Below are 57671 nucleotides of genomic sequence, written 5' to 3'. Positions count from 1 at the left end.
GAGAAGAAGCCTGGCTCGAGGACCGGAAGGACTGCGATCTGGTCGGTGAACTCGACATTGAAATAGGTCAGCGAGACCATAAGCCCCTCGAGCCCGCCACTCATCGGAGTCCAGTCCATGCCAAGCGAATAGGTCTCCGCCTCTTCGGGCCTTAGATCCGGATTACCACCAGCGATGGCAACCGTCGGGCGGAAGTAGTCGGTGGGTGCCGCGCCTGGCGCCAGGAAAGGACTGATCGGAAAGACCTGTATCCGCGTATCAACCGAATTTCCGGTGTCGGCCAGCGACGGGGCGTGGAACGAGGTCCCCCAGCTACCGCGAATGGCGACGTCGGCTGTCGGCTTGTAGGTGAAGCCGATCTTCGGGTTCGTTGTATCGCCCACATCGCTATAGCTGTCATAGCGTGCCGAGACAGAGGCATTAAGGCTGCCGAGAGTCTCACTGTCGAAGACCGGAAACAGGACCTCACCGAACACCGATGAGATGTCGCGCGAGGAACCGGCGGAGAAAAGCTCGAGGGCCTGGCGAGGCCCCTGCCCTTGCGACGCATCAATCTTTTCCTCGATGAACTCTGCACCGACGGCCAGTTTCACGTCGCCCGACGGCAGGCTGAACAGCGTCCCGTCCGCAACGCTTTTCAGTTGCAGCAACTCCTGCTCGCTGTCTCCATAGACCTGGAAGTCACCGATGGCGGCCAGAACAGCCGGGTTCGTGGCGCTGACATTATAGGGGTTGAGCGCCGTTTCCGGCGTCGTTCCGGCGAGCGCCGCGGCTTCGGCAAGGGCGTTGATCTGGTTTGTTCGAACCACATTGTCGCTTCGCCCGTAATTGGCAGACAGTTTCAACTGCCAAGTCTCACTGAAATCCCAGGTAAGCTGCGGGGTCACCATCCAGGCCGACAGGTCCACGCTGCTCTCCAGTGCTGGCCCGAAAACATCCTCATAAGAGAATGTGACGGTCTGCGATTGCTCGCCGAAGATGCTCTGGAAGTATGGGTTGGCCGCCGTGATCATTCCTTGTCCGCGAACGCCCGTACCTACGCCGGCCCCCTGTCCCTGATGGACTGTTTCCCTGTCGGAGGAGTAGGCGGATAGTTCGAATGTCAGCGTGTCACTGAGGTCCTGGGTGAATTTGCCAAAGAGGCGGTGGTCTCTCTGCTCTGGATAGATCGTCAGGACATCCGTTTCATCGCACAGGTTTGCTCCGACCGTGAAGGTCGGCAGGGCAAAGGGAATGTCATTCGCGATGACTGTGCCGGGCGAACAGTTCACACTGCGGTAGTCGGTCCCGCCGCGCGCCGTGTGATCCTGGAAAACATAGTCCCGGTCACGCCCGAAGATGTCGTCATGCTGGTTGTAATTGTAGGCTAGATAGACATTGCCGCCATCCCAGCTCTGGCCGGCCAGGACAGACGCATTGGTGGAGTCAAACTCATCTCCAAAGCCTTCACGCACCGAGAGTTCAATACCATCCACTTCGCTGCGAGGAATGAAGTTGATGACCCCCCCGATTGCGTCGGACCCGTAGATGGACGAGCCACCATCAAGCACGATCTCGACATTGCCGAGGACGCTGGGTGCAATGGTCGATGGATCAGGCGATGTTTGCAGCACACCGGTGCCGACCATGCGCTGTCCATTGAGTAGAACGAGCGTCGTCGCTCCGCCGGACGCTCCGAGATTTCTGAGATTGGGCCTGTTGTACGGGTTGGCGATCGTCGCGCCCGGGGTTGGCGCCGTATTGAACGCGTTCGTGACCTGCGGGACATTTGCCAGCAAGTCATTTGATGAGGCTGGCGCGATTGCCTCGATCAGGTCTTCGTCGATAGAGAGGGTGTTTGTTCCTGTGGGCGCGACACCCCTGATCAGCGTACCGGTGAAGGCCTTTACCTCAACCGTTTCAAGCGTTCGCGTTTCATCGGCCTCTTCAACCGTCTCTGCGCCCGGATCCGCATCCTGTGCGAAGGCCATGGCTCCGGCACAAAGCGCGTATACCGATACCGATGTGATCCGGCCAAGCAGCCGTGCATTCTTTCCCATTTTGGTTCCTCCCTATGGTTTTTTGCAGAATGTGTTTTTTGTTTTTTGAAACGGATCGAGCGCGACGCCCTGGCTCTTGGCGATCTCGATCATCAGGTCGGCTGTCGCGCAGCGCTGCTCGTCGGTTGAGAGGCGCGGATCTATGCGCAACTCGTCAAGAAGGCTTTCGACATCGTCTTCGAGGCGCAACAGTCTCACCCCGCCATCAGCAGGCGTATCGAAGATGAGGCTTTCGCCAGCAGACGTTTCGTCTCCATAGGCCTGCCACTCCGGCAGATCCTCTTGCGTGCCGCTTCCAGGATGACCGGCGCGCGCAAATTCAGCCCAGTAGGACATCATTTCGCTCGAGAGACGGGTTCGTGAAGCCTTGGTCGCGTCCTTGAAGAACAGTTTGTCATCGGCGTCGGGAACCGAGAATTCCCCGCTCAGAAAGCTGACTTCCAGTCCGTGGACCGCGCCAACAAGAGTGGAAATGTCCGTGAAGTAGTGGCTGCCTTCCTCGTCCCAGTCGAAGCGATAGGTGAAGACAGGCGAGTCCAGTGCGCTGGATCGGGCCTTTGCAGGTTCCTGAACCCCCAGCACCTGCCAGAGCCGGCTCGGATAGCCGCCATGGGCGGCATAAGCATCCTTGTCCCTTGGCTTCGGGATCAGACCTAAGGACTTGGTTGTAAACAGCTCGCTCCCGAGGCCAGCGACAAGCGCTTCATCCCGGTTCGTGCCAATAATGAGAGGCACATCGGTCGCGAGAATCCGCTCCTCATTGCCGGGTTCGGCGAAGGCTTCAGGAATAAGAATACCGTCCGCTGTATTGTCTATCGGACCAATTTCTCCACCCAGTGCGTTGGCCTGGTGTATGGTGCGATAGGCTTCGAAGACCGTTTGCGCGGGGAGAGCTCTAATGCGTTTGGCAAAATCCGGGTCGGAAGGCAAAAGATCGGCTGGCAGGGCACCGGTCGTCTTAAGTTGCTCGATCGCTTCTGCCGATGACGTGCCGCGCCTGTGACTGGGGTCCTTCGGACCGGTTTCCGCCTCTTGCATCGAAAAGACGTTGAAGCCTGCACTCTGCACAATCGCGCGATGGAATTTCCCCTCTGCCAGAGGCGACATCATCAGCGCGGCCGTATTGAAGCCGCCGGCAGATTCACCAAACAGCGTGATGAGATCGGGGTCGCCCCCGAAGGCCTCCACGTTTTCGCCGACCCAGTCCAGCCCGCGGATGATGTCCAGAAGCGCGAAGTTCATGGACTTATCGAGCGGCTCGAGTGCGGACTCGCGGATCGCCTCATTCGCAAACCAGCCCATGGGCCCGAGCCGGTAGTTCAGCGCAACCACGATGACATCGTTCTGCTCTGCAAGACGACCAAAGTCGTCGAAGCCAGCATAGCCGGTCGTGTTCGCGCCACCATGGACCCAGACCATGACAGGCAGCGGCTCGGCAGGCGTCTTGCCGGGCGCCCAGACCGTCAGGTAAAGGCAGTCCTCACTCCCGACGAGGTCACCCTTTTTTCCAGGAAGGATCGGACGTTCATTATACTGGAGACACGCTGAGTACTTGTTATTGGCCTCAAGGATGCCGTCCCAGGCGGACGGCGCGCGGGGGGCTCTCCATCTGAGATCGTCGACTGGCGGGGCCGCAAAGGGAATACCGTACCAGGCGCGCGCGCCCGTCTCTTCATTCTTCGTCCCGATGAGACTGCCCTGAGCGATCGACAGCCGTGTCTCGTCGGAGAGCTCCGGAATTGCATAGTCAGGGCGACCTGACGAACATGCCGCTGCGCCCAGGAATAGTCCTGCCAGAACCATCCATTTCAAATTGCTTGCCATGCGTGCTGATCCCCTCTTGGCCGCCCTGAGGCGGACGTGGCTTCTCTCCCACCGGAACCTGCACAACTATGCGCTCATGCTTTTACATTCCGATTGGAATTAAATTCCATATGGAATTATTTTTGGCAAGGTGAAATTGCCGTCCCTATAAAAATGGCGCCGAAAACGGGGGCTGAGGATGAGACTCATAGGGCTGGACAAGCCCCTATTCTGCGTTCTAGACAATAAAAAATTCCAAACGGAATTTATTTGCTCGTCGAGGCAAGATAAAAGTGCCGTTCTTCTCAGGGAGGGAAGTGTTGCATGGACCCGAAAGTCATCATCGCGGCTATCGTTCCGCTTGCGCTTGCAGCCTGCCTGTCTGCTTCGTCCGAAGATAAAATGACCGATAAGCCCAAAGCGCTCACGGCGTCATTCGACTGGTTCGAATATACCGGCGATGATCCAGCCTTTAGCGGCGGTCCGCCGGCCGAGGGCTATCTCAATCCAGTAATCGCCGGTTTCTATCCCGACCCAAGCGTCACCCGTGGTCCGGACGGTTACTACCTCGTCAATTCAACCTTTGCCTACTTCCCCGGAATCCCCGTCTTTCACAGCAAGGACCTCATTCACTGGGAGCAGATCGGCAACGTTATCGATCGGCAGGACATGCTCGACTTTGACAGGCTTGGCCTTTCGCTCGGTGTCTTCGCGCCGACGATCAAGTTTCATGACGGCACATTCTACGTCGCCACGACTTGTGTCCTCTGCGGCGGCAATTTCGTGGTCACCGCCACCGACCCTGCGGGCCCATGGTCAGACCCGATCTGGCTGCCTGAAGTCGGCGGGATCGATCCATCGCTCTTTTTTGAGGAGGACGGTTCGGTCTGGATCATGAACAATGATGCACCGCCCGGCGGCTCCACTTATGACGGCCATCGCGCCATCTGGCTCAGGCAGGTCGACCCGGAAAACTTCCAGTCCATCTCGGATCCAATCGTTCTCATCAATGGTGGCGTGCGTCCTGAAGACAAGCCGTTCTGGATCGAAGGCCCGCACATCTATCATGTCGGCGACTGGTATTATCTCAGCGCAGCCGAAGGCGGCACCGCGGTCGGCCATTCGCAGGTCGTCCTCCGCTCCAAGGAGCTGACAGGGCCGTACGAGCCCTACGAAAACAATCCCATCCTAACCCAGCGCCACTTGCCGGAAGACCGGCCAAACCCGATCACGTCTGTCGGCCATGCTGATCTTGTCCAGGATGCCAATGGCGACTGGTGGGCGACCTTCCTCGGCGTGCGCCCCTATGAAGGCGACTTCTACAATACTGGCCGCGAGACCTTCCTGATGCCGGTCGAATGGAAGGATGGCTGGCCGGTCATTCTCGAAGGCGAGGAAGAGGTGCACTACAGGATGGACACCCGCCCGGCGCCTCTCGGCAGCATCGGCGAGCACGCTCCCATGTCCGGCAATTTTACGCTCCGCGAAGACTTTGACGAAGATGAGCTGCCACTGCACTGGATGACGCTGCGTGTGCCGGCATCCGACTGGTGGACGCTTGAAGACGGCGCCCTTGAGCTTGAAGCGCGCCCTGTCGAGCTTGGCTCCGGCACCCAGCCCTCCTATCTCGGCCGCCGCCAGCAGCATCAGAATGCTGTCGCCACCACGCAGGTCACATTCAGCCCCGAAAATCCAGGTGACGAGGCCGGCCTCGCCATCCTTCAGAGCGACGACTATTTCTACGCGCTCGGCCTGACGGTCTCAGAAGACGGAATGTGCGAAATCGTCCTGCGCAAACGCGAGGGCGCCGATACTCCCGCCAAAGGAGACATCATCGCAGCCGCGCCCTTCTCAGGCAAAACAGCTGAGCTGAAGATCACAGCGCGAAAGGACAAATACGATTTTGCCTTCCGCGCGCCTGGCAGCACTGCGTGGACAGAACTCGCAACAGGCCTCGACGGCAAGATGCTCTCAACCCGGGTCGCTGGCGGCTTCGTTGGCGCAACTTTCGGCCTCTATGCCGAGGCTGACCCGCGCTGATCAGACCATTCCAACATATAGAGGAGCAACATCATGTATTCACGACTTAGTCTCATTCTCGGCGCTCTCGTCTTTGCGAGCATGCCATCCATGGCCGACACGGGAGACACGGGAGACACTGACAAAAGCGCGTTGGAAGCAACACAAGAGCATTTTTCTGCCAACTCTCCGATTGCGGCAATTGTATCGGATCCGCAGGCCAAAGAGGTACTCGATCGCATCTTTCCGACGCTGACAGACCATGCGGCCTTCGATCAGTTTAAAGCCCTGAGCCTCCGTCAGCTTCAGCCATATTCCGACGGTGGAATCACTGACGCAAGAATCGCGGAGGCGGAGGAGGCGTTTAAGGCTATCAATTCCGACGGATAAAGGAGCATGGCGAGGCCGGAGCACGCATAGCTTGAAAGCCGAATTATTTGGCAAAAAGCAGCGATGTGACGGCTTCGATATGCGCTTCTATGGCGTCCGTCGATGTCATCTCGATGTCGTACAGCGACTTGACTTCCTTCGAGAGGACAAAGGGAAGCTGGCACATGGCGACGACGATGTAGAGCAGGGAAACCGACGAAACCCCGGATAGACGTTCGGCCGGAAGTTCGCTGGAAACCTTGTTGATCGTCTCGTGGCTGGGGCGGATGAAATTCTCCGCCATCCAGTCCAGCCGCTCACCCCCCCGCACAGATTCAGCAATCATGATCCGCGCGTGGTTGGTATTGCGGGCGCAATAATAGATGTACTTGCGCAAGAACAGTTTCAGCCGATCCTTGGCCGACAGGTCCTGCTCAGCCGTTGAGAAAGCGAGTTCTTCTGCGGCGCGCTGAAACATCTGCCGAACCGTCTCGCGCCAAAGTTCATCCTTCGAACCGAAGTGATAGCGGATAGTTGTGTGGGTGACGCCAGCCGCCGCCGCGATGTCGCGTGTATTGGCCGTGTCATAGCCCTTCTCGGCAAAGACCTCATAAGCCACGTCGAGAATCCGGGCGCGCGTTTCAGCAGCCCGTGCCTGAACCGGTTTTCTTGCCTTGGGTTTGGAAGATGCCTTGGAGTTCGCCATCTCGTCCTTATTTTTACTCATTATGGTCGCTCAAGGCTTCATCAATGATGTAGCTTACTTCTAAGGTAGGTATAACGAGCCGCTGCGCTAGACAATCTCGTCTGCCCGGAAAGCAACACCCTGCTTAAGCGCGCTCACGCTGTCAGGGCCGATATGGGCTGTATAGTCGATCGCCTCTATGGCCCAGTTACCGGACGCCTCATCGAAATAGGCAAGGTCAGAGCTGTCCATCTGAAAACGTACGACGGCCACCTCTCCGGGGGCAAGGGACACCCGCCTGAAGCCTTTCAGCAGGAAGGCAGGCCGGTCAATCTGACTGCTTGAGAAGCCGACATAGAACTGGACAACCTCATCGGCCTTGCACGTTCCAGTATTTGTGACTTCGGCCTCAAAGTGGATCTTGCCCCCGGCAGTTACTTTTCTCGTCGCGCCATAGTCGAAGCTCGAATAGCTGAGGCCATGCCCGAATGGGAACGCGGCCTTTTTCTGCGATTCCGCCAGCAATGTGTAGCCATGATAGAGGTCGTATTCGATCTCGTCGGCATTCGGATCAAAGAATGGCAGGTCGCGCTCATCCTGCGGGATCGTGAACGGGAGTTTGCCACTCGGCGACACATCGCCAAATACCACACGCGCGAAAGCCGTGCCCCCTTCCATGCCGGGATACCAGACCATCATGATGGCCGCGGGCTTGTGCTTCCAGGTTTCCATCGTCACGGCGCTTCCCGCCATGATCGCAACCAGCGTGTTAGGATTGTCAGCACAGATCCGGTCAATCAGGTATTCATCGCGATCGAGCAGGCGAAGCTGATCCCGGTCGCCGCCGCGCGAGTCCATCTTCTTTTCGCTATCGAGACCTTCCATGGCCTCATTGCCGGGGATGAATTCGCCTTCATCTTCCCAGGTAAAGCCGGCCGCGACGATGCAGACATCCGCCTCGCGGGCAAGCGCGCGCGAACGCTCATGGTCTGTGCCGTCATGATGAACGATCCGGATGTGATCGCCGGCCCGGATTTTCAGCCCTTCCAGGAGTGTGAAGACATAAGGCGGGATCGTCCTGCTGGACCCATGGTCGCCAAGGTTCGCCACGTCCATAAGGGGGCCAAAACAGGCGATTGTCATGGGTCTGGAGGCCTCGAGCGGAAGCAGACTGTCATTCTTGAGGAGGACGAAGCTCTTTTCGGCGACTTCCCGCGCCAACTGCCGATGCGCTTCGCAGGCAATGTCTTCCTCGCCATAAGCGCGATCGTCTTCAGCACGGCAGAATGTGAACTGGGTCCGCAGGATACGACGCACAGCATCGTTGATCGCCCAGTGCGACACCTCGCCTTCATTGACGGCCGTGATCAGGTTCTTTCCAAAAAATATCGGCTCGGGATTTTCTACATCCAGTCCTGCCTCGGCGGCGTCTGCACCATAGGCCCCTTTGACCCAGTCGGAATGGACGAAGCCCTTGAAGCCCCACCGCTCTTTCAGGATGTCCCTCAACAAGTGCCGACTATGACCGCAATAGTCGCCATTCACCTTATTATAGGCGCTCATGACTGAAGCGCACCCGGCTTCCAGGACGCGCTTGAAGTGCGGTAGATAGACCTCACGCATCACTCGCTCGCTGGCTTTGACGTTCACTCTGAAGCGGGAGTTCTCGATACTGTTGAGGGCATAGTGTTTTACCGTGGCGATCACATTGTGCGCCTGGATGCCTTCGCAGAGCGCGGCGCCCATTTCACCGAGCAGATGCGGGTCCTCACCATAGGTCTCCTGGGCGCGCCCCCAACCCGGATGGCGAAGCAGGTTGATGCAGATGGCGCCAGACAACCTCACTCCGATCGCCCTCGCCTCGATCCCCATGGCATCTCCGATGCGGCGTTCCAGCTCTGTATCCCACGTCGCGCCGCGCGCCATGCTGACCGGAAACGTCGTAGTCGGGCGCTTGCTTCTGACACCTCGTGGGCCATCGCTGAACAATAGGGGGTCGATTCCGAGCCTCTCGCAGCCACTTCCAGCCTGATAGGTGCGCTGGCCGAACTGGCGATTATCTTCGCCGAAGAAGTATTTGAAGAAATCGTGTCCGGACATCATCCAGACTTTTTCCTCCAGCGTCAGCTGATCTATGATGTCGTCCAGCTCCTTCTCAAGCTGGTCATCCAGGGTTTCGTTAAAGTCGGAATGTTGGTTACGCATCTTGCTCACTTTCAACTGGGTTGTTTTCTCGACGCCGCGCAATTTCCTGGACAATCCGGGCATGGAACTGCTGGTCGAGGCGGTAGGTGAGCACCAGGACCAGACAGATGATGGCGGTGCAGAAGGGGATGATCGAGATCATGATCTTGAGGCCGGTCAGAGCGAGCGGCGTCTGCTCGGCATTGGCCACATATCCGAACCCATCGAGCAGAAGGCCAGCGATCAGAGTCGCAAAGCCGAGCGCGAGCTTCTGCGCGAAGGCAACGGCACCGAAGATCGTGGATTCAGACCTGATACCCGTTTTCCACTCCCCGAACTCGACCGTGTCAGGCAGAGTGGACCAGGTGCTGAAATAGTTCGCCGACGATCCAAGAGCGCCAAATGTCAGGATGAGGATCACTGAAACGGGCGACTCGAAAGGATTGAACCAGAGAGACAAGGTTGCAATGGCGGCTATCGCACAGCCGCAAGCCCAGACCTGGCGCTTGCCAATGCGCTTTGAAAGCGCGCCCCAGAACGGCACTGCCAGCATGATCGTCACCGCGACCGCCAGCAAAGTGACGCCTGTCAGCTCCTCGGCGCCGAGATTGTATTTCAGATAGTAGAGCACCGCCTTGCTGGAGATCGTCGCGCCGCTCATTCCAACCAGGATGATGGCGAAAGCGGTCCAGAAGGCCGAGTTATGCCTCAGCATGCGCAGTATATCCCGGATGCGCGGCTCTGGTCTGATCTCGCCGCCCGGTTCTCCCGGCGATGGCTCACGGGTGGAGATGGCACAGACGAGAATGGCTGCGACGCCGATGAAGGAATAGAGCACAGAGACGCTACGGAATCCGTCATGCAGGTCGCCATTGCCCAGCACGGCGGCGCCATCGCGTGTGAACGCAGCGATCACGATGCCGGCGATTGTCGCAAACATCATCCGGTGCACGGCAAGCGCGCCCCGCTCATCCGAATCCTGGGTCATCCGTGCCGAGAGCGAGCTGTAGGGTACGCCCACCAGCGTATAGAATGTCCGGAAGATCAGTTGAGTGGCAAATGCGAAGGTCGCCGCAGCCCCTGTTGCAGCCATCGGAACGCTGAACATGAGCGCAAAGGATATCCCCAGCGGGATTGCAGCGATGAAGAGATAAGGACGGAAACGCCCGACAGGGGTCCTCGTCCGCTCAGCGACGACACCGATAACCGGGTCGGTGATCGTGTCCCAGAGCATGGCGCCGAAGATGATCAGACCGGCCGTCGTGTTCGATATGCCGATGACGTCGGTATAATAGAACATGGCGAACAAGTTCGTCATGTTCCAAAAAACATTGATCCCGAAATCACCGACCCCGAAGCCGAGTCGTCGGCCGAAACCGAGCTGAGGTGCAGAACGGGCCGCATATCCATGCTGGTCGAGCATGCTCATCGCAGGCCACCCAATGTCGCCATTTCAATCCTCCCCTGTTTCGTATCAGCGCCGACGTGCAGCGCCCGCTTGGTTGCGGCGCAAAATGTTTCCAATTGGAATTTAAATCAAGCCCAATGCGCTGGACAAACCCCCATTTCCCGCATTAGACACTTAAAAAAAATGCCAAATGGAATTAAATTACCCACTGCGAGGGAAACAGAAATTGCTATTATTTTCTGAGACTTATAGACACGATTGGTGGCGCAGCCCTCTGGACAATCCCGCGGCTCAGAAAAATGCACCTTGGTCGCTATTGAACCGGAAGGCGCACTGATGACAGGCAAACTTGGCTTATGGAACAGGCTGAAAAGCGACTTCATCTATCTTTCAGGCCTGCAAAAAATTGACAACCGAACGAAGGCCTTCGGACCGGAGGCCGACATCCTCGTTCCCGACCTGCTGGAAGCCAGTTTCGACAGGCATGCGGGAAACCCTGCCTTTTTCTTTGAGGGACAGACACTCACCTATGCCGAACTTGAAGCACGCGCGAACCGCTTTGCGGCCTGGGCGACGGCGTCAGGCCTGAAGAAAGGCGATACGGCCTCCCTGTTTCTGGAGAACCATCCGGACATCATTGCTATCTGGTTCGGCCTGTCAAAGCTCGGCATCATCGCGGCCCTGATAAACAACAATCTGAAAGGGGACGGACTTCTTCATTGCCTGCGAACAGCGGGCTCAAATGCCGTCATCAGTGATGCCGCGCTCAGCAGCGCCGTCAGCGACATCCAATCAGAACTCGACAGCACGGTGACGCATAGCATCCTTGGCAGGGGCGACCTTTCCGAGGAGGCCCTCGCAGCACTGCCGGCACATCGTCCGGCGTGGTCCGCGCGGCAGGGGCTGACGGGCAAGGACATCGCGCTTCTTATCTACACCTCTGGCACAACCGGCCTGCCAAAGGCGGCAAGGATGAGCCACGCCCGCTGTCTCACGATGATGTCGGGCTTCATCGATGCGACCGGCGCTGGCCCCGGCGACCGCATCTATGAAACGCTCCCTCTATATCACGGCACGACCGGGCTTTGCGGTGTGGGGACGGCCCTCCTGAGCGGTGCGGCTGTCGTCCTGCGCCGTAAATTCTCAGCGAGCCAGTTCTGGCAGGATGTGCACGACTACAAGGCGACAATGTTCGTCTATGTGGGAGAACTTGGCCGTTATCTCATGAAGAACCCGCCTTCCCCACTGGAACGCGATCACCAATTGCGGTGCGCCTTCGGCAACGGCATGCGGCACGATATCTGGACGGAGTTCACCGCCCGCACGGGCCTCAAGAAGATTATAGAATTCTATGGCTCTACCGAGGGCAACATCTCGCTGATCAACCTCGATTCGCGCCCGGGTGCAGTTGGCAGGATTCCGCCCATTATCAAGGACCGCATGCCCGTCCGTCTGATCGATGTCGATCCGACAACCGCCGAGGTTCGGCGCACCGTCGAGGGGCTTTGTCGTGAGGTGCCCGCTGGGATACCGGGCGAAGCCGTTGGAAAGATCGAGGAGGCCGATTCCCGCTGGCGCTTTGATGGCTATAACGAGAAAGCCGCGACCGAGAAGAAGGTCCTGAGGAACGTCTTCGAACATGGGGATGCCTGGTTCCGGTCGGGCGACCTGCTGAGGCAGGATGAAGACGGCTACTTCTATTTCGTCGACCGGCTAGGCGATACATTTCGCTGGAAGTCTGAAAACGTGTCGACCAGCGAGGTTGAGGAAGTCTTGGCAAAGTGCGACTTCGTCACGATGCCCAACGTGTACGGTGTGGAAGTTCCGCACGCCGAGGGCCGGGCAGGAATGGCCGCCATGTCCGTGTCCGGTGCCCCGGACATGGATGGTCTCTACCGGCACGTCATGCAGGCCTTGCCAGCCTATGCCAGACCGGTCTTCCTGCGCGTGCTTCCCGACCTTCAAGTCACCGGCACGATGAAATTTCGCAAGGTCGATCTCGTGCGCCAGGCCTATTTGCCATCGCCCGGACATCAGGATGTGTGGATCATTGATCCTTCAGCCGAAACCTACAGACCCATAACAGCCGCAGACATTGAACAGATCGAGGCGGGAACGGTCAGGCTTTGATGCCGGAGACCGGCGAGGAGGAATAGATCATGCGCATTCTGAAATGGACCGGTATCGGACTTGCCGTCCTCCTTGGACTGGCAGTCTGCGCCGCTGTGGCCGGATATTTCCTGACCCAGCAGCGCATCAAGTCGGCAATGACGCCGCCGGCGGCTGATCCTGCCCCATCCTCGCTGACAGCATATCTGGACGAGGATTTCGCGCCGCAGGCGCCACCGCAACTCTACAATCCCCAGTCAATTTCCTCCTTCGCCGACGATGCTCTGCTCAACAGCGAGACCCGGCCGTGGACGCGCTGGTGGTGGCCTGGCGGCGACGTGGACGCGGATACGGCCTGCACCCAGCTGGCAGACCTGCATGATGCCGGTTTTGGCGGGGTCGAGATACAGCCTTTCAATGCGGGCCTCGCCATCATTGAGGACGAGACCTGGCAGGCCAGCATCAACAGCTTCGACAGCGAAGATTACTACACGACGCTAAGCCGAGTCATGTCCTGCGCCAGGCAGTTGGACATGCAGGTCTACCTGAACCATCTCAGCGGTTGGCCCGCTGGCGGCCCAGAAGTTCCGGTAACCGAAGGTATGAAGGAAATCCGCTACGCCGAAAAGCACGTTAAAGGCGGCCGCCTGATCGACATTGACCTGCCCGCACCAGAGCCCCGCTACAACGACGTTGCGATGGCTGTCGGAGAGATCTTCTTCGGCGCAGATCTGTCGAATTTTGTCCCTGAGGAGCGGCAATTACTGGCTGTGCTGGCCGCCAAAGTGAGGGATGGCAAGCATGCATCCAATCCGCTGGACGTGACCAACACCGTTAGTCTTGTACCCCAGTCCGTGGTGCAGCTTACGGGCTTTGTCGATGACGGCCGGATCAACTGGGACGCGCCGGATGGCGATTGGGCGATTATGGCAATTTACGCCCAGCCGGCTGGCGAAGCGCCGACGCTCATCGCGTCGAAGCAGAGCGGTTATGTTATCGATCATCTCGATGCGGACATCGTCTCTGGCCATTATGGCTATGCTTATGGCGCACGCACAGGACTGGACGAGTTCTATGGCGACCCCTTCATGGGTTTCTTCAATGACAGTCTCGAGTTCAAGCTGGATCGGCTCGGCTCGGTCGACATCCTTGAAGAATTCCGCAAGCGCCGTGGATATGACCTCACGCCCCATCTGCCGGCGATCTTCATCCCAGCCCGCGACAATTTCTTCCTGACAGAAGTTGGGCGCCAACAACCTGCGCCCGACTTCCATCTGGACCAAAATGATGAGCGGATTCGCCACGACTATCAGAAAACGGTGTCAGATCTGATCATTGAGCGCTTCGCCAAGGCCAGTGCGGATTGGGCAGAAGCACGGGGCCTTGTCTCAAAGGCGCAGACATATGGATCTGATTTCGACGTCCTGGCGGCCATGGGGCAGAACACGATGCCTGAGACCGAGCAGCTCTTCGCGGGTGGCTCGGAATACGCCCTCAAGCTCGCGACTTCAGGCGCGGAAATCTATGGCAGGCCGGTTGTCTCGGCCGAGGCCTTTGTGTGGTACAAGCTCGCCTATGCCGTCTCTCCGGCGCAAATAAAGGCAGCAGCCGACAAGCTTTTCCTGAGCGGCGTGAACCAGATCATTTATCACGGCATCCCTTATGTGCCGCACGATGACGCGTACAAAGAAGAGTTTGGCGATCTGGGCTGGTACCCTTTCTCCGGGCCGGAGAATGACAGCAATTTCTCGGGCAATTACGGGCCTGCCTCTCCGATCTGGGAAGTGCTGCCCGAAATGAATGCCTACATCACGCGCGCTCAGTCGCTTCTGAAAGCGGGCCATCAACGCTCCGACCTTTTCATCTACTATCCGTTTCTTGGCTTCCCGCATCAGATCGAGGATTCCGACGTCTTTTCAGAAGAGTTCCTGTTCATGGGGGCCCTCCCCGGCGAATCGCAGGCGAAGCGGGACGAGCCGATCAGCATTCCCTTCAGCAAGCTGCCGGACCGCGCTCCGGAAGACCTGATCGACCCGCGCTTGCGCTGGCTGGAACAGGTCCGGCCTTTGATCGAGCAATTGAACCAAGCCGGCGTAACTTGGTCTTGGATCAACGATGATGGCATCGCCCGTCTTGATCCGGCTACAGATGAAAGTGTGCGCATCCTGATTGCGGACGCTCCCTGGATCGAACGCACGACGCTCGCCACCCTGACTGAGACAGCAGACATGGCAGATCGGGTGACCATCTGGGGCGCCCCCCCAAGACGCCAGCCCGGCTTCCTGAACTTCGAAGAGAACGACGCCTGGATTGCCCAAACCGCTGCAGCGCTCGCCTCAAGTGGCCGGCCATCAAGGCCCAAAGAGCTTATCGACTGGCTGGCCCCGGCGCTGCTCCTCGACCAGAACGAGGCAGTCCGACATTACGCCCGCTATCTCACCGCCGGGACAGAAATTCATTTTCTCGTCAACCAGTCGCGCGACCGGCGGACCGCCATCGCCGTGCCTGCGAGTAAACATGCCCATGCCTACTGGTTCGACGCCGCTAGGGGCATTGCATGGGATGCTGCCCCAACAGAGACAGGCACGTATGAGGTCGACCTAGCAGGCCTTCAGTCTCGTTTCCTGATCTTCTCTGATGAGGCGATCTCCGGCACTGGCCCTGCGCCGGGCGCGATCCTCAAATCGATAAAGATTGGCGGCCCATGGACGATCAAATCTGGCGGGTTCACGCTGGACGACCAGACATCACTGCGGGACCTTCGAACCGTCGAAGGGTTCAGGCATGCCGATCAGCCGCTCATCTATTCAACGGCATTTGAGCTTGAGACGGCCGCGCCCTGCCCCTGCCGGACGAGGCTTTCTCTTGGCCGTGTCGAGGGCGTGGTTCAGGTTCGTGTGAACGGCAAGGATTTTCCGCCGGCAGGCCTTGTCCCCATGTCGATCGATCTCGGCGACGCTCTGCAGCCCGGCCGCAACACGCTGGTGCTCACCATCAAACCACCGAGGCGCAATGAACTCGTCGGCAAGGCGCTCGCGGGCGTGCCACTCCTCGAGCAGGTCCTGCCACAACAAGAGGAGCTCGCGCCAATGGGGCTCTTCGGCCCTGTTCAGCTCGACTTCCTGGCGTCAGCGCAAACGCCGCCAATTCCCACTGACAGCGAGTAAGACGAGACATGAAACTCTGGCAAAAAATTCTCGTCGGCGCGATGGCGCTTGTCGTCCTTCTCACCATGACCGGCTTCGCCTTCCGGCAGACGCTGGGCCGAAGGGCGATCGACCATTTCACAAAGGAGTTGATCGGCCCGCGCCCTGCCTTTCGAAATACGGATTTCTCTGTCGAGACAGAATGGGTCACCATGCGGGATGGCACGAAACTGTCGACCCGCATCTACACACCTGACGGCGACGGCCCCTGGCCAACGCTCCTTGTGCGCGACGCCTACCAGTTCCAGAAATACCTGACCTGCCACTATTACGTCAGATACGGATATGCCTGCGTCCATCAGGACGTTCGCGGACAAGGCGAATCCGAAGGCGAGTGGTACCCGCTGAAACATGAAGCCGATGACGGCACCGATACACTCGACTGGCTGACAGAGCAGGACTTCCAGAACGGCGAGATTGCCCTCGTCGGCGGTTCCTATCTCGGACTGGTCCAGTGGGCCGTTGCGGACCGTCTGCCCCCTGAGGTGAAGACAATCATCCCGACAACCTCGCATGGCGGGTTCTATGACATGGTCTATCGCGGGAGCCATTTTACGCAGGGCATTGCCGGGCTCTGGTCTGCGGAAATCTTTCATCCCCTACAAGACAAGGAAGACGCCACCGAACAGTGGCTGGAAACCGTTGTCCCTGTGCGCCCGGCAAAGGATGCCCCAAAAGACCTCTTCATGGGCGCCTGGCCGTCCTATGCGGACTATATCGCCCACCCCGACAGGACCGATCCCTACTGGCAGCAGGACTTCTACCGCCAGATTGACCAGTCCTATCTCTCCGTCCAAGTGCCCGTGCTCTGGATTGCCCGCTGGCATGACTTCTTCCTGGAAGGCACCCTGAACCGGGTGGACGACCTGCCGAACCGCGCCGACAGCCTTCTTCTGATCCAGCCCGGACAGCATGGCGGGCTAACCAATGAGCTGAACTATACTGACAAACGCTTCCAGGGGTTCGAGACGACCCTCGCCTGGCTCGACCATCACCTGAAAGGCGTTCCCCTCCCCGAAACGTTGCGACACCCCGTCATCTACTATGAAAACGGCGCCGACCGCTGGGAGACTGCATCCTCCTGGCCTCCCGCCGAACGCCAGCCGCTTCAACTCCACCTGTCTCAGCTCGACCGATCCGCGACGTGCGGGGGAAGCCTCGATGAGACCGCTCCGTCATCGTCTGAGGCCGTGGCGCAATACACCTACGACCCGGCGAACCCAGTCGAGACCAATGGCGGGGCCTTCCTGCTCAATCCGAACATCGCCCCACCAGCCATTGCTGACCAGGGCCAGACGGCATGCGAACGAGATGACATCCTCTCATTCCTGAGCAAGCCCTTTGACACCGGACTTCACATCGCCGGAGGCATCGAGGTTTCACTCGACGTTCAGACCGATGCACCCGAAACCGCTTTCACAGTGAAAATCTCAGAAGTCTTCGAGGATGGCCGCGTGCTCAACATTCGCGACGACATACAGACCTACCGCCCCTCTTCAGCAGCCGCTGGCACCGCTCTCGCCTTCGACCTTGTCCCGATTGACTGGACACTATCCCCGGGCTCACGGTTGAGGTTGGATATTTCGTCCTCAAACTTTCCCGCTTTCCCGCCGCATCCAAACAAGTCCGGCGTCTGGAGCGAAATCGCCGCCCCAGCCATCGCCCGCCAGACGCTCTATGGCGGATCGGTTAATCTGCCGACAGTAAAGAGGTGATCGCTTAGTGGCGTTGACGGGTCAATTCGGACGGGAGAACCGTAGGCCAATCACCGAAAGCGCCACGATCACAAGTTCGATGATAATGGGCTGCGCCACACCTTCCGGCACACCGGAGACCACAAGCCCAAGAAATCGCCCCGTGACAGCGAGCCCGTAAAGCATAATTGGCAGCCAAAGCCAGGTTATCCTGCCTTTAAACAGAGCCCCGCCAGCGCCAATAACGCTCGCCAGGAAAAAGGCCCCCATATCTGCCCTCACTGTGTTTTGTCCCAGCCCTGTTACTGCGCCGAGCCCCAAGGTTTCCGCCATGCGGTCCGGTGACACGAAGGCCATTCCCGCCATCATCAGTGAAAACAGGAACACAAGCCCCGTACATATACGTCCCAGCCAAATCATATTCTTTCCTCCCCTTCTTGACGCCTCACGCTACTATTGACATTTAATGTGTCAATATATTTGCGAGGGCCCCTATGAGCAACAGATTATTGATAATGTGCACGGCTCTGGCAATCATTCTTACAAGCGCGGTTAGCCTCACCTATCTCAATCGCAAGGCGATCATCTTGAAGCTTGTTACCAGTCGGGACAGGATGGACGTCGCGCCGAACCAAACGATAACATGGCAGGCGGGGCCTGAAACAGCCACCGAGCCCGCTCAGGACCGTCCCCCAAACATCGTCTTCATCCTGATTGATGACCTTGGAATCAATGACATCTCCACCTTCGGAGGGGGCGTTGCCGGAGGACTGGTCCCGACGCCGAACATCGACAGGTTGGCGCGCGAAGGCGCGATCTTCTCTCAGGCCTATTCCGGTAGCGGCACGTGCGCTCCTTCACGAGCCATGTTGCTGACCGGCCGATATCCGACACGGACAGGGTTTGAGTTTACCCCGACCCCGGCAGGTATGGGACGTATTGTATCAATGTTTGCAAATGATGAGGCGCGCGGCACACTTCCCCCGCTTGATTACAACAAGGAGGCAGCAAAGACAGCTCTTCCCTATGCAGAACAGGGCCTACCAGGAACGGAGGTCACCCTGGCCGAGGTTCTTCAGGCGCAAGGATATCATACCGTTCATATCGGCAAATGGCATCTGGGGCAGAATGAGGAGTCCCGCGCCATATCTCAGGGCTTCTATGAAAGCCTGAATATGGAGAACATGTTCTATCTGCCCAAGGATGACCCAGACGTGGTGAATGCCGAGTTGGACTTTGACCCAATCGACAAATTCCTGTGGGCGCGCGCGCAGTATGCCACCTCGTACAATTCAGGGGATTTGTTCGAACCCGGCGGATATCTGACTGACTACTGGACGGATGAGGCCAAGAAGGTGATCGAAGCCAACAGGAACCGACCTTTCTTCCTCTATCTAGCGCATTGGGGCGTGCATACACCCTTGCAGGCTACGCGAGAGGATTACGACGCAGTGGGCGATATCCAGCCTCACCGCTTAAGGGTCTATGCCGCCATGGTGAGAGCCATTGACCGCAGCGTAGGCGAGGTCATGGACAAGCTGGAAGATGAAGGTCTCGCCGACAACACGATCATCGTCTTGTCCAGCGACAATGGCGGCGCGGGCTATATCGGCCTACCCGACATCAACCAGCCTTATAGAGGGTGGAAGATCACTCTGTTTGAGGGTGGCATTCGCGTTCCCCTCTTCATGAAATGGCCAGCGCGCATTGCCCCAGGCACGGTCGTTGAGACTCCTGTGGCGCATATTGACGTCATGCCGACACTGGCCGCAGCCGCCGGCACCGAACCGCCTGACGGGATCGAAATTGACGGACTGGACCTTCTGCCTCTTGCCACTGGATCAGGTGAATTCGACCGCGCCGATGGCGCCCTTTACTGGCAAAGTGGCTACTATCAGGTGGTGCGCGCTGGCGACTGGAAGCTGCAAGTCGATGGCCGCCAGAAAAAGACCTGGCTGTTTAATCTCGCGGATGATCCTACAGAACAAAGTGACCTGTCACAGCGCGAACCAGAAAAACTTGCCGAGCTGGAAGCCCTGATACGCAAGCATCAGGAGGGCGCCGTTCCGGTACTCTATCCCTACACAATCGAGACACCTGTCGCGATCGACAAGACCGGTGCAGAGATTGCCGTAGATGGTGATGAATATGTCTGGTGGGCAAACTGATATCGCCCGGTATCGGTATCCAGTGTCGGCAGATCAGTAATCCGTCAGAAGCGCGTCCGTCATGCGCCGCACCACTTTCTCTGCCTCCGGCACATCCAGATTCTGATCCTGACGCAGGCGACGCCATGTCTGGAAGGCAACGGCCGCTTCGACTGCGGCAAACAGAACCTTATCCTTCACAATGGTATCCGGCAGCATAGCCTGAAGCGTCGCGCGCTCCATTTCCAGCGTGCTGTAGTATTTTTCCATCAGGAAGGGAGACTGAAAGCGTCTGAGATTGGCAGACACACGCATCGAGAAAATCTCTTCGTAGATCTCGGCGCGCCGGCTGATCAGAGCGGACAGGTTGCCCCTCCAGTCAGGGGCCGTAAACGGGGCCTTTGCTTTTGGCATGACCTCCGCAGTGATGATCTCAGCTATCTCGCCATACAGGCTATCCATATCCTCAAAATGGCGGAATACGGTTCGGAGGCCAACACCGGCGCGCTCTGCAACGCTGGCCGCGCTAGGGGACATGTCCCCTTCCTGTATGAGGGCGAACATGGCGTCGACGATTTGCGCCCGACTTCTTTCGCTACGCTGGCGGCGGCCATCGGCCTTTTCGCCGGCTGCAAGTGTCTGGCCAGTCTTGGTCACCTAGAACCCTTTTGTCATCTCCACTTTGTCTGTTCCTGATGGCAGGCTGAATATCATGCCATCTTCAGACACAGTGATCTTACCGTCATATATGTCCCGCGTACCCTTTGTGAACACTCCGTACAATACCTTAGACGGCATGGGCGGGATCGTATGGTAGAAGACCAGCTGTCTGGCATTTGCCTCTTTTGCGGCGCGCGCCGCATCCAGGGGCGTGGCATGGTACGTCAGAATATCATCCATGATTTGCGCTATGTGGTCCTGCCCACGAGCCTTTGCAGCGTCGCGCATCACGCCGACCATTTCAGGGTTCAGCGCCTCATGGAACAAGAGATCGACGTCCCTTGAGTTTGCGACCAAATTCGGGTCGTAAATCGTGTCTCCGCTGATCGATACGGAGCGGTCTTTATAATCGATCCGGTATCCGAAAGCAGGCTCCACGGGCGCGTGACTCACGCTGTAGGCCGTTATGGTGAGGTCGCCGTCCTCATATACTATGGCTTGACTGCCCGGCCCTGCAGGAAGGCTGATAACGTCTCCTTCGCCGCCACGGCCTGCCGGATTGGCAATATCAACACCATGATGAGCCGTGCGAAACTGTCCATCGATTCGATAAGCCTGATTGAAGCCATCAATGACTTCGTCAACGCCTCTCGGCCCGGAAACCGGCAGTGGCTCATCACGCTGGCCATTTACCCAAGCCTGCATCAGCAACTCACCCAGGCCGTCCATGTGATCTGAATGCAGATGCGTCAGATAGACATGGTCGACTTTCGAAAGTGGGAAACCCATGCGCGTCAGATTACGAGATCCACCGGAACCAGCATCAATCACCAGAGCCTTGCTGCCAGCCAAAACCCCCAAGCATGCGCCGGAACGCTTCGGATCCGGCAGCGGCGTGCCGGCGCCGCAGACAAAGACATGCAGCCCGTCGGGTAGAGTCTCGGACCGGTCAACACCGACCCCTGCTTTTACAGCTTTCCGAAAGGCCATCTCTGCCAGTTGCGGTTTGAATAGCTGATAGCCGCCAATCCCAAGACAGATTAGAGCCCCCACAAATATCAGCAAACGAACAAACAGCTTCATGACTTATTCCCCCTTGCGAGCCTTTTGAGCTCGTCTTCAATGACCCACAAACGGTCCTGCCCCCATGTATAGACATTACCAACCCTGAAACTTGGGACGCCCCAAAGCCCCAACTCCGACATCTCGGCGCGGTTAGCCTCCGCCTCTGCTCGCCAGTCATCATTGCCCATGATATTGCTGGCCTGTTTCCAGTTTAGGCCTGCTTCCTTGACGATAACTTCCATACCCTTCGCGCTGCCCGCATCAACGCCTTCAGACCAGACGTTCCGCATGAAGCTGAGACAGAACTCAAAGCCCTTTCCCTCTGATATGGCCCAGGGCAAGAGCGAATATCCACGTTCAACCGGCTCGCCCACGGGGTCAGCAATCTTGCCAAACGGAACACCCAGGCGGCGGGCTTCCCGCGCAGTGTCCTTGGTTATGTACATCCCCTTCATGCGCGGCACGGGCAGACCTCGCATCACCATGGGCAAGACAAACCTTAATCTCAGGCGCGCTCCATAAGACTCTGCCAAGGCCTTCACGCGCTCAGCGACAATGTATGTGTAGGGACTTCGAAACGAGAGATAATACTGAAGCTCTGTACCCTCCGGAACACGATTAGAAACATCAGACGCGGGGCAAACCGGGGGCACAAAAATAGGCGTCTCCGGGCAGCCCGGCTTTACTGCGCCAAGCGCACGCAGCCGCGCCTCCAGATAGTGCAAGCGGTCCAGCCCCCAATACCACTCGCCCGCATAATGAAACGTCGCGCCAAGGTAATGCCCCAGCGCCTCACGCCGTGCGCTGCCATCGACCTTTCCGGCGGCGACGTCTTCTCGAAGGGGCTTGTCATTTCCAGACAAGCCCCTTCCCCACAGCGTCCCCCCAATCCGTGCAGCTTGCTGCACGAAAGCTCCTGTCTTCAACGCGTCCAGAAGCTCAGCCTCGGCCTGTTCTATCTCTTCGGCAGGAGGCGTTATGCCCGGATCCTGAAAGTTCAGCCCCGCCTTTTCCGCCAGTCTGTGTGAGTCCAGGCGCGACCAGGCAGCCAATTGCTCCCGTTCTGGAGCAGCCCAGTCTGGAGGCGGCGCAACCAGGTGGATCTTTAGATCCACATCATAGCGCCGTGCAAATTCCACGAGGATTTGAGAGACAAGATAGGAATACGGATCACTTGTATCATGAAAGTACTCCACCAAATGCGCCTCTCCCTTTGCCACTCGACGTCTCTCCGCTTTGGCGCGGGCCGCCGCCAATCTTTCAGAAGAGGTCAGATACCGCGCAATGCGCGACATGATGGCCGCTCTCAGTGACACGACTGCCTCTTCATCCAGATCCTCCGATTGGCATAAACTCCACGCACTCAAATTATGACACAACAAGTGCCATAATAATATGCAGGTGACAATAGCCTGCCTACCTGTCGTTCTTGCGAAGCAGTGAGTAACCTAATCTTCAGATCATAAACGCCCTAGGGGATCAGGATACGTCGACGAGGGCGAGGCTCATCTCCGCGACCTCATAGACGCGCAAATCATCCCGCCAGAGACTGCCGCGCGCGGTTGCAACGACACGGCCTTCCTGATGGTCAATCGCAATGATTTCCATCACGGTAACCACCTCTTTCTTGTCCGGGGTGACCTGACCACGATAGCTCCACTTCACGGGGCGGTCGCTCGCAAGCGTCTCAAATCTCGGCTTGGCCATGTTGGCGTGTAGGCCTTTGAGCAGCATGGCCCTCGCCAACAATTGCGCCAGCGCGTCGAGCCCAAGAGAGCCAGGTTGGACCGGATCCTGATAGAAATGAGCCTTGAAGTACCAGGCATGCGGATCGACCGCTTGTCGTCCGCGGATCAGGCCAAGCCCCACCTCGCCGCCCTTCGGATCAAAATGATCAACACCATCCAGCATGCAAAGCTGGCCACGCGCCAGCAAGGCCTGCTCATCTTCCACAACGACGGCCTTGGACGGCAGAGCATAGGCTGAGCTGAAGTGCGGCTTGTCAGAAAGACCTGCCTGACGGGCCAGCGCGCCGGACGGGAAGAAGCCAAACTGCGTCTTCAGATCCAAAACTTTTTCATCCGACTTGCAAGATACGGCAACATCAAAGGATACGATCGTCATTGGGCCGACTCGCGAAAAACTCGACAAGCGGCTCTCAATCACAAGCATCTCGTCCTTCGGGAAAACTTCCCTGTAGAGATGCCCCTCGCCTTCAAGATTGCGAAATTTGAGGGCGCCAGACAGGGCAAAGCCGCAATGACTGGCCAGCCAGCCACATGGCTGAAGGGCAATTTCAGACAGCACAGCAAAAGGCATGGCGCCATTGCCATTGTCCTGGAAATACCACGCCTGCGGAGGAATATCATATTCACACCGTACCGCTGCACCAATTTCCTGAACGCCCGGCCGGGTGGAGACCTGCATGACACGCGTCATCATATGATAAGGCGGCTGCGGCAATCTCGGCACGATGCCCTCATGATCGAACCGCCTATACATGTCTCCAAAGGCAGCCGATGGCGCGCCATTCGCGCAATCCAGCAAAGCAGCATAGTCCCCCCGGCTTTCCTGTTGTGGGCCGATACGGCGAGGTTGCTTGTCCTGTCTTGGCACAGGCCAGGTGCGCCTGAGGCGCAAGCCGAACCGGGGGCAGTAGAACACTTTCTTGCCGTCCGAACTTGCCAGTAGGGCCGCATAGATTTCCGGCGTATCTCCATCAATGATCTCATCAATGAAGACTTCATATGTCAGGTCATGGGCCTGATCAGGAATGACCTGGCCGCGGCATATGAACTGCGCCATATGTCCGGGCACAGGCTCAAAAACATACCCATCGCGCTCAAGCGCCAGCCCTGCGGCCGCCGCGTAAAACTCCATCGCCTGTACGGCCGCCTCAGCCATCAGGGTTCCAGGCATGCACGGGTCTTCATGGAAGTGGCCATCATAGAACCACATGTCAGCCGCGACAGCTGCACGCGCCTTCAGATACCCCCTGCCCCATGGGCCGCCCTTGGGATCAAATATCTCCACATTATCGAATAAATCCAGCTTGCCGTCTGGCAGATGAGCCGGCCGGGACTGCGCGGCCGCAAGCTCGAACCCATCCCCAAAACAGGCATAAACATCCCCTTGGCGGAAAGCATCGAGGTCTTTCCGCGAGAATGCCCTCTTTGCACTGGCCTGCTCCGCTTTGAAAGACCTCGCCTCTGCCGTAGGCGGACCGTCTTGTTCAGGCGACCAGACAACTCCCTTGCCTGCGGCCAGTTCTGCATCGCTGAAAAAGCCCGCCTGGCCATTTCGGACCGAGAAAACAGGCCGGTCTCCGACATAGCAATCATACTGGAAGAAGAACATTCGGACATCCGCCAACTTGGCGTGACCGGTGATCTCGATTTGAAAGCGAAGTGTATCGCCAGGCTCAGGCAGCCCACCCTCATGGAAAGTGATCTCGCACCCCAACAGACGGTAAACACGCTCATCCTGATTGCGGAAATCCGCGCCCATCCAGCCAATCAGCGTGAGGTCTGCCTGACCGCACTCTATCAGCGGCCCCGGTCTGATCCGCCCATCATGGATGAACCACTGATCCGGACTCAAATCTGTTTCAGTCCAAATCACTCCCTTGGCTTCAATCCCCGGCTCTGCATCTATGCCGGTAATGCGGTCCACCAGTAACAAGGGTGGTGCAGGCAGGCGTACCTGTCGGGCATATCTATCCTGTTGCCGGAAGTCCTCCCCGAAAAGATCAGACATCTTTCCGCGCGCAGACGCGTCAATTGCCTCATAGTCCCAGGACGGACCACAGGGCGAACGCTTCAGCAAAGGCTCTCGCCCGCTCACAACTTTTCTCGGATGCGGTAATGGCCTGTCCTTTGGTGGCGGGGGAAAAGCAACAAAACCATCTGAATGAGTAACAGGCTCAGCTTTCGGATAGCTAAAAGGTGGACGCTGCGGCGCGCATGGCAGAGCCACGCACCGGGCCAGCTCAGGGACAGCTGGCTGCGCATAGGGCACATCCCGCGTGACAGACCATTTTTCCGGTCGCGGCAACGCATTGGCCCGTGCCTCAGACAGCGCAGTGTCAATTTGCTTCATGCGGACCTGGCGCCCCTCAGCAAACAATACGCTGGCCAGTTCAGCCATTTGCGCAAGATCAGAGGTCTCGATCCTGTCTGCCGCAACAGCGGTAAAGGGTTTGCCTTTCAGGATGCGGTGTAATGACTGGGTCAGTGTATCGCGGGGCCCCAGCTCGACAAATGTCCGCACACCATCCTCCCAGGCCTGAAGGACTGTCTTGGGAAAGTCGACCGTATCGACAGCCTGACGAGTCAGCATGTCCGCAACCGTCTCGCTGTCAGGTGCATAGGCCGCATTCACAGCATTGGCATAGAGACGCACTTTCGGGCCAGCATGGACTTTGCGCGTGTGCAATTTGCGCCAGGTTTCCTCAAAGGGTTTCATGGCCTTTGCATGCACGATCAAATTCTGGTGCATCTTTGCGCCGGATCCACGCCCCAAAGCCTCGCAGACCCTACGGCAGGCCTCGGAAGGGCCGCCAATCATGCAGTCGTGATCAGAATAAATGATCGTGATTTCCACGCCGGCCTGGCGAGCAACCTCTCTCCGCACATTTTCCAGCGGGGCCTGTACGCGCCAATTGCTCCAATCGGAAGGGACATTGGGCCCCCATGCCTCACGCGCTGTTTCAAAGTCACCCCCGAGATGACGTTCGTACATCGCAGCATCGGAGATCTCGTCCAGCAAAGCCCCCGGATCATCCCAGAAGCCGAAAGCAAACAGCGCATTGCTCTCGCCCAGCGACAGCCCCAAGGCCGCATGCGGCTTAATGCCCAATATATCCAGCAGCAAAATCGCATGGGCCTGACTGATCAGTGTACCTGCACATAATTGCTCAAATTCGCTGAGCCTGGAGCGCATCAGCAGAGGGGCAATCTCCTGCGCCTTGTCCAACCCGGATAATTTCTCGCGTAGTTCCGGGAAGGCCATCAGTAGACCTCGGCCCATCCTGGGATAGACGGCGGCAGAGCCCGTAAACATGAAGGCCAATTCGCCTTCTGCCTTGCCTTCGCCAAAGTACATGCCCTTTGCGGAAGGCACTCCCCCCCGGGACAGAAATACTTGTGCCTCTGCCTTTTTGGCTTCCAACTCCTCTGCGGAAGACGCCAGCAGCGCGATGCGGCAGGCACCGCGTCCTCCGGTTTTCCCTGCTGCGATCTTCACGGCCAGGGCGTCCCGGTCTTTGGCTGCAGTCCAGAACATATATGGCGCGGGCCTGAGAGGGTCTCCAACGACACGCTGCGCCGCAGGCAGGAACTCGACATAGCCTGCAGCATTCACCGCCGTCTCTTGTACGCCGATGTGCAGACTCCTACTCGCACCCGCCAGATCCGGTATCGCGCCTTCGTCGGTAATTTTCAGCCCACGCGCAGCACATTGAGCCTCCACAGCCAAGCGGAAGACGATGTCTGCGCAAGGCGCGTATCCATAAATACATCTGAGAGCAGCTGGCGCACTGTCCAATGTCGCCTTCCAGGATACGCCCTTCACACTCCCCAAATGCGAGGGGTCTGCAGATGGCAGATCCTCCGCACGCCTCAGAATGATGGCGGCGGCCTGATCTGCCGGACAGTCTGTCAGTTGCATATCCGACAAAGCCCCGGCCCTGACAGGCTCGGCAGCAAAGTCAGCAGCTGCAACAATGGCTGTATCAATTGTCCCATTACGCAGGGCCTCAAGCGCAAGATCCAGCGCCGCCAGACCGGATGCCGCATCCGCCGAAACGGAAAAGCCCATGCCGTGATAGTCTTTCGCATAGGTCAGCCGGTTTGCCGTCATGTTGGCCATGGCGCCCAGCACTGTGGCTGCGCTTAAAGCGGGCGCAATACGGTTCTGTATCTCAGCGATTTTAGCGGTCCCCGCAGCACCAACCAGACTGGCAAGCCTTTCCCGCAGCAGCCAGCGCGCAGAATCTGCCGCACAACCCATTGCCGCAAAAACGCCTGTGCGCCCCTCATCAATGTCACCGGCAGAAGCCAAAGCCTCCTGCACAACATCCAGGATAGCCAATTGATGGGGCTCCGCCTCCTCTAGGTCTCTGGGCGGCGTTCGGGCACTGGCGGCATCTGCACCAATTTTTCGGCAGGGTCCGGACGGCTTCAAAGGGTGATTCATCAGCCTGCGTAGCACTGCCTCATTCCCACGATCCTGACCGGCCAGCAGGCCTGTTGCGACAAGCGCAATGTCGCCGTCATAAGGTTCCGGCAGCTTCACCTGAATCTGGTTTTTTGTCGGGGTATGTTGCTCCAGAATCAAATGCGCATTGTTTCCGCCAAAACCGAAATTGCTGATGCCTGCGAGGCGAGGTCCTTCAGGCCAGGTTTCTTCCTGCTGAATGACTCTCAGGCCTGATGCCTTGGCAGACTCAATCAGGTTTCCGTCTATGGGAGTGGCAGCCAGAACTCCATGCTCGAAAGCAGATGTCATCTTCAGGACACTGGCAAGGCCGGCCGCCGTGATCAAATGACCTGTGTTCGCTTTAAGGGAACCGATCGGCAGGTCTTCATCCCTCTGGAACATTTGCGCTGAGGCAAGCAGCTCCACACTATCGCCAGTCGGTGTGCCCGTGGCGTGACATTCAAGATATGAAAGGCTTTCCGGAGAAATCCCGGACATCGCATATGCCTGACGCATCGCCTCAAGCTGCCCCTCCCCAGACGGAGCAAGCAGGCCTTTCCTGCGTCCATCATTCGACAGGCCGATCCCGCGAATAACGCCATACACCTTGTCGCGGCGTGTAACGTCGCTCAGCCGCTTCAGCACAACGCAAACAGCGCCCTCAGACGGGACGAGACCATCTGCCCCCTTCACGAAAGGCCTGGATGTCCCCGACGGGCTCAGAGCCTTCAGGGCATCGAAGCCGATATGCAGGATCAGATTATCTGCCGCATTCACAGCCGCAACGACGGCATAATCGAGCTGGCGTGATTGCAAGCGGCGACAGGCTATCTCCAGCGCATAGAGGGAAGAGGCACAAGCTGCGTCCAGCGAGAATGCCGGTCCGCCCAGCTCCAACACTTGGGAGATCAGCCGGGCTGGCAAGGCAGAATTGAAAGCACTTTCAGGCGTGCCCGGGGTTTCACCGGACCAGACAGACGCGGCATATGCCGCATGCGCCGCACTGGGATAAGACAGATTAGCGACGAACACACCCGTCTTGGCGCGGCGTGAACGGGCAGCCCGCGCATCCTGCCACGCCTCCATCGCCGCATGGACAGGCCAAGCACAGACGGGGTCAGACATAACAGCTGCGCGATAAGCCTCCGGAATACGTTCCGGGTCAAAGACTGTATCAAAGCCCTCGACCAGCCCCGAAACATAGGGCCTGTGTCGCCCCGAAGACGCGCCCGCAAGGCGGCGTGATGGTACTGGCCCATAGACAATCTGCCGATCACGCACGATTTTCCAGAGGGCGTCCGGCGTCAATGCGTCAGGCAATACACAGCCTTGGCCAACGATCGCGATGGGTTCAAACCGGCAAATGCCTGTCATGATGTCCACTCATCCCCAATAACCAGTTCTGTTTCACTGGGGTCACCGAAAAGGATCTGATCCGCAAAGATTTGTGCCCCGTCTTCCAGGCCAATCAACTGGATACCGCGCTGGGCAAAATGGGTGGCCAGTGTCTCGTCCACCATGCCCCCTTCCCACGGCCCCCAGCAGAAGCTCTTCACGACAGCTTCCGGCAGTTGATGCGACAGTTGGCATGCTACGGCATTCAGCCAGGCATTGGCCATCGCATAGTCACTCTGCCCAACATTGCCGAACACAGCCGCAGCCGACGAGAACAGACCAACATGCCGAAGCCGGGACACATCCAGGCAAGCAAGAATGTTCTGTAGGCCTTCGACTTTCGGGCGAAAGACGCGCCGTAACTCTTCCGGCGTCTTCCTGACGGCAAGACTGTCCGCCAGAACACCGGCCCCATGAACCAGCCCCGTGACCGGACCATATTGCCCGGTGACATCCTGCAACGTCTTGCGCAGACCATCCTCATCAGACACATCCGTAGTCAGATAAATGGCCCTAGCGCCTGCGCGCTCAATGGCGCCGAGAGTCTCACGGATTTCCGCACTGGCGAGCAAGGTTTTTGCCTGTCTGTCGATCTCCGGCAAGGCGGGCTTCATGCCGCGAGCCTTGGCATCCTGTATCAGAGCCATTCGCAGTGACTTGATATCCGTCGCCGGGGGCAGATGCTGCGGCCACTCCACAATCGGAGAGCGCCCCGCCAAGAGGAACACCGAGCCGGGCTGCATCTGCGCCAGGCGACTGACACAGGAGGCTGTAACCCCACGCCCGCCGCCAGAAACGAACCAGACATTCCGTTCACTCTGCGCACGCCGAGGCTGGACAGGAGCGCCCATGACCGCCAACTCATACGCCTGCTGCCCGTCAAAGACGACATTTCCAAAGCCCTCCGACAGCGCCTGAATGACGCTGGAAACGTCGCCCTCTCCACGCCCCTCAAGCGACCACGCTATGACATCCGTATCGGGCCATTCCTGGGACAATGTTCTGGACAGCCCCTGCAATCCGGAGAGGCGTATTATCTCATCTGCCTGCGCGCGTTCTAGCAGGATCAATCTACGGCCGTCTTGCCGCAGGCCCCTGCAGGCTTCGAGAACTTGCCAGTGGCGGTCGGAGATTGCCTCCTCACTCACCCCCTCGGTAATGATGACACATGGCGCATTCGCAGCTTCGGAGCTGCTCTGCGGGCAAGCTTTAGCGCCAGCTTCCCGCAAGGCCTGAAGCAGGCCAGACGCCAAGTCAGGTGCACCATCGGTGACAGAGATCATCCCCAAATCCTGGAGGGGGCTTCCCTGCCCCATACTGCCGCAAGGCTGAAGCGAGACCACTCTCACACGGCTCTGATACTCTGGCTGAGGTGGGGCATCAGCAAGGGGGCGGGAGAACGCAGGCGGCGTTCCGCCGCCCCTTATCTGAAAAAATCGGCAATCGCCCGGATCGTTCGGAGTTCCGTCAACTCTTCCGGATCCACCTCAGGTAAGTCCGGATACTGATCTCTCAGGGAAGACAGAATCTCGACCTGTTTGATGGAGTCGACACCAAGCTCCCCCTCAAGATCCATATCGTCTTCGAGCATGTCTTCCGGATAGCCAGTCTTCTCCGCAATAAGGGCACGCACTATATCGGCGCTCACACCTCCCGCAGGGGCTGGGGACGATTCAGCAGCCGGCATAGTAGTAGATGGATCACCAGCTCCATTCGGGCGGGGCGTGGCGCCAATATCCGCGCCATCGATCATATCGGCAATGGCAGCAATGGTACGCAACTCGACCAATTGCTCAGGGTCGATTTCCGGAAGCGCCGGAATGCGCTCACGAATTGTCGACAGGATTTCGACCTGCTTGATGGAATCAACACCCAACTCGCCCTCAAGATCCATGTCGACTTCCAGCATATCCTCCGGATACCCAGTTTTTTCCGCGATGATGCTCCTCACCAGCCCCAACGAGTCTCCATTCATGGCAGGTGCAGGCATCTGCGCTGCAGCTGGCTGAGGCGTAGGCGCTGCGGGCGGGGCAGAAGGCGTCGTTTGTGCAGCAGGTTGAGCAGGTAACGAAGCTGGCACAGGCATGGATGGCTGCTCAGCCATATAGCTTCCATTCGGACGCCCACTCGGGGTGGGCGCCGGCGCAGGTGCAGAAACTGGGGCTGGAAGCGCAGCCGGGGGCGGTGGCGGCGCAGAAGGCTGGTGCCCTGCCACGCCAGCAATCTGCCCTGCCACACTCAGGAAGGCCGTATGCGCACTCGTCATGGCAGACATATATTCAGAATGCCGCACGGACATTTCTGAAATGATCCGATCCGAAACGGTTGCGGGCACCGTGCTCGTGGCCGGCTCTCCCGGGGCAGAGTTAGAATGAGCAGGAGGAGTAGCTTTGGTCATGGGAGAAGAGCCTGTCTGTTCTGGAAGGGCTGGTCTGGGGGCTGGCGCAGTTTCGCGCGCTAAGTTTCGGGGGTTCGGTGCAGCCTTTCCGGCCGCCCCTGTTTCAGGAGGATAGGGTTTCTTGTAATTGGCCCCTGAGATCATAACGGCATGTTTTGAGGGCGCCGGTTTTTCTGGCTGGGGCGGAAGCGCCTCAAACAGCTTTCCGAAGTCCAGGGAAATGCCCGACACGGCCAGCGTGGCTGCGGCTGCCAGGAATTGGTTCACACCATTACGCCGCTTGTGATCCAGCGATACTGTTAGATGCTCCTTGTCCTGCAGGATATTCCCGACAAGACCTGACACGACAGACCCCGGACCGATCTCAACGAAGATCCGTGCGCCCGCCCTATGCATCGCCTCGACTTGCTCCCGAAAGCGCACAGGCTGAACCAGCTGGCCGGAGATAAAGTCAGGCAGCTCAGCCACCTTGCAGGCATATTTGCTCGCGGTGGCATTCGCATAGACATCCAGTTTGGGGCTCCGCAGTTTCTGCTTTGCCAACACTTTGGCGAACGGCGAGACAGCCCCCTCTACGATTTCCGAATGAAAGGCTGTGGCCACAGGCAGGCGCCGCGCCTTGAAGCCAGCCGCTACGCAAGCCTGTTGCGCGGCTTCAATGGCCTCAACTGCGCCGGACAACACAATTTGATCTGGCGCATTGTCATTTGCCAGCACGACGGACAGCCCGGTTTTGTCTACAAGCCCCGCTATTGTCTCCGCATCGGTTTGTACGGCCAGCATTGCACCTTCAGACGCACTTGCGGCTTCGGCCATATGGGCGCCGCGTTCTGCAGATACAGTCAGGGCCGTATCAATATCCATGACACCTGCCTGATGCAGGGCCATGATTTCACCGAAACTGTGGCCGGCCGCCATATCTGCCTTCAGGCCCAGCACATCCAGTAGAGCAAGCTGGGACAGCGCCACGGCCGCGATGGCGGGCTGGGCATGCTGCATTTCCGTCAGCCGCTGGGTCTGCGTCCCAAAGTCCAACTGGTCGAACGCAGTGGGCGGAAAGGCCAGGCGGTCGAGGCGTAGGTCGCCCGTTCGCTTGTGACCGGCGGCGCGATCCCAAATCTCACGAGCCGCCGGGAAAGCCATCGCAAGATCGCTCCCCATTCCGACATACTGGCTGCCCTGCCCCGAAAACATGAAAGCCATCTTGCCTTCAATCGCCGGAGCGAGAGAGGCTGCGCAATCCTGCTTCAGCGGCCGCGTACCAATTTCCCCGGCCTCGATCTGGCCCGCCAAGGCAGCGCCCTTGCTGACCAGGTCAGCCGGACTTTCCGCGATGATCGCAGCCCTTGCCCCAGCCTTTGCCTCAAAGTCATCATGCGTATGCGACGCACGCATGGCCAGATCGGCTTCCGGCATCTCACGGCATACGGACCTGATCTGCGCCGCCAGAGCATCAGGCGTCTCTGCGGAGAACAGGAACAGTTCCGCAGGCAACACACGATATGGCCGCACCGCCTGTTCGCCAACATACTCTTCCAGCGTCACATGAAAATTGCTGCCGCCAAATCCGAAGGAGCTGACGGAGCCCCTGCGGGGCCGCTTTGATGGGCTAACCCAGGGCCGCGGCTCAGTATTCAGATAGAATACCTTGCTGTCCTTGATAACATCGGCAGGCTCTTCAATCTTGATCGTCGGCGGCAAAACCTTGCGGCTTAGTGCATTGACCATCTTCACCAGACTTGCGGACCCCGCCGCTGCCTTTGTGTGGCCTATCTGGGATTTTATGGAGCCTAGCGCACACCATGGCGCTTCTGCCCCTTCTCCGAAGACAAGATGCAGGCCATCCAGTTCGGCTTTATCCCCGGCGCGCGTGCCGGTGCCATGCCCCTCAACCAGATCGACAGCATCGGGACCATATCCCGCCTGCTCATAAGCCCTCTTCAGCGCCTTGGCCTGTCCTTCGGGAACGGGCGCATATATGGCCGTACCCTTGCCATCCGAAGACGCACCAATGCCGCGGATAACAGCGTGAATCGTGTTCCCATCCCGCTCGGCATCCTCAAGACGCTTCAGGGCCAGCATGCCCACGCCTTCGCCGAGCATCGTGCCATCCGCCTCATTCGAGAAGGGCCGACAGTCTCCTGTTGGCGACAATGCCGGCGTTTTGGAGAAGCACATATACATCAGGATGTCGTTCAGCGCGTCAACGCCGCCGGTCAGGACCATGTCGCTATCGCCAAGGCGCAGCTCATTCAGGGCAATGTGCAGCGCTGCGAGACTGGACGCGCAAGCTGCATCCGTCACCATATTGCTGCCGCCCAAATCCAGACGGTTTGCAATCCGCCCGGCTACGACATTCCCCAATAGGCCAGGGAATGTGGCTTCCTGCCACTCGGCATAATGTGCTTCGATCCGGCCCGCGATGTCCTGAACCTCGTCTTCCGCAAGGCCCGCGTCTCGCATGGCATTGACCCAGGCAGGGCGCTGAAGACGGCCTGCCATGTGCGCGGTCAGTTCCGTTGCCGAAGCCACGCCGAGGACGACACTGGTCCGACTACGGTCTATGAGGCCTTTGCTGTCGCGTTCAATATCTTCAAGCGTCATCTGCGCAGCTATCAGGGCAAGCAGCTGGGCGGAATCCGTCCCCTGCATGGCTTTCGGTGGAATGCCAAAAGTCACAGGGTCAAAAGCCTGCGGGTCTATGAAGCCGCCACGACGTCCATACGTCTTGTCGGGCGCCTTTGGGTCAGGATCATAATAATCCTCGATCAGCCAGTGGCTGGCAGGAACATCTGACAACAGGTCCCGCCCTTCCATGATATCGCGCCAGAAGCCGGTTACATCCCCCCTGCCCGGAAAGATCGCGCCCATGCCCACAATGGCGACAGGAATGGCAGACCTGCATGTCATGTGATTGCGTTCCTCATTACCCTTGCGCGTCACAGGAAGTGTCGCGGCTTGAAAGAAAACTCTGTTGGCGGAACAGACACTCCGCAGGCCCGCATCTGACCCGCGCGGGAGAGATGCGCCGCCCCCTCCATCAGATTGAGAGCCATCTGGCGTACGGTCCTGTTCTCGATCGGCTCAAGAAACGTCCCCGCCACCCACTCATTGAATGCTCCCTGCGCCGGACCACACCAGATCTGGTAATCAGAAACACGGTCTTCCGCGCCATCGCGCGCCCATTGCGCCCCCATGAACAGGTATCGCCGCGCCACCAGCGCCAGACGCTTGTTGCCGTCTGTCTCGGCGCGTGCGGCTTCTTTCGGATTGGCTTTCTGAATATAGGCGCGGGTCTGCTGCCAGGCTGCAGGGAAAGGCTCTCCCAGAACGCCATCCAGCCATTTGCGATCTTCCGCACTCATCGTCTCATAGGATGCGCCAGACCGATAAAACGCATGCAGCTTGCGAGCCCGCATCGCAAAAAGGGTTCCGCGCTTCAGAACCTGAACTTCAACCCCTTGTTCGAACATGTCCGCTGCAGGCGCCATCGCCACATCTGCCGGGCCCGCCTTGGCCAGCAAATGGCGCGCGCGCTCTGACAGTCCGGACTCAATCGCCGCCTGATTAATCGAGCCCGTCAGCACATAGGCCGCGCCCATCTGGAAGGCTGCGGCAACCCCGTGCGGAGTTGCAATGCCGCCGCCGAGGCCGATGCGGATCGTGTTGGCGTCTATTCCTGAACGCTCCATCACACGGTCACGCGCAAGACACAGGGAGGAAAACAGCGGGGCCGCAGCCCGGTTATCCGTATGGCCGCCACTATCGGCTTCCGCCGTGATATCCAGTGCAACAGGAACCTGCGCAGCCAGATCTGCCTGCGCCTCACTGATGCGCCCCTCTGCAACCAAGGTCCTGAGAATGTTTTCAGGTGCTGGTGCCATGAATTGCTCGGCCACCTCAGCGCGGGAGACTTTGGCGAAGACATGGTTGGCGCGTACGATGCTGCCATCTTTGGTGCGGCTCAGTCCCAGAGCCGTAAATCGCACCACGTCCGGAGACAGGCGCATATAGGCAGAGGCCGACAGCCGGCGCACGCCTCGCTCCAGAAAAAGGTCGACAACTTTGGCCTCATATCCGGGCTGTTGCGGAGAGTGGATAAGATTGGCACCCCAGGAAACCTGATCCGGCCCAAGCGCCGATTTGATCTCACTCAGGCCCGCATCAATCGTGTCAGGCTGTAGCCCAGCGCTGCCATAAAAACCAACACAGCCGCACCGGCCCGCCTCGATCACCATGCGCGGCGTGGCAATGCCTCGCGCCATTTCGCCGACAACATAATTGAAGCGTGCACCATGCGCCTCTGCAAACGCCCGGTCCCCCAGCCATTCAGGATAGATCGGAGGAAAGCAGATTCGCCTCTCCCCTTTCCCGTCCGGGCTTGCATTTTCATCGACACAGACTTCTTCCCGCAAACGGGAGAGAAGCTGCTCGCCTGAGTACCCCATAAGCCTTCTCGCTCACACCAGATTCGATTTCTTCGAACCATCTAGACTAGACGCAACTATCACCCCTCGTGGAACCCCCATTCCAGAAATTCACCAAAATACGTGACATCTCTGGGATCAAAGCCCGCCCAATAGTCAGCTTTGATCAGAAGCTTATCCCCCAAATTCCACAAAGCAACCCGCAGTAGATTTATTTCATAAATCTATTTTACGTATGCATTGTTTCAGGAAGGCGCATCAAACGCATCCTGCAGGAATACATGCAAGACGCGCACCACGGAGGCGCCTCGGCTTGACCTTATAATTGCCATGAAATCAGTATTTCCGAAGCTTGGCTATACGGGTCTGAGAGGGAGTAACCACTCTTGCGTCCCGGATTGGGAACCCCTAGTGAACCACTCAGCTATCGTGTCCCAAACCGGCATGCTAGTGACCGGGAAAAGCCGCATCAACGGAACACCAAGGTAACAAGGAAACGCCTGCGTGAAGAACTTGAAACATCTCTTGGCTGCAGCGGCCCTCGCATCCATGACGGCCACTGCCGCGAATGCCGACAGCGATGACCGCACCAGCGATTCCGCCGTCATGGGATATGTCGAGAATGTCTATGTCGGTAAATTGGACCTGGAAATGAAGGGCAAGCTGGATACGGGGGCAGATTCCAGCTCTGTCTTCGCCCGCGACGTACATATCTACAAGAAATCCGGCAAGGATGACTGGGTGCGCTTTCGCCTGATCGGAAAGAATGGGCGCACAGTTCGCTACGATCAGAACGTCCGCCGTTTTGCCCTTATCAAGTTGAAGAAGGGCGGCACGATCCGCCGTCCCGTTATTCACCTGCCGCTGTGCATTGGCGGCGTGAAGGGACTCGCCGAAGTCAACCTCGCAGACCGGGAGGATTTCGAATATGACTTTCTCGTCGGCCGTGAATTCATGGCTTCCCGTATTCTAGTGGACTCTGCGTCCACCTTCATTGCCGAAGGCAGCTGCGAAAAAGACGCCCGTGAATAGTTTCACCCACACCCGTCTGCTCGCCCTTTTGCTGACAATTATCGGGCTGAGCATCTTTGCCACGAAAGTGGTGAGATACGACTATCCCCTGTCGCCCGGTGCGCGCACCACGACGTGGGACTTTGAGATTTATCTGGATTTTGACACCAACAATCAGCCCGTCAGGCTGGAAACCTTCATTCCTTCCAATAGTGAGAGCAGACGGGTTTCCCAGGAACAATTCTATAATGGTGCGTTCGGTCTGCGCCTGGATAACAAATCCGCTGAAGGCCGTACGGCGATCTGGACCTACCGGTATCCGAATGACCGCAAGGTGCTGCGCTATCGGGCCAGGCTGGTTGGGGAAACCGAAAGCACACCGCTGCCCGAAGGCATGCATCGCAAGCTGCAACGCGCTGCACCGGAAACCGAGAATGACCTTGAGCGCCAAGCCTTCCTCGTCTGGTCGACCGATCTGCGGCGACGCTCGGCGGATGATGAATCCCTGGCCGATCTCGTCCTGCAGGAAATCTTTGTGGATGAAGATGTAGACGAGGTCGAAGCTCTCCTCTCCCCCACCCTTCCATCCTCCATCAGCCGGTTGGCGCTCGCCCGCGATGTGCTGACGGCGCAGGGCATCCCGGCGCGCGTAGCAAATGGTGTCTATCTGGACCAGGCCCGTCGCCGCGCCGAAATTCACCATTGGCTGGAATACTATGCTGATGGCGCTGACCATCGCTATTTCCCCGGCCTGGACCCGGAAGAGTTCTTCACGATCTGGCACGGGACGGATGACTTCATCCGCGCGGAGGGCATTTCCGATCTGGACCTGCAAGTCAGCATCGAGCCTGTGAATGCTGCCGTCGCTGATGTCGCGCAGCGCGTCGCGCGCGATGAAGGCTCTGCCATGCAATGGTTCGGCTTCAGCCGCCTGCCCATTACGACACAGCTCGTATACCAGGTGATCGTCACCATTCCCGTCGGTATTCTGATGCTGGTCTTCCTGCGCCAGTTCATCGGCCTGCAAACACTGGGCACCTTTATGCCCGTGCTGATCGGGATCGCCTTCCGCGAGACCGCCCTGCTGAACGGCATCATCCTGTTTACGGCCCTGATTGCTCTGGGTTTGGCCGTCCGCTTCTATCTTGAGAGACTCAAACTGCTGCTTGTGCCCCGATTGGCAACGGTGGTCGTTTTCATTGTCATCTGTATGGCTGTCGTGGCGCAGCTGATGTCGAATACAGGGCAGCGCATAGGCCTTTCCATCTCCCTGTTCCCGATGGTCATCCTGACGATGACAATCGAACGGATGTCGATTGTGTGGGAGGAATACTCAGCCACGGATGCCATCAAGCAAGGGGTGGGCAGCCTGCTGGTTGCGTCGGCCGCCTATTTGGTGATGACCAATCCAACAGTTGAATATTTCATGTTCAACTTCCCCGAACTGCTCCTCGTGATCATGGCGATCTGCCTGCTGACGGGCAAATATACGGGCCTGCGCCTTAGCGAGCTGATCCGCTTCCGCGAGCTGGATACGCGCACATGATTGGGCGCTATCGGGCATTGCGGCGTGCCGGATTGCTCGGGATCAACGAGCGGAATCTGCGCCTCGTCAATGAACTGAATCCGCGCCGTCTGATCCGTCTGGTGGACGACAAGCGGGAAACCAAGCGGCTTGCCATGGCCGCTGGTATCCCCACACCGGAACTGTATGGCGTGATCGCCAACCCGTTTCATATGCGCCATCTGGAATCCTATCTGGACAAGCCGGACGGTGTGGTCATCAAGCCGGCCAATGGCTCACAGGGGAATGGCATCCAGGTCCTCATGGAGCCGATGCGCGGCGGGTGGCGCCGGTCAAATGGTCAGCGCGCCCTGCTGGAAGACATCCGCTTTCACGTGAACAATATCCTCTCCGGCATGTACAGCCTCAGCGGCCAGCCGGATGTGGCCATGTTCGAATACCGCGTGAAGTTTGACGAGATCTTCAATCCGATCTCGTTCGGCGGCGTTCCGGATATCCGGATCATCGTTGTACGCGGCATCCCTGCTGTGGCGATGGTACGCCTGCCGACCGCAGAGTCAGACGGCAAGGCCAACCTCCACAAGGGCGGCGTCGGCGTCGGCCTGGACCTCGTCACAGGCAAGACGCTGAGCGGGATGCAGAATGGCAAGACGACCGACATTCACCCGGACACGGCGAACCCACTGAAGAATTTCTCGGTGCCGCACTGGGACACGATGCTGGAAATGGCCGCCAAGGCCTATGATGTGACCGGGCTCGGCTATCTCGGCGCCGATATCGTTCTGGACAAGGGGAAAGGTCCCCTGCTTCTGGAACTGAACGCCCGTCCGGGCCTCGCCATCCAGATTGCGAACAGGATCGGCATCCGCCCGCTGCTGAATGCAACCCTGGAAGCAGACATTGAAGGCATGGACGCTTTGGCCCGCGTTGAGCTTGCCCGCAAACTTTACCGCCAGAATGTGCCGGAAGTCGTCTAGGTCTGAGCTAGAATTCGTAATCCGGCAGGGAATTGAAGGCGAGCTTCAACGCATCTCCCCAGCGTGAGGAGATGGTTGTAAAGTACGGGTCGTTCTCTTCCACACGGCGCTGGGCCGCAACCTTGCACGCATCCGTTTCGATAGTCTGCAGATCCAGAGGCATCCCAACAGACAAATTCGCCTTCAGCGTCGAGTCGAAGGACACGTAGAGCAGCTTGATCGCCTCTTCGAACGTCATCTTCGGGTTATAGGCGCGCAGCAGAATGGGGCGTCCATATTTGGTCTCCCCTGCCTGGAAGAAGGGCGTCTCTTCGCTGGCTTCGATGAAGTTGCCTTCCGGATAGACCAGGAAAAGACGCGGGCCGATACCCGCAATTTGTCCGCCAACAATCATTGTCGCCCCAAAGGGGGATTCCGATTCCGGGCCATCAGACCCTTGCGTGCGGATAACTTCCTTCAGCGTATCACCCACCAGATTGGCCACCTGAAACATGGTGGTTGCAGCCATGATGCTGGGATTACGATCCTCGGGTGCCTTGAGGCGCTCGTCCAGAAGGCTGATCACCGCTTGGGTGGTCGCCAAATTCCCTGCCGTCAAAATCGTGATCACACGCTCGCCCGGCTTTTCCCAGGTGAACATCTTGCGAAACTTTGAGACATTATCGACGCCCGCATTCGTGCGTGTGTCAGACATGAAGATAAGGCCACGATCAAGCCGTAAAGCAACGCAATACGTCACTCCGAATCCCTCCGCAGAAAACCAGCTGTCATCTTACTGTTGTACTTGAATGGATACTACGAGATTTTCCCGTTCAGCCCCATATAACAGGCCTCGCACGGGCGCGGCGTCTCTGTAGTCGAGTCCCGTGGCCACGCGAATATAACGCGCATCCGGGCAGATCTTGTTAGACACATCAAAGCCCGTCCAACCGAGCCCGTCGACCCATGCCTCGGCCCAGGCATGGCCGGCCTCTTGCTCGATACGGTCCATCATCATCAGATAGCCACTGACATAGCGCGTCGGGAAGCCGAGCAACCGCGCCGTTGCGATGAAGACATGCGCATGGTCCTGGCAGACGCCTCGGCCCTGTTTCAGCGCCTCCTCTGCATCGGTCTCCGCGTCAGTCGTGTCTGTCTCATAGGCTATCGCGTCGCCGATTGCTGCCATGAGATCGTGCAGAACATTCACATCCTTGGGAGATGCATCCGGGAAGCGGCCCGCCAAGGCGCGGATTTCTTTCCCCGCCGAGGTCAGTTTGGTTGCCCGCTCATATAGCCAGAGTGGGATCAGCTGGTTGTGCGCCCCAGACACCCCCGCAGTATCATGCGTTTCGACCTCTCCTCTGTAGGTGATCGCCACGCGCTCTGCGCCCGGATCAAGAGAGACCAGATCAACAAGATTGCCGTGATGATCGGAGTAGCTGACTTCCTTACGAGCCCCATCGAGAGCCAGATCCCAGGACAGGATGGATTGCGACGGCAGATTCTGTGGCCGCTTGCGCACCTGAAGCAGCGCGTAACTCGCACCGCGCTCATAAGTATATGTGGTTGTATGATCTACAGTCAGGCGCATTGCTTCACTCCATGAACCTGTAGTCTTGCACGATCTGGTAAGACAGTGCGCCATTGCGACCCATGAAGTCCGTCAGGAATTCATGCAGCCCGTCACGGAAGACATCCTTGATGGAAGTAGCGGTCAGCCGCGCCTCCAGAGCCTCTGCCAGATCATGTGATGGCATTCTTTGCCCATACTGACTGAACAGCCCCTCTAACTGAAGACTGATCGTATCATAACAATAGGCAAGCGACCGTGGAAGACGTGCGTCAAATATCAGAAAATCTGCAATCGCCATCGGGGTGATCTTGCCGCCATGCAGCCATTGAAATGCCCTCTCTGCAGAAGCAGATCGCAAGATCATTTCCCACTGCACATTGTCCAGAGAAGACCCGACTGATGCGCTGGACGGCAGAAGGACATAATACTTCGCATCCAGAATACGGGCAGTGCTATCGGCCCGCTCAATCATCACGCCCAGGAAAATGAAGTTATAGATGTCATTGCGCAGCATGGTGCCCGCCGTTGTTCCCCGCACCTGCGCCCCTTGCTGGCGGATCAGATTCAGCACTTCCGGCAAGTCGGCCTCCGACGGCGCACGGCGCAGCGCCTCCTTTGTTGTTATCCAGAAGTCATTTATGGATTCCCACATCTCCCGCGTCAGGGCTGTGCGGGTCATCCGCGCATTCTCGCGGGCGGTGTGCAATGTCGCCATGACACTAACCGGATTGCTCCGATCCCTGAGGACAAAGTCAATCACTTTGTCCGCCCGTATCGTCTCATGCTTTTCCAGATACGCGTCGCGGCAACCGGCCGCCGTAATGACGGACCCCCACTCCTCTTCGCCTGCCTCGGCACGCGTCAAAGCCATACGGAAACCTGCCTCAATTAGGCGCGCCGTATTCTCCGCTCTTTCCATATATCGGGCCATCCAGAAAAGACCCGCGGCAGTTCTGCCTAGCATGGCCTAGTCTCCCTTCAGCACCCAAGTGTCTTTAGTTCCGCCGCCCTGGCTGGAATTGACCACCAGAGAGCCTTTCTTCATGGCCACTCGGGTCAGCCCACCGGGCGTCACATTAACGCCCTCCGGCGACACCAGAACAAAGGGCCGCAAGTCTACATGGCGCGGAGACAAACCAGCGCGCGTCAGTACAGGCACCGTGGAAAGCGCCAGTGTTGGCTGCGCGATGTAATTCGCTGGTTTGGCCTTCAGCTTCTGCCGGAAGGCCGCAATCTCTTTCTTGCTGGCGGCCGGCCCAACCAACATGCCGTATCCGCCAGAGCCGTGCACTTCTTTGACAACAAGCTCTTCCAGATGCTCCAGCACATAAGCGAGCGCATCCTTCTCGGCGCAGCGCCAGGTTGGAACATTCTGCAACAAGGGCTTCTGCCCCGTATAGAACTCTACAATGTCCGGCATGTATGAATAGATCGCCTTGTCGTCAGCAATGCCCGTACCCGGAGCATTTGCAATCGTGATGTTGCCGGCTCTGTAGGCATCCATAATTCCGGCGACCCCCAACATGGAATCAGACCGAAAATTCAGCGGATCCAGGAAATCATCATCGATGCGGCGATAGAGGACATCAATCGGCTCATAGCCCTGCGTTGTGCGCATGGCGACCCGACCGTCGACGATATGAAGGTCATGCCCCTCAACCAGTTCCACTCCCATCTCATCCGCCAGAAAAGCGTGTTCGAAATAGGCGGAATTATGAATGCCCGGGGTCAGCACCGCGACGGTCGGACGGTCGCGGGTTGCTGCAGGCGCAGACCGCTCCAGAGACTTGCGCAGCGCCATAGGATAACTGGAAACTCTCTCTACCTGCACCTGGGAGAAAAGCTCGGGAAACATCTTCAGCATCGTTTCCCGGTTCTCCAGCATGTAGGAGACACCAGAGGGTGTGCGGGCATTGTCTTCAAGCACAAAGAACTCATTCGGGCCGGTGCGAACAAGGTCGACACCGACAATATGTGTATAGATGCTGCCCGGTGGATCGAAGCCAATCATCTGGGGAAGAAAGGCATCATTCTGGCTAATCAGATGTTCGGGAATACGCCCGGCACGCACAATTTCCTGACGGTGATAGATATCATAGAGAAAGGCATTGATCGCCTTCACCCTCTGTTCGATACCGCGGGTCAGCTGAGCCCACTCCCCTGCCCCGATAATACGCGGAACAAGGTCAAACGGGATCAGGCGTTCGTCCGCTTCGGTCTCACCATAAACATTGAAAGTAATGCCGGTCCGTCGGAAGAAAGTCTGCGCGTCGCGCGACTTCTTCAGAAGAGCATTGGCTGTTCTGTTCTCCAGCCACGCACAATAGTCAGAATAAGGGGCCCGTACGCCGTCCCCCCTCCCGCGCATCTCGTCGAAAAAATTTTCATCACTCGCCATCTACTCACCAACGCACAGCTGTCAGATTGGTTCAATCAAAGCATTCCGCGGTGCGTTTCAGCCAACTGCGCTGTACACTAATGTGCAGACTTATGTCACCGCTGCCCAAGGCTTGCTCAATAAAGCGGCAGAATTGATGATTCCGACCATACAATAGGTTTGCGGATAATTTCCCCACAGCTCGCCGGTCTCCGGATCAACGTCTTCAGACAACAGGCCAACATGGTTGCGGGCCGACAGCACGGACTCGAACATCGCCCGCGCTTCATCCACCCGACCAACACGATATAGAGCATCAATGAACCAGAATGTGCAGGCTGTGAAAGCGGTCTTCGGCTTCCCGAAATCATCTTCCACCTTGTAGCGGTAGACATGGTTGCCCTCACGCAAGTCGCGGTCGACGGCGTTGACCGTGCCAATGTAGCGCTCATCGGAAGCTGGCAGGAAACCAATCTCCGCCATCAGGAGGACTGAGGCATCCAGGTCCTCGCCGCCGAAGGCCGCGGTGAAGGCCCCGATCTCCGGGTTCCACGCCTTCTCCAGAATGGTCGCATGAATAATGCTCGCGCGCTCGCTCCAATACTTCTGACGCGCCTCAAGACCCAGGCTTTCCGCGATCCGGGCCAGCCTGTCACACGCCGCCCAACACATGATGGCGGAAGACGTGTGCACATGCGCGATGGTGCGGAACTCCCAGATGCCCGCATCGGGCGTGTCGTAAACCGCAAAGGCGCGTTCACCCACAGGCTCCAATTGCTCGAATTCGGCTATGCCAGGCTGTGAGAGCAGGCGCCTGTCAAAGAAGGATTGCGCAACGCCTAGCAGGACCTGACCATAGACGTCATGCTGGACATGCTCTGCCGCCTGATTGCCGCGCCGGACAGGCCCCATACCACGGAACCCCGGCAGGTGCGGTGCCATGTCTTCAGACAGATCTGCTTCCAGACCGATGCCATAGACGGGCTGTATGTGCCCGCCTTTTGAGTGCGCCACGATGTTTCGCACCCAGCGCATATAATGCTCCAGCGTCCCCATGCCGGACAGCCGGTTCAGGGCCGTCACAGTGAAATAGGCATCCCGGATCCAGCAATAGCGATAGTCCCAATTCCGGGAGGATCCCTCATGTTCCGGGATAGAGGTTGTGAGTGCGGCCACGATGCCGCCTGTTTCTTCGAACACGCAGAGCTTCAACGTGATGGCGGCGCGGATGACTTCTTCCTGCCACTCGAAGGGGACAGCCAGGCCGCGTGCCCATTTTGCCCAATATTGCCGCGTGCGCTCTTCCCAGTCGCGCGCGATCACACCGGGGGAATCCGTCAGGGATTCATCCGCCCCCAAAATGAAGGTCGTATCGCGATCAAGAATGAAAGTCGTTTCAGAGAGAATATAGGAAACCGGCGCATCCGTTGTCACTCGGAAAGCAAACTCGTCATCCACAAAGCGGACATGATTGACACCGCGAATAGGACGAAGCTGACGCCCACCCCAATCGGTTTCCGGCCGCATCGAAATGCGCAGCTGCGGAGAGCCTGCAATCACTTCAAATCGGCGAACGATGCTGGCCGGGCGGAACATGCGCCCCTTGTGTTCGAACCTCGGGGCGAAATCGACAATCTCGACAATCGCGCCATCTTCAGATTCCATCCTTGTACGCAGGATTGCCGTGTTGCGATCATAGGTCTGGCTACGCTTTGCCAGGCCTTCCATCCAGACATTGAAGGTGCCATTGCCGCCCAGCAATTGGTTGAACACCGGCTGCCCGTCAAATCTGGGTAGGCAGAACCATTGATAGTCCCCACGTGAATTGATCAGGCCGGCAATCGTGCCATTGCCGATAACCCCAAGGTCCAGACTCATGGTCACCCCAATTCTCTCTTCAAATACGCAATCACATCCTGATGGTCAGGCAGCCTGTAGTCTGCACAGGTCTCCCCTTCTCCCACCTTAACAGACCAGCCGCCCTGCTTGCCTGCCATCGCAAAGGCGTCTTCATCGGTTCGGTCATCTCCGATCATGACCGGCACCCTGCCCTTAAAGTTATCAAGTGACATTACGCGCTCCAGGCAGATGCCCTTATTGGCACCATTCGGTTTGGCTTCGAGAACCATTTTCCCAGATTGCAGGGAATAATCCTGAAAGCCTGAAAGCACGCCCGTCAATTCATCCGTCAGCATGTCGCCCTTGTCTGGGGCCGCGCGATAATGAATGGCCAGGACAGGCCCCTTGATTTCAAGTCGCACGCCGTCATGAGGAGAAATAGCGTCCCGGATGGCCGAGACCAGACTGGCCGGCGCCTCAGGAATATTCTCATCCGGAGCCATGCCGGGCTCTGCTGACCTCAGCCCGTGATTGCCAAACCGCCAGAGCCCCTCCGGAACCCGGCGGGACAGATCTGTTAGATCACGTCCGGACAGCACAGCCAGCGCGCCTTCCAACTTGTCTGCCAGCCCCAGAATCACGCGATCCATACCATCCGGCAAAAACACCGCATCCGGATCATCCTGCAGCGGCGTGAGGGTTCCATCGAAATCGAGGAACAAGGCCACATCAGGTCCCAGCGCAGGCGGCGCCATATCTGTCTTGCTCATACAGGGATCGCCTCAAACTCAGCCATAAATCTCTCGCGCCACCAATTGATGTCCTGCTCAATAAGGTTTCGGTACAAACTCTGCCAGCGTTGCTGGCGTTCTTCCACCGGCATGTCTATGGCACGCTTCACGGCATCTGCGATGGATGCACTGTCATACGGATTGATAATCAGGGCCTCCTTCATCTGTTCTGCCGCGCCTGCAAACTGAGAGAGGATTAGAACGCCAGGATCTTCCGGGTCCTGCGCGGCAACAAATTCCTTCGCAACCAGATTCATGCCATCCTGAAGCGGCGTGACAAGACACGCCTTGGCCAGACGATACAGGCCGGCAATCTGTTCCCGATCATATCCCCGCGCCAGATAGCGAATGGGAATCCAGTCCAGATCCCCATAGTCGCCATTGATCCGCCCTGACAAGGCATCCAGCTGTTGGCGCAAATGTGCATACTCTTCCACAACAGAGCGCGACGGCGGCGCGATCTGCGTGAAGGATATCTTGCCATGCACTTCAGGATAGCGGTCGAACAGCTCCGCCATGCCTTCAAAGCGCTGCGGCAGGCCTTTGGAATAGTCCATACGGTCAACGCCGATCACCAGGTCGCGGTCGCCCAGGAATTTGGACAGGCTGTGGGCCGCTTTCTTGGCTGGCTCTTCCAGCGCTGCGCGGGCAAAGCCTTCGGTATCAATCCCGATCGGGCAATGCAGCAGCCGCACAGTTCTACCCTCAACGCGGAACCGGCCATCCGGCAATTCCTCGGCGCCAAATTCCTCTTCCAGGTACTGGGCCAGATTGGCGAGGTCCTTGCCGGACTGCAGGCCCACCACATTATAGGCGCACAGGCCGAGGGCCAGCCGCCTATGTTCCGGAATGGCGCGGAAAACTTCCGGCGCCGGAAATGGAATGTGCAGGAAAAACCCGCAGCGGCCGTTCCAGCCGTCTTCCCGCAGCATGTCGCCCAACAGCAGGAAATGGTAGTCATGGACCCAGACCATGTCATTCGGCTGCGCCCTGCGCCTCACAATGTCTGAGAACTTTTCGTTGATCTCGACATAGAAGCGGAAATATTCCGAGTCGAATACGGCCAGATCAATCCGGTTATGCATGACCGGCCAGAGAACGCTGTTCGAATAGCCCAGATAGAAGCCATCATATTGGTGGCGCGAATAATCAGTTATCGCGAATTCAACGCCGTCCTCATGAGACGATTTCGCCCGGTTGCTGGGATAGTCTATGATCCGGCCGCTCCAGCCGATCCACAAGCCATTCATATCTGCCAGCGTATCCCACAGCGCCACCGCCAGACCGCCTGCCCGGCTTTCCTGGCCCGCTGCCGTGCGATTGGACACGGCAATCAGCCGTGACCCTTGTTTTTCATCATCTTCTGTCATTGCCCATCCTGTCCCCTGATAGCTAGCGCATCAGTCCGGCCAAGCCCAAGCAAGCGGAGATGCCCACCTGCAGAAACACCGGACGTGCCTGATTAATAGTCACAGGACAAGTAATAGGCGCGCGCGCATCAGGTTCCACCTTTGCGATCAGAAAGCAGCCTTGCATTAAACTCGGCATCCGCCAGATCCGCCAATGCGCGAACCTCCGGATCGATTCGCGCTGACTGCCGCACGTCCTCGAAAGACCCCTGCCCCTTGATCCGCCCCATCCTGTAAAGTGCAGCAGCCGCCCCACCGGTCAGGATGAAAGCAGGATTCCAGTCGAGCCCCGCTGTCTTGGCCAGTTCATTTGTGCAATTTGATGTCAGCGTATTGTAGAAACGCGGATGCGCCTCGATGCCTTGGCTACGCTGAAGCAATGCAGAGAGATAGGCTTCCACCTCTTCCTGGCTGAGGACCAGCGGATAAAGGTACAATTCCTTGTTGAGGTATACTGCACGCCGCGCCAGCAAGTCCCTTGGCGTCGCCCACTGATAGATCAGCTCGAACCCGTTCAGCGCACCGCGAACAATAGAATATGTCTCCCCTGCCTGCTTGCGCGCCTCAACCGTCAGGCCAATCAGGTCCCCATCTGCGAATTCAAACAGCACCAGAGTGTGCGCCATAAGGGGCTGGCCGGGGTGCGGCTCAACAACGAACCAGGCATTGCGGACATCTTCGATACGATGCGGCGGCAGTTCACCCCATGCCTGCACAGGCTCACCTCCGGCAGGATAGGACCAGTCCCGGTAAGGATCGATCTGGAAAACGCCCTCCGCCAGAACAATGCGCGGTAGCCGCGAAAGGTGCGGCTGCCAGTTACGGTCATGCCGCGGCTGTTTCGCGACCACAGCTATCGCAAACACAAGGCCCGCGCAGGCCAGCGCCAACAGAACCGCCATAGTTTTCATTCTGCTACCTTCAGCCTCTTCGGTAAGAAGGCATACGCACGCGCCATGACACCAGCCTCCAACATGAACGCAAATCCTGCCCGCATATCCAGACGGACTAGTCTTATGCACGCGCTCCAGAAGGAAACGCAGATAACTGCAATTACACTGATGAGTGTACAGGGCACATGCCGGAACATATCAGCCTTGTCCTTCATTGTTTTGCCGCAAGATGCTTTGAGGCACCTGGCAGCCGAGGTCAATCAATGACAACGGTGAAAACAAGGCCTGCAAGAGACATGCAAATGCAAAGATCAAGCATATCATCTTTATACTGATACTTTGCAATACAGACCATCCGAATAAAAAGGGTTGGCGCCCTGTGGAAAAACAAGGCAATGTGCGGGCGCGTTTCAAATTGATTCGTATAGTTAGCTGCGTAAATGAAAATCACGCCCGTCCGCCGGGCCCATTGAGGAGACCCTCCCATGGCAAAAGCAACCAAAGCCAAAAAAGCCGCTGCGCCGAAGAAGTCCGCAGCACCGAAACTCGCAAAGCCAGCCAAGGCGCCTTCTCCCAAAGAAGTCCTGATGGAGAAGTATATCTCCGATCTGAAAGAGAAGGTTGGTGAAACCCGTTCCGACATGGCCCTGCTCGACGCAGCGGTCAAAGCCTGCGGCCCAACCATCTACAAATCTGATACGGCCACTGTTGCCGCCTCGGACAAGGAAGAATTGGCCCGCGTCAAGAAGGGCTTCATTGCGAAGAAGCTCGGCGTTACGGATGAGGCAAAAGCCGATGCCGCTATCGCGGATGCCGTTGCAAAATATGGCAAGTCCGTGCGCGCTAAGCACCGCCCGGTCATGTACTACCTTATCGCCAAGGCCCTGAAGAAAGGGTCCGTGCTGAAAGGCTAAGCGCCCACCAGATACAGGAAAGCCGGGAAGACAATGTCTTCCCGGCTTTTTCTTTACCCGGAATAATTTCCGATCAATACCCGCTCAGGCGAGCGTACCGGTCTCGGTGCCAGCTGGCAGAGCCGTACATGGCTTCCTGCACGCGGGCCCGCTTCATGTACAGGCCCGGATCGGCCTCATCGGTCATACCGATACCACCATGCATCTGTACGCACTCGTTTGAGACGAGGTGCACCAGCTCGCTGGCGCGGGCCTTTGCGATGCTGGCCAGTTCGGCGACATTGTCCTTGCCTTCATCGACAGCCGACAGTGCGGCGGCGACACAGGACCGCGTCATCTCAAGCTCGGTGAACATTTTCGCAGCACGATGCTGCAGCCCCTGGAACGAGCCGATCAACTGCCCGAACTGTTTGCGGTTCTGCAGATATTCCAGCGTCATCTCGAACGCAGCCTGGGCACTGCCCAGCATTTCGGCGGCCTGGCCAATGGCGGCGCGGTCCAGCACCGGCTCCAACACATCAGCGCCCTGATCGGCGGCGCCAATCAATGCGTCTTCCGGCACCATCACATCTTCCAGTGTCACATGTGCCGCGCCATGGGAGTCGACCGTATTCAGCGCCTGAATGGAAACACCCTTCGCATCAGCCGGCACCAGGAACAGGCTGAGGCCGTGACGGTCGCCTGCCTCACCAAAGGTGCGTGCCACGACGATCAGCATGTCTGCATGATGCGCATCCGGCACATAGCGCTTCATGCCGTTCAGCGTGTAGCCTTGGCCATTGCGCTCCGCTTCGGTGGCAACACCTAGCGGGTTGAAGTGAGCGCTCTCGTCCATGGCCAGTGCGAACGTGGTCTCGCCGCCTGCAATCTTGGGCAGCCATTCAGCCTGCTGCGCCGGGCTGCCACCCAGCTGCAAGGCGCTCGCCGCGATCAGCGCGGTCTGCATCACCGGCGTGGCGGCCAGCGTGCGGCCTTGCGCTTCCAGAATCTGGCCCAGACCGACCAGCCCGAAATGTTCACCGCCTGGCTCATCCGGAATGATCACGCCAAAGAAGCCGAGCTCTGCCAGCTTTTGGCGGGTTTCCGGGTCCACCCCGTTTGCGCCGCTATTGCGCAGTTTGCGCAGATGCGTGATCGGCAGTTCGTCACGCGCGAAAGTCATCGCGGTTTCCCGCAGCATTTCCTGGTCTTCTGTCAGAAGGAATGTCATCTGAATATCTCCGAAGCCTTACGTTTTTCTATTGTGTTCTTGGCGTCACGACGCACCGCAGCAGCTTCCCGGCCAACGAGGACCCCTACCAGACCGGCAATCGCCCAGAAGGCAATCGCAGCCGTCACAGTCAGCGGATCAATCATGTCTGCACGGCCCCCTGCCCCACTCACCCACAGGAAAGTGAGGCTGATGGTGAAAGCAGAGGCCGCAATCCAGAGGCTGTACTGAAACAGGGGCCGTCCCCGGAAGAAGGGAACGGCAAACCCTGCCAGAAAGGGCAGCCCCAGATAGATGAGAGAAGCGTGCGCGGGCGACATGGCTATTTGTGGTCTTTCAAACCCAGAACGCGTTTTGAAATGACATTGAGGTTGATCTCGCTGGTGCCACCCTCAATCGAGTTGCCCTTCGAGCGTAGCCACTGACGCGTGACCTTCTTGGCAGCCGGGTCAAAGCCTTCACCCTGCCAGCCGAGACCTTCCGTACCCAGCGCTTCAATCAGCAATTCGTGGCGATCCTGATTCATCTTGGCAGCGCCATATTTCAGGATGGATGCCGTGTGGCTGACCGCCTGGCCCGCCTTTGCCTGTTCGGCCTGACGCTGAACGGTCAGGCTGAATGCCTTGGCATACATCTTGTGGTCTGTAATGCGGCCGCGCAGATCCCCGTCCAGCAGACGGCCATCGCTATCGGTGCCGATATGCTGCTTGGCATAGTCTTCCGGCCCCAGAATGCCGGAGCCCCCCGTGCCACCAAAGCCGCCGGCCGAAATGGACGAGCGCTCGAACTGCAACAGGCGTTTGGCAATTTGCCAGCCGCCATTCACTTCTCCGACCAATTGGTCTTTTGGCACCTTCACATCATTGAAGAAGGTTTCGCAGAACGGGCTTTCACCGGATATCAGTTTGATCGGGCGCGCTTCGACGCCTTCGCTTTCCATGTCGAACAGGATGAAGCTGATGCCTTCATGCTTCACGCTGGTGTCAGTCCGCACGAGGCAGAAGATCCAGTCGGCCTTGTCGGCGTAAGACGTCCAAACCTTCTGACCATTGATCAGATAATGATCGCCCTTGTCTTCACAGCGCGTCTGCAGGTCAGCGAGGTCAGAGCCCGCGCCCGGCTCGGAATAGCCCTGGCACCAGCGCGTGCGGCCATGGACGATATCCGGAATGAAGCGCATCTTCTGCTCTTCATTGCCAAACTCCAGCAGCGCAGGACCAAACATCCAGAGGCCGAAAGAGAACAGCGGCTGGCGCGCCTTGATGCGGCTCATTTCCTGCTGCAGCACGCGGGCTTGCGCCGGGCTGAGGCCACCCCCGCCATACTTCTTCGGCCATTGCGGGGCCGTCCAGCCCTTCTCGGCCATTCTTTCAAGCCAGACCTTGGAATCTGGGTTCTTGAAGGTCTCGCGCTTGCCGCCCCAGACGACTTCGTCATCTTTCATGGGGGTGCGCATTGAAGGGGGGCAGTTTTTCTCAAGCCATTCACGCGTCTCGGCACGGAATTGCTCCAGATCAACAGATTCATCATAAGCCATAGCGGTCTCCTGAAGAGGCGTCGGAACACCCTTGGACCTTAGGCCCAGGATCCAGTCCCGCCAAGCGCTAACCCTACGACATAAAGACCCGGTTTTACAGTCCAAACCCTTATACGCGACGGGCTATTCATGGGGTGTCTTGACCCAGTAATGGGGTGTTTTGATCAGGCTGTAGACCGCGCGCGCCATGGCGACGGACTGCAGCGGCCAATAGAGCGGCAATGTGAGCACATCGACAAACCGCACCCGCATAACACCGCGAGGAACCAGCCAGGCAGAGACTGCTCCCATGCCATAAGTCGCCACCAGAATGGACCAACTGAGCGGCCCCAGATTCAACGCCGGGCTGGCAACACAGATCAGGCACCAGATCAACCATGGCAAATGCGTGAAGGCAGACAGTATGGAGGCCCCCAATGTCAGCTGCATCGAGATAAAGCCCGCAAGGCCCATCTCGCGAACAGCTGAGACCGGGCGGCGCATCAGCACCAGCCAGGTCTGCAGGAAGCCCTTCAGCCACCGCGACCGCTGGCCCTGCCAGATATGAAATCTCTCCGGCGGCGCCTCAAGCGTCGGCGGCGTGATGACCCCGACCCTCATGCCCTGACGCGCAAATCTCAGGCCAAGGTCTGCATCTTCCGTCACATTCCACGCATCCCATCCGCCAACCTCTTCCAGTGCGGACCGGCGGAAATGATTGCTGGTGCCGCCCAACGCAATCGGGGCGCCCAGGCGCGCCAGCGCTGGCATTATGCGGTTGAACTGGATCGCATATTCCAGCGCCCAGTGCTGCGCCAACCAGGCCTGCGTCTTGGGCATGCCCACAAGCGGCGCTTGCACACAGGCAAGCGATGGCTCGCGGCTGAATTGGCTAACCGCTGCGATCAATTGCACAGGGCTTGGCCGATCTTCCGCATCATAGACGGTAACGAAAGTGCCTCGGGCACGCGACAGTCCATAGTTGAGCGCGCGCGGTTTCGTGCGCGGCATGCCTGGCGGCAGCACCAACAGCTCTGTGCCGTCTGGCCAGACCTGCGCTCTGATCGCATCACGTGTAGACTCATCGCCCGTTTCGATCAGCAATTTCACATCCAGCCGATCCTGCGGATAGTTAAACCCACAAATTTGCCGGGCAAGTTGTGGAACAACCGCCGCTTCATCCTTCAATGCGATCAGAAGGGTGTAGACCGGCAGGAACTCCGCCGATGAGGCATACTCCGCCTCGGGCTGCCGGCCGCGGCCATAAAGGACAAGTGCAAAACGGTAGAACAGGATCGCGCAGAACAGGACAAGCCCTGCCAAGCCAAGACCGTTCCAGACAAGCCCCGGCGCGACCAGCCCCCCTATTCCGAGAACGCAGAAAATCTGGCGCGCGGTCTGGCGTTGCCAGCCTGTCAGGCCTGACCTTGCCGACATGTCCGCAAAGCGGTCCGGAAACCCATTGGCAGCCTCATGCGCCCGCGCACTGTCAGGTCGCGGTTCAGCCAGCCCCTCTCTGATGCGAAGCCGTTCCGGCTCCAGCATGTCATATCCATCAGCACCCATTCTTCCAAGAAAGCTGAAAAAGAACAGGGCTCAAGAAACCAGGAGTTGAATTTGTTTCGAAACCGTAACGAAATGCGTATTTCTCAATAAAACTGGACAAGCACAGAACGATGTTCTATATTTGTTCCATGAGCGATCTACAGGTCATCTGGCTTCAGCGCGATTTGCGCCTGCATGATCATCCCGCCCTGGCCGCGGCCAGCGCAGGATCCGGCCCCGTCTTGCCGCTCTACATCTTTGAACCCAATATATGGTCTCCGCAGGAGACGTCCGCACGGCAGTTTGACTTTCTACTTGAGAGCCTTGCTGATCTCGACAGCGCCCTGCGCAAACGCGGCAGCTCGCTGTGCCTGCGCACTGGCCCCGCTGCGGAGGTCTTCTCACAGCTTCATCGTGATCACGGCATCGCCGCCATTCACGCACACGCCGTAACCGGGCGTGAAGCAGAACTTGCCCGGGATCGCCAGGTTCAGGCCTGGGCGCTGAAGGCGGGCATTCCCCTACGCATTCAAACTCCACCTGGCATGCCTGCCAGTGCAACCCGGAAAGACAATTGGCAGGCGCTTTGGGAAGCCAGCATGCAGAATAAGCGTGTGGCAGCACCGGAGACGCTGTCTGCTCATGGCGTCAAATCGGAAGACTGGCCAGATGCAGAAGATTTCGGCCTTGCTGCAGATGCCTGCCCTGACCGCTCGGCTGGAGGCAGAATGCAGGCCGTCCTCAAATTGAGACGTTTCCTGTCAGGTGGCGGCAGAGACTATGGCAAACCGAACCTGTCTGCCTCTCAGCGCATGTTCTCTGATCCTGATCTATCCGCCCATCTCGCCTTTGGCACACTGTCCGCCAGAGAGATCTGGCAGGGTATAGCAAAAAGCCGCCACGCCCTGCTGGAAGATGGTGACACTGTTTTTGCCATGTCCCTGTCAGCCTATGCGGATACGCTTCAGCAGCGCAGCCTGGATGTTCAGGCTGCCCTTGAACGCACAAGCGTAAGCGGGCAGCGCCATTTTCTGCCCGTCGATACTCATGATCGCCAGAAGACCGGGGCCGGAAACGCCCATTTGGAAACCGTGTTACATGCCCGAACAGGCTTCCCCCTTCTGGACGCCAGCATGAGATGCCTGCGGGAGACTGGCAGGCTGGAACCAAGCCTTATGGGTCTGCTGCTTTCCTTTAACTCAGCACATCTCTGGCTTCATCCGGAAGAGCCTGCACGGCAGCTGGCCAGGCTCTGCGTCGATTTTGATCCAGCCTCTTTTTATGCACAGGCCCGCAAACTTCCCGGAATCGCTCCCGACAAGGGCGCCTATGTTCCAAATCCTGTCCGCCAGTCTCTTACCCTGGACCCGGAGGGTATTTTCATCCGTCGCTGGTTGCCAGAACTTGCGGCTTTGTCTGACAGGCATATTCATGCCCCTTGGGATGCTCCCAAATCCGAACTCGCAGAGGCGGGTATCGTTCTGGGCCAGACCTATCCCATGCGTATGGTGGATCATATGGCCGCTGCCCGCGAAGCACGCAGCCGGTTTTCCCCTAAAGCGGCGCGGGTAAAGTCAGCCAATCCGATCCTGAAGGCAGAGCCTCCTGGGCGGTCTTTCCGGCCTCCCCCATCTCCTCGGCCCAGCTCTCGCCTGCACCGCCCCCCTCCAAAATCAGCCCCCCTTCAAATGAGTCTGGATCTCTAGAATCGGTCTCAGAACCTGTCTGCAGCCAGAATGAGCCGGAATTTCCGGCTCATTTTTTTGTTATGACGTCGATTTAATTGGTCTTGATCCCTTGCCATATGGCACCATATCGATATTCAACAAACTCCAGCGCCTTGAAAAGACTGGTATTTATCATTTTTCGATAAAAAGTTATTGATTTTCGATAATTCCTGACCTAGATTGTTTGTGTCGGCGGCAGAGATGACTTGCCAAGGACATCAACCAACCAGCTAGAAGGAATTAAAATCATGATCCCCCGCGCCCGTCAGAGTGACATCGAAACCGCCGCCCCAGCAGGTGTAATGGCCATGGCCATGTTCACCGGCGAGGCAACCCTCCGGAGCCGGCCGGCAAATGATGTCACAGCGGAGGTTCGCCAAAACCTGCTGGTTCGTCGCCGCCGCCGCTTCGCCCGCCGCGAAGCCCACTAACCGGCCTCCTTACCGGCGCTGCGAGCCTCTGGTCTCCCCTGCCACCCCGCAGCGCCGGACTTTCACCCCACTCTTTTTTTCTAATCACTCAAATATTTCACAAGAAGGATACCTGTCATGATCCGCACGATCACCGCCATCGCCATCGCCGCTGCTGCTATCTCTGCTCCGGCCTATGCCGCTTCCGACGAGTTCACCATGGAAATCGATCTGAACCGCGCCCAACTGGAAACCACTGAAGGTGCAAAAGCAGAGTTCGACAAAGTCAGCGAGCAAGTTGCTGAAGAATGCGCTGCGAAACAGTCTGTCTTCAATCTGGGCCAAAAGCGCTACGCTTCGATGCTCTGCGAGCAAAACATGATGAAGAAAGTTGTCGCATACGTCGATAACGAGAACTTCACCGAAGCCTACCGCGAGAGCAAATAGGCCTCCAAATCTCTCACCGGGACCGGCCCCTGCCTCTCCTGAAGACCTGTCCCGGATGAGGATTCTGAGCCGCCCTGCCCCCCAGCAGGGCGGTTTCTTTTATGAGCTGGCGTCGGCCTCGCGGTAATCCTTTGCCCGCAACACGCCTGCCAGGCGGAAATGAACGGGCACAAAAGCGCCATTCTCATCAGCCTCGAACAAAGCGCAGCAACTGGTTGGGAATTTCTCCACCACACGCCGGGCGTCCTGATGGTCGAGACTGCCGCCCTCACGCAGGATTTCCATCGAAAAATCATGCAGGCCCGGATTGTGTCCGATCACCATGAGGGTGCCGGCGCCGTCATTCTGTGCCACAGCGTCTACCAGGCCGCGTACGCCTGAGAGGTAGAGCGACTCCATGGGCCGCACTTTTTCGCCTTCCACCACCTTGGCAACTTCCGAACAGGTTTCCCGCGCCCGGCGGGCCGTGGAGACCAGGATGCGCTCCGGGCTCCACCCCATGCCGACCAGTTCCTCCGCCATGCGCTTGGCATCTTCCTTGCCGCGCTCGGTCAAGGCCCGGGCGAAATCATCCACCCCTTCGCCCCAGGGCTCTGTCTTGGCATGCCGCATCAGGATCAGGCGTTTCATTCCGCTTCCTTCTTCCCGGGAGGGGGTATTAGAAAATCTGATCGACACCTTGAGATGTCGCACATTGGTCTACTCCCTCTTAGGCACCATTTCTAAGGCAGAAATCAAGAGACAGGAGTAAGCCATTATGAGCCTTCTTATTGGCGATGTCGCCCCAGACTTCGAAGCAGAGACAACACAAGGCCCCATCCACTTCCACGAATGGGCGGGGGATGACTGGGTTGTCTTCTTCTCCCACCCGGCAGACTTCACGCCCGTCTGCACCACCGAACTCGGCTATACAGCAAAGCTGAAGGACGAGTTTGCCAAGCGCGGCGCGAAAGCGCTGGTCATCTCGGTCGACAGTGTTGAGGACCACAAGGGCTGGATCAGGGATATTGAAGAGACGCAGAATACCAGCGTCCAGTTTCCGATCATCGCAGACCCGAAGCGCGAAGTGGCGACGCTGTACAATATGATCCACCCGAACGCCGACCCGAAAGTCACGGTTCGCGCCGTCTATGTGATCGACCCGAACAAGAAGATCCGCGCCTCGATCATCTATCCGCCGAGCGCCGGCCGGAACTTTGACGAGATCCTGCGCCTGATCGACAGTCTGCAACTGACAGACGGGCACAAGGTGGCAACGCCGGTCAACTGGCAGGATGGCGAGGACGTGATCATTGTGCCGTCCCTGACCGATCCGGAAGAGATCAAGAAGCTGTTCCCGAAAGGCCATACGGAAGTGAAGCCCTATCTGCGCTATACTCCGCAGCCGAACAAATAAACGGCATGAGTTGAAGAGCCGACAGAACTCCCCCTTCCTGGAAGGGGGAGTTTTTTTGTGCGCGGCCGTCTCTGTCATACCGGAACATGCCCCTCACCCCCACCGCCTTTGGTGGCAATTCCGGTATGACCCCCACCTGTCCTCCCCCTTTCAGGGGGAGGGACGCTGACAGCAGCCGCCTTGCTTGAGGGGCATTCTCCCCCCTGAAAGGGGGGAGTTAGAGGGGGGTCATGCGGTGTCTCCATCTGGAAACTGGTTTCGAATTTGGTCTTGCCTGTCCGGCAGCACCTAAATCCGGACTGGCCGCAACCATCCGGGTATCC

Annotated in this window: 41 protein-coding genes (1 of these 41 running past the window's edge); 14 read left to right on the top strand and 27 right to left on the bottom strand. The window is 58.1% G+C overall.

What is annotated here, in order from left to right; translation table 11 throughout:
- Both HY29_RS17745 and HY29_RS17740 read right to left on the bottom strand, forming a co-directional pair.
- A protein-coding gene (locus HY29_RS17745; RefSeq protein ID WP_034799742.1) for a TonB-dependent receptor plug domain-containing protein crosses the window boundary here: on the bottom strand, nucleotides 1-2039 show its 5' portion. 622 nt of this gene lie to the left of the window's left edge; 2039 of the gene's 2661 nt are visible here — the first part of the coding sequence; its start codon is at nucleotides 2037-2039; its stop codon lies beyond the left edge, outside the window.
- 12 nt (nucleotides 2040-2051) lie between these two features.
- Nucleotides 2052-3863, bottom strand: coding sequence for a carboxylesterase/lipase family protein (locus HY29_RS17740; RefSeq protein ID WP_034799739.1), 1812 nt, complete (start codon nucleotides 3861-3863; stop codon nucleotides 2052-2054).
- Nucleotides 3864-4166: 303 nt separating this feature from the next.
- Between HY29_RS17740 and HY29_RS17735 the strand changes: the two genes are divergently transcribed.
- Together HY29_RS17735 and HY29_RS18735 are read left to right on the top strand one after the other, a co-directional pair.
- Nucleotides 4167-5882 (top strand): glycoside hydrolase family 43 protein, encoded by a 1716-nt coding sequence (locus HY29_RS17735; protein WP_034799737.1) that lies wholly within the window; start codon nucleotides 4167-4169, stop codon nucleotides 5880-5882.
- A gap of 33 nt (nucleotides 5883-5915) precedes the next feature.
- Nucleotides 5916-6251 (top strand): hypothetical protein, encoded by a 336-nt coding sequence (locus HY29_RS18735; RefSeq protein ID WP_051601778.1) that lies wholly within the window; start codon nucleotides 5916-5918, stop codon nucleotides 6249-6251.
- A gap of 43 nt (nucleotides 6252-6294) precedes the next feature.
- Here the strand turns inward: HY29_RS18735 and HY29_RS17725 are convergent, their stop codons facing one another.
- The 3 genes from HY29_RS17725 to HY29_RS17715 all read right to left on the bottom strand — a co-directional run bounded on the left by HY29_RS17725 (nucleotide 6295) and on the right by HY29_RS17715 (nucleotide 10528).
- Nucleotides 6295-6957, bottom strand: a complete 663-nt coding sequence (locus HY29_RS17725; RefSeq protein WP_081811499.1) for a TetR/AcrR family transcriptional regulator — start codon at nucleotides 6955-6957, stop codon at nucleotides 6295-6297.
- 66 nt (nucleotides 6958-7023) lie between these two features.
- The gene (locus tag HY29_RS17720; RefSeq protein WP_051601776.1) at nucleotides 7024-9120 is read right to left on the bottom strand and encodes a beta-glucosidase; all 2097 of its coding nucleotides are present in this window, start codon (nucleotides 9118-9120) and stop codon (nucleotides 7024-7026) included.
- Entirely contained in the window at nucleotides 9113-10528 is a 1416-nt protein-coding gene (locus HY29_RS17715) for an MFS transporter (RefSeq protein ID WP_034799733.1), read from the bottom strand. The genes HY29_RS17720 and HY29_RS17715 overlap by 8 nt, the downstream gene beginning before the upstream one ends.
- A 315-nt stretch (nucleotides 10529-10843) precedes the next feature.
- Here HY29_RS17715 and HY29_RS17710 point away from each other — a divergent pair, with 315 nt between their 5' ends.
- From HY29_RS17710 to HY29_RS17700, 3 genes are read left to right on the top strand one after another with little or no spacing between them, the layout of a single operon-like run.
- Nucleotides 10844-12637 carry a long-chain-acyl-CoA synthetase gene (locus HY29_RS17710; RefSeq protein WP_034799850.1) on the top strand — a complete coding sequence of 598 codons (1794 nt, stop codon included), beginning with the start codon at nucleotides 10844-10846 and terminating at the stop codon, nucleotides 12635-12637.
- Nucleotides 12638-12666: 29 nt separating this feature from the next.
- Nucleotides 12667-15783, top strand: a complete 3117-nt coding sequence (locus tag HY29_RS17705) for a glycosyl hydrolase (RefSeq protein ID WP_034799731.1) — start codon at nucleotides 12667-12669, stop codon at nucleotides 15781-15783.
- Nucleotides 15784-15791: 8 nt separating this feature from the next.
- A complete protein-coding gene (locus tag HY29_RS17700; RefSeq protein ID WP_051601772.1) occupies nucleotides 15792-17537 on the top strand; it encodes a CocE/NonD family hydrolase in 1746 nt (581 codons plus the stop codon).
- A 21-nt stretch (nucleotides 17538-17558) separates the two neighbouring features.
- Here the strand turns inward: HY29_RS17700 and HY29_RS17695 are convergent, their stop codons facing one another.
- On the bottom strand, nucleotides 17559-17936 hold the full coding sequence (locus tag HY29_RS17695; protein ID WP_034799727.1) for a hypothetical protein: 378 nt from the start codon (nucleotides 17934-17936) through the stop codon (nucleotides 17559-17561).
- A gap of 74 nt (nucleotides 17937-18010) precedes the next feature.
- Here HY29_RS17695 and HY29_RS17690 point away from each other — a divergent pair, with 74 nt between their 5' ends.
- A complete protein-coding gene (locus HY29_RS17690) occupies nucleotides 18011-19684 on the top strand; it encodes a sulfatase (RefSeq protein ID WP_081811497.1) in 1674 nt (557 codons plus the stop codon).
- 33 nt (nucleotides 19685-19717) lie between these two features.
- Here the strand turns inward: HY29_RS17690 and HY29_RS17685 are convergent, their stop codons facing one another.
- The 7 genes from HY29_RS17685 to HY29_RS17650 form a co-directional block, all read right to left on the bottom strand.
- Nucleotides 19718-20320, bottom strand: a complete 603-nt coding sequence (locus HY29_RS17685; RefSeq protein WP_241765259.1) for a TetR/AcrR family transcriptional regulator — start codon at nucleotides 20318-20320, stop codon at nucleotides 19718-19720.
- Complete coding sequence (locus HY29_RS17680) at nucleotides 20321-21406, bottom strand: MBL fold metallo-hydrolase (RefSeq protein ID WP_034799723.1); 1086 nt, start codon at nucleotides 21404-21406, stop codon at nucleotides 20321-20323.
- A complete protein-coding gene (locus tag HY29_RS17675; RefSeq protein WP_034799721.1) occupies nucleotides 21403-22704 on the bottom strand; it encodes a DsbA family protein in 1302 nt (433 codons plus the stop codon). The genes HY29_RS17680 and HY29_RS17675 overlap by 4 nt, the downstream gene beginning before the upstream one ends.
- Before the next feature lie 163 nt (nucleotides 22705-22867).
- Nucleotides 22868-28960 (bottom strand): type I polyketide synthase, encoded by a 6093-nt coding sequence (locus tag HY29_RS18730; protein WP_051601769.1) that lies wholly within the window; start codon nucleotides 28958-28960, stop codon nucleotides 22868-22870.
- On the bottom strand, nucleotides 28957-30264 hold the full coding sequence (locus HY29_RS18725) for an SDR family NAD(P)-dependent oxidoreductase (RefSeq protein ID WP_051601767.1): 1308 nt from the start codon (nucleotides 30262-30264) through the stop codon (nucleotides 28957-28959). Before HY29_RS18725 ends, HY29_RS18730 begins: the two co-directional genes overlap by 4 nt.
- Nucleotides 30265-30404: 140 nt before the next feature.
- Complete coding sequence (locus tag HY29_RS17655; protein ID WP_051601765.1) at nucleotides 30405-34289, bottom strand: type I polyketide synthase; 3885 nt, start codon at nucleotides 34287-34289, stop codon at nucleotides 30405-30407.
- A gap of 29 nt (nucleotides 34290-34318) precedes the next feature.
- Nucleotides 34319-35827: a PfaD family polyunsaturated fatty acid/polyketide biosynthesis protein gene (locus tag HY29_RS17650; RefSeq protein WP_081811494.1), complete on the bottom strand. Its 1509-nt coding sequence runs from the start codon at nucleotides 35825-35827 to the stop codon at nucleotides 34319-34321.
- A gap of 483 nt (nucleotides 35828-36310) precedes the next feature.
- Here HY29_RS17650 and HY29_RS17645 point away from each other — a divergent pair, with 483 nt between their 5' ends.
- From HY29_RS17645 to HY29_RS17635, 3 genes are read left to right on the top strand one after another with little or no spacing between them, the layout of a single operon-like run.
- Complete coding sequence (locus HY29_RS17645) at nucleotides 36311-36838, top strand: ATP-dependent zinc protease family protein (protein ID WP_155838419.1); 528 nt, start codon at nucleotides 36311-36313, stop codon at nucleotides 36836-36838.
- Nucleotides 36831-38363, top strand: coding sequence for a UUP1 family membrane protein (locus tag HY29_RS17640; protein WP_051601763.1), 1533 nt, complete (start codon nucleotides 36831-36833; stop codon nucleotides 38361-38363). The genes HY29_RS17645 and HY29_RS17640 overlap by 8 nt, the downstream gene beginning before the upstream one ends.
- Nucleotides 38360-39319, top strand: coding sequence for an alpha-L-glutamate ligase-like protein (locus tag HY29_RS17635; RefSeq protein ID WP_034799717.1), 960 nt, complete (start codon nucleotides 38360-38362; stop codon nucleotides 39317-39319). The genes HY29_RS17640 and HY29_RS17635 overlap by 4 nt, the downstream gene beginning before the upstream one ends.
- A 7-nt stretch (nucleotides 39320-39326) precedes the next feature.
- On the opposite strand, the gene HY29_RS17630 is transcribed toward HY29_RS17635, so the two are convergent.
- The 9 genes from HY29_RS17630 to HY29_RS19470 all read right to left on the bottom strand — a co-directional run bounded on the left by HY29_RS17630 (nucleotide 39327) and on the right by HY29_RS19470 (nucleotide 48745).
- Nucleotides 39327-40058 carry a proteasome-type protease gene (locus HY29_RS17630; RefSeq protein WP_034799716.1) on the bottom strand — a complete coding sequence of 244 codons (732 nt, stop codon included), beginning with the start codon at nucleotides 40056-40058 and terminating at the stop codon, nucleotides 39327-39329.
- A gap of 33 nt (nucleotides 40059-40091) precedes the next feature.
- Nucleotides 40092-40892, bottom strand: a complete 801-nt coding sequence (locus tag HY29_RS17625) for a transglutaminase family protein (protein ID WP_034799713.1) — start codon at nucleotides 40890-40892, stop codon at nucleotides 40092-40094.
- Between the two features lie 4 nt (nucleotides 40893-40896).
- On the bottom strand, nucleotides 40897-41838 hold the full coding sequence (locus tag HY29_RS17620; RefSeq protein ID WP_034799711.1) for an alpha-E domain-containing protein: 942 nt from the start codon (nucleotides 41836-41838) through the stop codon (nucleotides 40897-40899).
- Nucleotides 41839-41841: 3 nt separating this feature from the next.
- Entirely contained in the window at nucleotides 41842-43272 is a 1431-nt protein-coding gene (locus HY29_RS17615) for a circularly permuted type 2 ATP-grasp protein (protein ID WP_034799709.1), read from the bottom strand.
- 90 nt (nucleotides 43273-43362) lie between these two features.
- Nucleotides 43363-45129: a glycoside hydrolase family 15 protein gene (locus HY29_RS17610; protein ID WP_034799707.1), complete on the bottom strand. Its 1767-nt coding sequence runs from the start codon at nucleotides 45127-45129 to the stop codon at nucleotides 43363-43365.
- A gap of 2 nt (nucleotides 45130-45131) precedes the next feature.
- A complete protein-coding gene (otsB, locus tag HY29_RS17605) occupies nucleotides 45132-45860 on the bottom strand; it encodes a trehalose-phosphatase (RefSeq protein ID WP_034799705.1) in 729 nt (242 codons plus the stop codon).
- The gene (locus HY29_RS17600) at nucleotides 45857-47251 is read right to left on the bottom strand and encodes an alpha,alpha-trehalose-phosphate synthase (UDP-forming) (protein ID WP_034799703.1); all 1395 of its coding nucleotides are present in this window, start codon (nucleotides 47249-47251) and stop codon (nucleotides 45857-45859) included. The genes otsB and HY29_RS17600 overlap by 4 nt, the downstream gene beginning before the upstream one ends.
- A 128-nt stretch (nucleotides 47252-47379) precedes the next feature.
- Nucleotides 47380-48201, bottom strand: coding sequence for a lipoprotein N-acyltransferase Lnb domain-containing protein (locus HY29_RS17595; protein ID WP_081811492.1), 822 nt, complete (start codon nucleotides 48199-48201; stop codon nucleotides 47380-47382).
- A 238-nt stretch (nucleotides 48202-48439) separates the two neighbouring features.
- On the bottom strand, nucleotides 48440-48745 hold the full coding sequence (locus HY29_RS19470) for a hypothetical protein (RefSeq protein ID WP_162176760.1): 306 nt from the start codon (nucleotides 48743-48745) through the stop codon (nucleotides 48440-48442).
- Between the two features lie 25 nt (nucleotides 48746-48770).
- Here HY29_RS19470 and HY29_RS17585 point away from each other — a divergent pair, with 25 nt between their 5' ends.
- Nucleotides 48771-49097 (top strand): DUF2853 family protein, encoded by a 327-nt coding sequence (locus HY29_RS17585; RefSeq protein WP_034799840.1) that lies wholly within the window; start codon nucleotides 48771-48773, stop codon nucleotides 49095-49097.
- A 73-nt stretch (nucleotides 49098-49170) separates the two neighbouring features.
- On the opposite strand, the gene HY29_RS17580 is transcribed toward HY29_RS17585, so the two are convergent.
- The 4 genes from HY29_RS17580 to HY29_RS17565 all read right to left on the bottom strand — a co-directional run bounded on the left by HY29_RS17580 (nucleotide 49171) and on the right by HY29_RS17565 (nucleotide 53389).
- Complete coding sequence (locus HY29_RS17580) at nucleotides 49171-50307, bottom strand: acyl-CoA dehydrogenase family protein (RefSeq protein ID WP_034799697.1); 1137 nt, start codon at nucleotides 50305-50307, stop codon at nucleotides 49171-49173.
- A complete protein-coding gene (locus HY29_RS17575; RefSeq protein ID WP_034799695.1) occupies nucleotides 50304-50627 on the bottom strand; it encodes a hypothetical protein in 324 nt (107 codons plus the stop codon). The genes HY29_RS17580 and HY29_RS17575 overlap by 4 nt, the downstream gene beginning before the upstream one ends.
- 2 nt (nucleotides 50628-50629) lie before the next feature.
- Nucleotides 50630-51844 carry an acyl-CoA dehydrogenase family protein gene (locus HY29_RS17570; RefSeq protein ID WP_034799693.1) on the bottom strand — a complete coding sequence of 405 codons (1215 nt, stop codon included), beginning with the start codon at nucleotides 51842-51844 and terminating at the stop codon, nucleotides 50630-50632.
- Nucleotides 51845-51967: 123 nt separating this feature from the next.
- Entirely contained in the window at nucleotides 51968-53389 is a 1422-nt protein-coding gene (locus HY29_RS17565) for a glycosyltransferase family 2 protein (RefSeq protein ID WP_051601759.1), read from the bottom strand.
- Between the two features lie 128 nt (nucleotides 53390-53517).
- Between HY29_RS17565 and HY29_RS17560 the strand changes: the two genes are divergently transcribed.
- From HY29_RS17560 to HY29_RS17550, 3 genes are all read left to right on the top strand, one after another.
- A complete protein-coding gene (locus HY29_RS17560; RefSeq protein WP_162176761.1) occupies nucleotides 53518-55074 on the top strand; it encodes an FAD-binding domain-containing protein in 1557 nt (518 codons plus the stop codon).
- Nucleotides 55075-55343: 269 nt separating this feature from the next.
- On the top strand, nucleotides 55344-55526 hold the full coding sequence (locus HY29_RS17555) for a hypothetical protein (RefSeq protein ID WP_034799691.1): 183 nt from the start codon (nucleotides 55344-55346) through the stop codon (nucleotides 55524-55526).
- 117 nt (nucleotides 55527-55643) lie between these two features.
- A complete protein-coding gene (locus tag HY29_RS17550) occupies nucleotides 55644-55952 on the top strand; it encodes a UrcA family protein (protein ID WP_034799688.1) in 309 nt (102 codons plus the stop codon).
- 99 nt (nucleotides 55953-56051) lie between these two features.
- Here HY29_RS17550 and HY29_RS17545 read toward each other — a convergent pair whose 3' ends face one another.
- Nucleotides 56052-56582, bottom strand: a complete 531-nt coding sequence (locus tag HY29_RS17545; RefSeq protein ID WP_051601756.1) for a SixA phosphatase family protein — start codon at nucleotides 56580-56582, stop codon at nucleotides 56052-56054.
- A gap of 127 nt (nucleotides 56583-56709) precedes the next feature.
- Here HY29_RS17545 and HY29_RS17540 point away from each other — a divergent pair, with 127 nt between their 5' ends.
- Complete coding sequence (locus tag HY29_RS17540) at nucleotides 56710-57348, top strand: peroxiredoxin (RefSeq protein WP_034799684.1); 639 nt, start codon at nucleotides 56710-56712, stop codon at nucleotides 57346-57348.
- The last annotated feature ends 323 nt before the right edge of the window (nucleotides 57349-57671 follow it).

Source organism: Hyphomonas beringensis (assembly GCF_000682755.1).
Classification (GTDB): domain Bacteria; phylum Pseudomonadota; class Alphaproteobacteria; order Caulobacterales; family Hyphomonadaceae; genus Hyphomonas; species Hyphomonas beringensis.
This window is presented reverse-complemented; position numbering and strand designations above follow the sequence as displayed.

Coding starts and splice junctions, on each gene's coding strand:
- HY29_RS17650 (WP_081811494.1), bottom strand. CDS start 35,827: ATGGGGTACTCAGGCGAGCAGCTTCTCTCCCGTTTGCGGGAAGAAGTC.
- otsB (WP_034799705.1), bottom strand. CDS start 45,860: ATGAGCAAGACAGATATGGCGCCGCCTGCGCTGGGACCTGATGTGGCC.
- HY29_RS17545 (WP_051601756.1), bottom strand. CDS start 56,582: ATGAAACGCCTGATCCTGATGCGGCATGCCAAGACAGAGCCCTGGGGC.
- HY29_RS17570 (WP_034799693.1), bottom strand. CDS start 51,844: ATGGCTTATGATGAATCTGTTGATCTGGAGCAATTCCGTGCCGAGACG.
- HY29_RS17710 (WP_034799850.1), top strand. CDS start 10,844: ATGACAGGCAAACTTGGCTTATGGAACAGGCTGAAAAGCGACTTCATC.
- HY29_RS17715 (WP_034799733.1), bottom strand. CDS start 10,528: ATGAGCATGCTCGACCAGCATGGATATGCGGCCCGTTCTGCACCTCAG.
- HY29_RS17725 (WP_081811499.1), bottom strand. CDS start 6,957: ATGAGTAAAAATAAGGACGAGATGGCGAACTCCAAGGCATCTTCCAAA.
- HY29_RS17625 (WP_034799713.1), bottom strand. CDS start 40,892: ATGCGCCTGACTGTAGATCATACAACCACATATACTTATGAGCGCGGT.
- HY29_RS17705 (WP_034799731.1), top strand. CDS start 12,667: ATGCGCATTCTGAAATGGACCGGTATCGGACTTGCCGTCCTCCTTGGA.
- HY29_RS17560 (WP_162176761.1), top strand. CDS start 53,518: ATGAGCGATCTACAGGTCATCTGGCTTCAGCGCGATTTGCGCCTGCAT.
- HY29_RS17585 (WP_034799840.1), top strand. CDS start 48,771: ATGGAGAAGTATATCTCCGATCTGAAAGAGAAGGTTGGTGAAACCCGT.
- HY29_RS17565 (WP_051601759.1), bottom strand. CDS start 53,389: ATGGGTGCTGATGGATATGACATGCTGGAGCCGGAACGGCTTCGCATC.
- HY29_RS17550 (WP_034799688.1), top strand. CDS start 55,644: ATGATCCGCACGATCACCGCCATCGCCATCGCCGCTGCTGCTATCTCT.
- HY29_RS17695 (WP_034799727.1), bottom strand. CDS start 17,936: ATGATTTGGCTGGGACGTATATGTACGGGGCTTGTGTTCCTGTTTTCA.
- HY29_RS17540 (WP_034799684.1), top strand. CDS start 56,710: ATGAGCCTTCTTATTGGCGATGTCGCCCCAGACTTCGAAGCAGAGACA.
- HY29_RS17595 (WP_081811492.1), bottom strand. CDS start 48,201: ATGAAAACTATGGCGGTTCTGTTGGCGCTGGCCTGCGCGGGCCTTGTG.
- HY29_RS17740 (WP_034799739.1), bottom strand. CDS start 3,863: ATGGCAAGCAATTTGAAATGGATGGTTCTGGCAGGACTATTCCTGGGC.
- HY29_RS17620 (WP_034799711.1), bottom strand. CDS start 41,838: ATGCTAGGCAGAACTGCCGCGGGTCTTTTCTGGATGGCCCGATATATG.
- HY29_RS17615 (WP_034799709.1), bottom strand. CDS start 43,272: ATGGCGAGTGATGAAAATTTTTTCGACGAGATGCGCGGGAGGGGGGAC.
- HY29_RS17680 (WP_034799723.1), bottom strand. CDS start 21,406: ATGAAGCTGTTTGTTCGTTTGCTGATATTTGTGGGGGCTCTAATCTGT.
- HY29_RS17700 (WP_051601772.1), top strand. CDS start 15,792: ATGAAACTCTGGCAAAAAATTCTCGTCGGCGCGATGGCGCTTGTCGTC.
- HY29_RS17575 (WP_034799695.1), bottom strand. CDS start 50,627: ATGTCGCCCGCGCACGCTTCTCTCATCTATCTGGGGCTGCCCTTTCTG.
- HY29_RS18730 (WP_051601769.1), bottom strand. CDS start 28,960: ATGACAGGCATTTGCCGGTTTGAACCCATCGCGATCGTTGGCCAAGGC.
- HY29_RS18735 (WP_051601778.1), top strand. CDS start 5,916: ATGTATTCACGACTTAGTCTCATTCTCGGCGCTCTCGTCTTTGCGAGC.
- HY29_RS17655 (WP_051601765.1), bottom strand. CDS start 34,289: ATGACATGCAGGTCTGCCATTCCTGTCGCCATTGTGGGCATGGGCGCG.
- HY29_RS17635 (WP_034799717.1), top strand. CDS start 38,360: ATGATTGGGCGCTATCGGGCATTGCGGCGTGCCGGATTGCTCGGGATC.
- HY29_RS17580 (WP_034799697.1), bottom strand. CDS start 50,307: ATGACATTCCTTCTGACAGAAGACCAGGAAATGCTGCGGGAAACCGCG.
- HY29_RS17690 (WP_081811497.1), top strand. CDS start 18,011: ATGAGCAACAGATTATTGATAATGTGCACGGCTCTGGCAATCATTCTT.
- HY29_RS17720 (WP_051601776.1), bottom strand. CDS start 9,120: ATGCGTAACCAACATTCCGACTTTAACGAAACCCTGGATGACCAGCTT.
- HY29_RS17610 (WP_034799707.1), bottom strand. CDS start 45,129: ATGAGTCTGGACCTTGGGGTTATCGGCAATGGCACGATTGCCGGCCTG.
- HY29_RS17555 (WP_034799691.1), top strand. CDS start 55,344: ATGATCCCCCGCGCCCGTCAGAGTGACATCGAAACCGCCGCCCCAGCA.
- HY29_RS18725 (WP_051601767.1), bottom strand. CDS start 30,264: ATGATCTCTGTCACCGATGGTGCACCTGACTTGGCGTCTGGCCTGCTT.
- HY29_RS17600 (WP_034799703.1), bottom strand. CDS start 47,251: ATGACAGAAGATGATGAAAAACAAGGGTCACGGCTGATTGCCGTGTCC.
- HY29_RS17735 (WP_034799737.1), top strand. CDS start 4,167: ATGGACCCGAAAGTCATCATCGCGGCTATCGTTCCGCTTGCGCTTGCA.